This is a genomic window from Stenotrophomonas sp. PD6, assembly GCF_049199305.1.
GTDB lineage: Bacteria > Pseudomonadota > Gammaproteobacteria > Xanthomonadales > Xanthomonadaceae > Stenotrophomonas.
Map to the genome: position 1 here is coordinate 1 of NZ_JBLZQD010000002.1, position 57671 is coordinate 57671.

Genomic DNA, 57671 nt, shown 5'->3' on the forward strand with positions numbered 1-57671 from the left:
GCCGTGGCGGGCGTTGCCGCCCCGCCGGCGGCGCCCTCGCGCGCCGACCTGCGCCGCGCGCTGGACAGCGGCAGCCTGGATGAGGTGGTGTCGGTCCTCGGCGCGATGGGAGGCGTACGCGGGCTGGACGCGCTGCTTGCGCATCTGGCCGACGATGCCCAGCGCGACGCCCTGCGCGCCATGCAGGCGGCCCGCTGGAGCCAAACCGGCGGCGATGTGGCCCAGGCGCGCCAGGCACTGCGTCGCGCCTTCCATGACGGACCACACTGGCGGCCCCGTCCGGCGGCGGAGAACACTGTCCTGCCTCCCCTCTATCCTTCGGGACGCTGAGGGGCGTGCCGGTCCCGGTGGCCGGCTTTGCTAAGCTCATTTCATTTTTTCAAGGAACGCCGCTCCATGACTGAGGCCGCAACCCCCCGGCAGAAGCTGCCATTGCATTGGAAAATGGCCATCGGCTTCGGGCTCGGCCTGATCCTTGGACTGGTCGTGCATGCCGTCGGTGGCAGCATCCCCTGGATGCCGGACGCCGCGCGTGCGGTGATGACCTACCTGACCACGCCGCTGTCGGGCCTGTTCCTCAACCTGATCTTCATGCTGATCGTGCCGCTGATCTTCTCGGCGCTGGTCATGGGCGTGTCCGAGATGGGCGATATCCGCTCGCTCGGCCGGATCGGTTGGAAGACCCTGGCCTACACCGTGCTGCTGTCGGGCATCGCGGTTGGCCTGGGTCTGGTGCTGGTCAACCTGCTCAAGCCCGGCGTCGGCGTCGACCCGGCCATGGCCCAGCAGCTGCTGCATGAAAATGTCGAGCGCAGCCGCGAGATCGTGGCCAACATCGGCGAGCAGCCCAAGGGCATGGACATGCTGCTCTCGATCGTGCCCAGCAACGTGCTGGCGGCCGCCTCGAGCAATGGCGCGATCCTGTCGCTGATGTTCTTCGCGCTGATGTTCGGCATCGGCATGGTGCTGTCGCCGGACGAGAAGACCGCGCCGCTGCGCAAGGTGATCGAAGGCGTGTTCGAGGTCTCGATGACCCTGATCAACCTGGTCATCCGCCTGGCGCCGTATGCGGTGGCCTGCTTCATGTTCAACCTGGCGGCGATCTTCGGTTTCGACCTGTTGATCCGCCTGGGTGCCTACGTGGGCGTGGTGGTGCTGGCGCTGGGCCTGCACATGGTGGTGACCTACGGCGCGGCCGTGTGGCTGTCGGGCCGCTCGCCGATCGGCTTCTTCCGCGACACCCAGGAGGCCACGGTGATGGCCTTCTCCACGGCGTCCAGCAACGCGACGCTGCCCACCGCGCTGCGCGTGGCCGACCAGATGGGCTTGCCGCAGAAGGTCTCGCGCTTCGTCCTGACCGTGGGCGCCACCGCCAACCAGAACGGCACCGCGCTGTTCGAAGGCGTCACGGTGATCTTCCTGGCCCAGTTCTTCGGCGTGGACCTGAGCATCACCCAGCAGTTGATGGTGATGGCGGTCTGCATCCTGGGCGGCATCGGGACGGCCGGTGTGCCGTCGGGTTCGCTGCCGGTGGTGGCGATGATCTGCGCCATGGTCGGCGTGGATCCCATGGGCATCGGCCTGATCCTGGGTGTGAACCACTTCCTCGACATGTGCCGTACCGCGCTCAACGTGACCGGCGACCTGGCCCTGACCACCCTGGTGGCGAAGGGAGAAAGTGATGACAGTCACATTCCTGGCCCTGTCGCATCTCGCGATTGAATGCGCGATTGATGCCGTGGATACTGCTCCGGCGCATGGAAGGCGCCGGGGTTGGCGTCGTGCGGGGAAAGGAGCAAGTCAATGAGGAAGATGTATCTGGTCGTGGCCGTACTGGGCCTGCTGGCGTTCGACGTCAGCGCGAAGTCGGACTGCAAGAACTACGAGGTGGAAGGCAGCTACCTGGCCGGCCGCCGGTTCAGCAATTGGGACGTGGTCCCGGTGAGCGCGGATGTGGCGTTCAAGCGCATCAAGATCGAGGGTGTGACCTCCGGCCTCACCGTGAAGTCGGAAGACAAGGAATCCGGTCTGCTGATGTTCGAGCAGAGCGTGTCCGGCGGCAAGGGCAGCCAGATCACGCTTCCCTGGAATGTCGTGATTACCCCGGAAAGCAAGACCTCGTCCAAGGTCAAGATCATCAAGACCACGCCGTCGGGCTACATGACCGGCGAAAAGTTCCAGCGCGAATCCATGTGCGCCGTGATCAACGCGGCCACCGGCGAAAGCTGATCACCCCGCTGTGAACCGAAAACGCCCCGCCCAGCGGGGCGTTTTTTGTGGGTGCGTCCTGGTTTAGGAACATGAAGATCGGTGCAGTTCGCATCTGGTGGAACAGCCCCCTTCTGTTAAGGGGGCGCGCCGCCAGGCGCGGGGATAGGTGGCATGCCCGGGGCCCGCGTTTCGCTCGCGAAACGTGGGTCGCTATTGGCGCTCGGCGCAAGCGCGCCAGCGCTGGAGCTGCGACAATAGGCAGCCCGCAGCTCCGCGGGAGCCTCTGACCCCGACAGAACCATGACGCAGCCCACCCGCCGCCAGTTGGCCAACGCCATCCGCTTCCTTGCCGCTGATGCGGTCGAAACCGCCAAGTCCGGGCATCCCGGCATGCCGATGGGCATGGCCGATATCGCCGAAGTCCTCTGGAACGACTATCTCCGTCACAACCCGAACAACCCGACGTGGTTCAACCGCGACCGCTTCGTGCTCTCCAACGGCCACGGCTCGATGCTGCAGTACGCGCTGCTGCACCTGAGCGGCTATGACCTGCCGATCGAGCAGCTCAAGCAGTTCCGCCAGCTGGGCAGCAAGACCGCCGGCCATCCGGAACACCATGAAACCCCCGGCGTGGAGACCACCACCGGTCCGCTCGGCCAGGGCCTGGCCAATGCGGTCGGTTTCGCGCTGGCGGAGAAGCTGCTGGCACAGCGCTACAACCGCCCCGAACACGCGATCGTGGACCACCGCACCTGGGTGTTCCTGGGCGATGGCTGCCTGATGGAAGGCGTGTCCCACGAAGCCGCCTCGCTGGCCGGCACCTGGGGCCTGGGCAAGCTGGTCTGCTTCTGGGATGACAACCACATCTCGATCGACGGCAACACCGCCGGCTGGTTCACCGACAACACCCCGGAGCGTTTCGAGGCCTATGGCTGGAACGTGGTGCGCGGCGTCGATGGTCATGACCCGGAGAGCATCAAGGCCGCCATCGACAGCGCGCTGGCGCAGTCGGACAAGCCGACCCTGATCTGCTGCCGCACGACGATCGGCTTCGGTTCGCCGGGCAAGGCCGGCAAGGAATCCAGCCACGGCGCCCCGCTGGGCAAGGATGAGCTGGAAGCCACGCGCAAGCAGCTGGGCTGGAACTACGGTCCGTTCGAGATTCCCGAAGAGATCTACGCCGGCTGGCGTGCAGGCGGTACCGGCACGCTGCGCCAGGCCGAATGGGAGCAGCAGTTCGACAAGTACGCGGCGCAGTTCCCGGCCGAAGCCGAAGAACTGACCCGCCGTTCGCAGGGCGAGCTGCCGGCCGACTTCGTCGCCAAGGCCGATGCCTACATCGCGCAGGTCCAGGCCGAGGGCCAGACCATTGCCTCGCGCAAGGCGTCGCAGCTGGCCATTGAAGCCTTCGCGCCGCTGCTGCCGGAACTGATCGGCGGTTCGGCCGATCTGGCCCATTCCAACCTGACGCTGTGGAAGGCCAGCAAGTCGGTCGCCACCGACGACCCGAACGCGAACTACGTGTATTACGGCGTGCGCGAGTTCGGCATGACGGCGATCGCCAACGGCCTGGCGCTGCACGGCGGCTTCATTCCGTTCGACGCCACGTTCCTGGTGTTCAGCGATTACGCCCGCAACGGTGTGCGCATGAGCGCGCTGATTCCGGCGCATGCGATCCACGTTTACACCCACGACTCGATCGGTCTGGGCGAAGACGGCCCGACCCACCAGCCGGTGGAGCACCTGGCCTCGCTGCGCTACATCCCGAACAACGATGTGTGGCGCCCGTGCGATGCGGTGGAGTCGGCGGTCAGCTGGAAGTCGGCGATCACCCGCCAGGACGGCCCGAGCTGCCTGGTGTTCAGCCGCCAGAACCTGCCGCACCAGCCGCGCAGCACCGAGCAGGTGGCGCAGATCGCACGCGGCGGTTACGTGCTGGCCGACGCCGAAGGCGGCACGCCGGACGTGATCCTGATCGGCACCGGTTCGGAAGTGGGCCTGGCCGTGGCCGCCAAGGCCGAGCTGGACGCGGCCGGGATCAAGACCCGTGTGGTCTCGATGCCGTCCACCGACGTGTTCGAGCGCCAGGACGCGGCGTACCGCGAATCCGTGCTGCCCAACGCGGTGCGCAACCGCGTGGCGGTGGAAGCCGGCGTCACCGGCTTCTGGCGCCAGTACGTGGGCCTGGACGGCGCGGTAGTCGGCATCGACACCTTCGGCGCCTCCGCGCCGGCCGAAGCGCTGTACAAGCACTTCGGCATCACCACCGACCACGTGGTGTCCGCAGCCAAGGCACAGCTGGCGAACTGATCGCCAGCAGCTGTTGAAACAAGAACGGCGCCTCCTGAAAGGGAGGCGCCGTTTTTTTTGACCAGCAATTGCCTGCATACACGCGGTAGAGCCGGGCTCTGCCCCGCTGCGTCACTGGGTACACGCAACGCGTAGAGCCGGGCTCTGCCCGGCTGCTTCACGCATTTGGGCGAACAGCCTGTAGCCAGCGGTTTCCTGGATTTGGCGGGACGGTGCGGGTTCGCGGGGGACGCTGCAAGTACGTCCATGTAAGCTCAGTCGCCGCATCCATGCGGCTCATGCCCCCGCAAACCCACCCCGACCCGCCTTTGACAGTGACCGGTGGCCATGGAAACAGCCGGCGCGAAGTGACACGCCACGCGTGTCTGCCGTTTCCAACCGCACACGACCATGTATGGGGGCGGCCGGCGGGTAGCCCCCGGAGGGACGCTAGAAAACATGGATGTTTTCTAGCAGCCCCCATGGATGGGTTCACGGCGTGTCCCGGAGCGGGGCTGCCCGGCGGCCGCCCCTGCACGTATGAATCAAGACGCTGCTCTTCACGCAATGCCGGATGCAAGAAAACGCGCGATCACCCCGTGCGCGCCAACCCCAACCGCACCAACCGCGCTTCGATGCGTTCGCCGAATGTCTGCGGTGCCTCCAATCCCATCCGCTGCAGGTAGACCACATCGCCGTCGCCGGCGGGCTGGGTCAGCGCGGCGAGCACCGTGCGCAGCTTCGCGCTGCGCGTCTGGGTGTTCTGTTTCAGCCAGCCCAGCGCCTTGACCAGATGCTGCTCCACCTCGGTGAAGTCGCTGCCCAGCGGGTAGTCGGGCAGCACGCCGGATTGGCGGAACGCCGCCAGTGAGGCGCTGACCGCGCGGCCGGTGTTGCGACGCGCCCAGTGCTCCGGTGCCACGAAGTCCGTAGCCAGCTTCTTCGAGGATTTCGCCGTCTGCAGCAGCGTCGCCTGGAAACTGGCGTCGGTGATGCCCGCCATGCCGATCACGCAGTCCTCGTCGGTGAGGTTGCGCAGGTCGGCAATGCCGTATTCGTTGATGTAGATGTCGCGCAGATGGCGCGGAATCGTCGTGTGGCCATAGTTCCAGCGCACGTTCGACTGCAATGCGCCCTTGTCCTCACGCACCGCGCGGAATAGCAGCGCGCTGCGCGCCTCGGGCAACGCGTGGGCCATCGCCACGAAGTTGTACTGCCCGCCCACGCCCGAAACCACGCGCCCGTCTTCCAGCGCGTCGGACACCGCCGCGCCCAGCGCCGTGGCCATCATGCAGGAATTGAAGAAACGCGCGTGCCGGCGCTGCAGCCGCTCCAGCGTTTCATTGCCGCCGTACAGCTGGTTGATCTCGCTGATGCGGCGCATGCCGATCGCGCGGCGCTCGTCTTCGGGCAACTCGCGCAGCCATTCGTAGAATTCCGGCGAGCCCAGGTAGAACGCGCCATGCAGATACTCGCCTTCCGCCTCGAGCGTGGCGTGGTCGATGGTCAGCGTGCTGCCGCTTTCGATCCGCTCCATCAGCGCCAGGTCGTCGTGCACCTTGCGTCGGATCACGCCCGTCTGCACCAGCCGACGGAAGCCTTCGTTAAGCATCTCGCTGCAGCCGTACAGGCCGATCTCGAACGGGTCCAGGCCGCCGCACTCCAGCACCGTGGGATGGCTGGCAAGGGTCGGGTCCAGCGCGTGCAGGATCTGCCGGTAGCGCGCGTTGTCCGTGTGCCGCAGCACCAGCGCGTGGCTGATCGCGTCGGCGAGTGTGCCGATCCCGATCTGCAGCGTGCCGCCGTCGCGCACCAGCGCGCTTGCGTACAGCCCGATTGCGTAGTCCGCGTCGCTGACCGGCTGGCGCGGCAGCCCGAACAGGGCCGGGTAGGGGCCGGGCGGGGTGATGACCAGATCGAAGAACGACACGTCCACCGTCGCCGTCCCGCCGAGGTAGGGCAGGTTCGGGTCGATCTCCGCGATCAGCAGCGGGCGCGGCAGCCCGCGCGCGGCCATCGCGTCCAGCGTGTCCTGGGTGATGTCGTTGTTGCACGACAGCGACAGCCGGCGGTCGTCCGGGCGCATCGCCACCTTCTGCACGATCGCATGCGGCGCGCGCTGCGCCACCGCGTCGGCGGCATGGGTGTAGTTGAGGCTGGTGTAGCCGCGCTGGGCCTGCGCCGATACCAGCAGCGCACCGGACTGCATGTAGAACTCTTCCACCTGCACATGCGCGGGCAGGCGGTCGCGTGCGACCGCGTCGGCATAAGCCAGGCGGGGGAAGTCCGCCCCGAAGTGGCGCTCCGCGAACGGCGCCATGAAGCGCGCCTCCAGCCCGCCTGGCGCAGGGCGGGGCGGGTTCAACGACAGGGCGGTGTAGATCTGCAGCGGCCGCGACGGATCGTTTTCGACCCGCGCGTACAGCGCGTTGAGCAGCCGGTGCGGCTTGCCCAGTGCCAGCGGCGCACCGATGCGCAGCGGCCCGTCAACACGCTGCAGCAGCCAGTCGGTTGCAGCGTCCAGGTCGGTGAGGTGCTCGGTCATGCGGTGCGTTCCTGCGAAGTCATGAATGCATTACAGCACTTCCGGTTTGAACGGACCGCGACGCGGGGGCTTGACACCCTGAAAGATTACGAGCGTAATCGGCACATCGATTACGGACGTAAATGATGAGCCAGATCAGCGAAGCCGAAGCCGTTGTCATGGAAGTGCTCTGGAACCGGTCGCCATTGGGGGCCGACGAGGTGGTCGCCGCCCTTGCCGACCGCGACTGGGCCGAGCCCACCATCAAGACCCTGCTCAACCGGCTGCTCACCAAGGGGGCGATCAGCGCCAGCCGCGATGGCCGCCGTTATCTCTACTCGCCGGTGCTGCAGCGGCAGACCTGGGTGGCCGAGCAGAGCAGCGGGCTGCTCGACAAACTGTTCGCCGGCCGCGTGGCGCCCTTGGTGGCGCACTTCAGCCAGCGCGGTGAGCTGAGCGCGCAGGACATCGCCGAACTGAAGAAGCTCATCCAGGAGCTGGACCATGACTGAGCTGCTCGCGTCCCTGCTGCTGGCCAGCGTCTGGCTCGCCATCGCGGCCTTCCTGCTGGCCGCGCTGCGCCCCGTGCTGCGTCGTCTGGGTGGCGCGGCGCTGGTGTACCGCAGCTGGTGGCTGTTGCCGCTGGTGCTGGTGGCGCCGCTGCTGCCATTGCCTCCGCTGCCGCTTGCCGACGGCGCGCCGGTGCTGGCGCTGGGCGCAGCACTGCGTGCGCCGGCGCTGCCGGAGGATGCGGTGCTGTGGCCAACCCTGCTGGCGGCGCTGTGGGCGGCCGGTGCGATCCTGGCCGTCGTGGTCCAGTGGCGCGGCCAGCGCCGCTTCGAGCGCGGCATGGGCACGCTGCAGCCGCGTCGCGATGGCAGCTGGCAGGCCAGCGCCGACCCGGGCCTGCCGGCGTTGGTGGGGTTGTGGTCGCCGCGCGTGGTGGTGGGGCCGGATTTCGACCAGCGTTTCAGCGACGCCGAGCGCCGCTTGATCCTGCAGCACGAATTCCAGCACCGCCGGCATGGCGATCAGTGGGCCAATGCCGCGCTGGCCGTGCTGCGCTGCCTGTTCTGGTTCCATCCGCTGCTGCCGTGGGTTTCGCGCCGCTTCCTGTGCGACCAGGAACTGGCCTGCGACGCGCGCACGCTCGACATGCATCCGGCCTCGCGCCGGCTCTACGCCAACGCGCTGCTGAAGGCGCAGTTGGTCCACCCGGTTGCGCCCATGGCCTGCCACTGGCGCAGCCAACCGATGTTGAAGGAGCGTATTGCCATGATGAAGGAACACAAGCGCAAGGCATTGCCGTGGGTGACCGGTCAGGTCGTGGTGGTGGGGCTGTGCATGGGGCTGGGCGCGGTGGCCTGGGCCAGCCAGGGCAGCACACGGATCAGCACCCAATCGGTCCAGTCCACGCAGGAAGATACCTCCGGCGCGTCGTTGGAACGGCCGGTCACGATCGACAACATGCCGCCCCCGAGCTATCCACGCAGCGCGTTCGAGAACGGCCAGACCGGCAAGGTAGTGCTGCAGGTGGACGTGGATGCGCAGGGCAAGGCCACGGATGTGCGCGTGCTCAGTGCCACCAACCCGGGCGTGTTCGACGCGGCGTCCGTCGCCGCAGCACGGCAGTGGACCTACCGGCCGGCGATGAAGGATGGCAAGGCGGTGGCGAGCGCGGTCCGCATTCCGGTGAACTTCGCCATGGACGAAACGTTGACCGAGTAGACGGCATGCGTGGCTGCGCGCTGCCGACCGAAGAACAGCCACGCATGGCGTGGCTCTACCCCCCAGCCCCGCCCTGGATATTCGCCTTCACCGACGGGTGCATCAGCTTCGGTTCGGCCAGCGTCGCATCGCGGGCCCGGCGGGTGGCCACGAACTCGGCCTCGCTCACGCCCTCATGCAGGTGGATATTGTGCGCGCGCTGCTCGCCAATCGTGGTCTCGTTGGCGAATTCGCGCCCGCCCGGGCCGTAGTCGTGGCAGATGAACACACGGGTGGCATCGGGCAGCGCGAGCAGGCGGTGGATCGAGCGATACAGCAACGCGGCATCGCCACCCGGGAAATCGCAGCGGGCGGTGCCGCCGTCAGGCATGAACAGCGAATCACCGGTAAATACCGCATCGCCGATCCGGTACGCCACGCTGTCACTGGTATGGCCGGGCACGGCAATCACCTCGGCGTTGATGTCACCGATGTCGAAGCGCTCGCCGTCCTCGAACAGGTGATCGAACTGCGAGCCATCGGTCGGCACGTCCAGCGCGTAGCGCGGTGCGAAGGTGCGCTGCACCTGCACAATGCCCTTGCCCATGGCGAGGGTCGCATCGGGCCACTGGCCTTTCAGCCAACGCCCGGCGCTGACATGGTCGGCATGGGCGTGGGTTTCCAGCAGCCAGCGCACCTGCAGTGCCTGCTGTCGCACGTGCGCCAGCAGCGGTTGCAGCGGGGCCGAGCCGAGTGCATCGGTGTCGGGGTCGTAGTCGAGTACCGGGTCGATCACCGCGGCCTGCCGTGTTGCCGGGTCATGCACCACGTAGCTGAAAGTATGGCTGTCGGGGTGGAAGAAACTGGCAACGTGCAGCGACATGACGGTGACCTCAGCGTTTACCCAATGTGTCGTTGAGCAGCACGGCCAGGCGTTCGCCAGCCAGGCGCAGTTCGGCGTCGGCGACCGGCAGGTACGTCGCGGTGTACTCGGGCCCGAGCGTACGCTGGGGCGGGTAAACGCCAGGTGCAATGGCGATACGGCAGCTGGCCTCGGCCCACTTGACGGCGTCGACATCGATGCGCGAATGCTTGCCAACCTTGGGCGCGGGCAGGGCATTCAGGCGCTCGGTGTACTGGTCGTCGTCCAGCTTGAGCGTGTTCAGCATGCCGCTATCCCACAGCGAGTGCAGGTTGGTGCCGCGCCCGCTGAACTGCACCTGGAAGTCGTTGCCGCCCTTGTCCTTGCCGTAGCCGGCATGCATCGGCTGGTGGATGTCGCCGACGAAATGCACGACGAACTTCAAGGCCTGGGCGCGCTCGGCATCGGAGCGGCTGCGGTCGCCAAGGATGGCGGTCTGCACCTTCAGCGCCTCGACCACGCAGTTGCCGCCGCGGCAGTGGCGCTCCACTTCATAGTGGCAATCGTCTTCACCGATGTTCACGTAGTGCCAGCCGGCCGAGCGCTTGCCCAGGCCGGGGTCCTTGGCGCGCAGTTCGTCGGCCCAGGGTGCTATGGCGGCCAGGGTAGGGGTGGGCTCGTTGGCCAGCAGGCGGGCCACTTCCGCGCGTGTCTGCGGGGTCAGGTGCGCTTCGGCAACGCGGGCAACCAGCCGGTGGCCCTGAGCGCCCCAGGCCAGGGCGTCGGTGGAGACAAGGGTGAGGGCCAGCACGAGCGCGCCGGTCGAAAGCAGGGAGGGCATCTTCATCGTCGGCATTCTAGCCGGCCTCCCGCCGGGCGGCTTGCCCCTATCGGGCGTGCTGGCGTCGCACAAAAAAAATCCCCGGCCGGAGCCGGGGAAATACGTTGCTGCGAGAGGTGTAGCTGTCCGGTTCTGATCCGCCGATCAGAACTTGAACACGTAGGACACGCCGTAGACCAGCGGGTCGATGTTGACGGTGCCGAGCTTGTTGCCGTCCAGCTTGACGTCGCTATCGATGTCGATCCAGCGTGCGTCAACGCGCAGGGAGCCCTTTTCGCTGATGGCGCAGTCCAGGCCGAGATGTGCGGCCAGACCCCACGAATCGTCCAGCTTGAGCTTGCTGCCGGCCAAGGCGCCGCCGGTTTCTTCGCTGAAGAAGGTGGTGTAGTTCAGGCCGACACCGACGAACGGGGAGACCTTGCCCTTGCTGTTGAAGTGGTACTGCAGGGAGACCACCGGCGGCAGGTGCTTGGTGCTGCCGACGCGGCCGAGGCCGTCGATGTTGATGTCATGCTTGAACGGCAGGGCGGCCAGGATCTCGATGCCCAGGTTGTCGGCGACGAAGTACTCACCGGTGATGGTCGGCTTGATGTCGCTGTCGACGTCGACCTTGAGGCCGCCGGCCAAGGTGCCATTGCTGGACTTGGGGGCCACCTGGTGCACGCCGGCGGAAATCGTCCAGTCGCCCTTGGACTGGGCCATGGCGGGGCTGGCAGCCAGGACGAGGGCGGCGGCGAGGCTGGAGAGCAGGAGGGGGGAGGTCTTGCGCATGTGACGGTCTCGTGGCGGGTGGAATGGGGCCAGTTTTCCCGTCGGCGCGGCGCCGCGCCTTGATCCGGATCAATCGGCGGTAATTGCGGTTGTAACCGCTTCCCATCCCGATTACGAGGGCCGGGGCGGGCCGGGCTTTGCTAGAATGGCGGCCCTTTCCATCGGCGCCGCCCTGTCGCGGCTGCAGGAGCTTGTGAACATGGCAATCAAGGTTGGCATCAACGGTTTCGGTCGCATCGGGCGCAATGTGCTGCGTTCGGCCGTGCTGAATTTCGGCAATGACATCGAAATCGTGGCCATCAACGATCTGCTGGAGCCCGATTACCTGGCGTACATGCTGAAGTACGATTCGGTGCATGGTCGCTTCAAGGCCGAGGTGGAAGTGTCGGGCAGCGATCTGCTGGTGAACGGCAAGAAGATCCGCCTGACCCAGGAACGCGACCCGGCCAATCTGAAGTGGGACGAGGTCGGTGTGGACGTGGTGATCGAATCCACCGGTCTGTTCCTGACCAAGGAAACGGCGCAGAAGCACATCGATGCGGGCGCGAAGAAGGTGATCCTGTCTGCGCCGTCGAAGGACGACACGCCGATGTTCGTGTTCGGCGTGAACGACAAGACGTACGCCGGCCAGGCGATCATTTCGAACGCGTCGTGCACGACGAACTGCCTGGCGCCGCTGGCCAAGGTGATCAATGACAAGTGGGGCATCAAGCGTGGCCTGATGACGACGGTGCATGCCGCGACGGCAACGCAGAAGACTGTGGATGGTCCGTCGAACAAGGACTGGCGCGGTGGCCGCGGCATCCTGGAGAACATCATTCCGTCCTCGACCGGTGCAGCCAAGGCGGTCGGCGTGGTGATTCCGGAACTGAACAAGAAGCTGACGGGCATGAGCTTCCGCGTGCCGACGTCGGACGTGTCGGTGGTCGATCTGACGGTGGAGCTGGAGAAGGAAGCCACGTACGCGGAGATCTGTGCCGAGGTGAAGGCGCAGAGCGAAGGCGCGCTGAAGGGCATCCTGGGCTACACGGAAGACAAGGTCGTGGCGACCGACTTCCGCGGTGAAACCCACACGTCGGTGTTCGATGCCGACGCCGGCATCGCGCTGGACAGCACCTTCGTCAAGCTGGTGTCGTGGTACGACAACGAGTGGGGCTACTCCAACAAGTGCCTGGAAATGGCCAAGGTTGTTGCTGGGTAATGCCGGCCCGTGGCCGGCAACTTTGCACGGCCACAGCGCATCTGAAAGAACGGCGGACTTCGGTTCGCCGTTTTTTTTTGGTAGGTGCCCACCGTTGGTCGGTACTCGTGGACGGTACGTGTCGCCGCGCTTCGCGCGGCTGGTGTTGGTTTTGGGCGAAGAGCATTCGCCTGCGGGCTCGCTGGTTTGGGCCGGCGGGTACGGGGGTACGGGACACGCCGTGAATACGTCCCTGTAGGCTCGTAGAAAACATCCATGTTTTCTACGGTCCCGTACCCCCGCACCCGCCGACCCTTCGACGGTGGGTCGGCGGCCTAGGGAAAGCCGGAGCCGCGGTGCAACGCCGGTGGGTCGGGGGCATGGCGGCCCGGCGCTCGATCCACCGAAAGCCGGATCTGGTGAAGCCCGCGCCCCCGATTCAGTTAGCATGTCCGCGTGCCGCTGGTGCCACGCTCGTCCAGGTGGGCCGTGGCGTTCCCTTGAGGATGACGCGGAATGGAAGCTTTGATTGTCCTGGCGGTACTGGTGCTGTTGGCCGTACCGGTGATGCTGGCGGTGGCGTTGGTGATGATCGCCGGTCTGCGCCGGCGCGTTGCGGCGCTGGAACAGGCGCGCTTCCCTGCGGCCGCGCCGGTGGCCGAACCGGTCGTTCCCGCGTCCGAGTGGGTGGAGAGGCCCTCTGCGCCTGCACCCGCGCCAGAGCCATTCGCGACAACTTTGCCGGCCGAGCCGGTGGCCGTTGCGGAACCCGTGGTTGCCGCGCGGGACGCGGTGGGGCCGCCGCCGCTGCCGCCGACACCGCAGCCCGAACCGCAGCCCTTCGTGCCGCCGCCGCCGCGTGGGCCGGATCTGGGCGAGCGTATCCTGGGCACGATCAAGCGCTGGTTCACGGAAGGCAATGTGCCGGTGAAGATCGGCATGCTGGTGCTGTTGGCCGGTGTGGCGGCGCTGCTGAAGTATGCGAGCGACCAGGGGTGGCTCAATGCGCCGATCGAACTTCGCCTGGCCGCCATTGCGTCCGGTGCGCTGGGCGGGCTGGTGTTTGGCTGGAAACAGCGGGAACGGCGGCGGTTGTTCGCGCTGGCGTTGCAGGGCGGCACGATCGGCATTTTGTTGTTGACGATCTTTGCGGCGTTCAAACGTTACGACCTGCTCGACCCTGGTCTGGCGTTTGCGATGAGCATTCTGCTGATCGCCGGGATGGGCGTGCTGGCGGTGGTGCAGAATTCGCGCACGCTGGCGGTGCTGGGCATCCTGGCCGGATTCATGGCGCCGATCTGGCTGTCTACCGGCAGCGGCAACCATGTGGCGCTGTTCTCGTATTACGCGGTGCTCAATGCGGCGATCCTGGCCATTGCGTGGTGGCGGCCGTGGCGGGTGCTCAATCTGCTGGGCTTTGCCTTCACGTTTGGCATCGGCACGGCCTGGGGCGTGCTGCAGTACAACGCGGAGAAGTTCTCCAGCACGGAGCCGTTCCTGCTGCTGTTCTTCGCGTTCTATCTGCTGATTCCCATTCTTTATGCGCGCCGGCAGCCGGCAGAAAAGCGCGATCTTGTCGATGGCAGCCTGGTGTTCGGCACGCCGCTGATCGCGTTCTCGCTGCAGGCCGGCATGCTGCATGACGACCGCCTGCTGCTGGCACTGTGTGCGGTGGGGCTGGGTGCGCTGTATGCGGGCCTGGCATGGGCGCTGATCCGGCGCGAGCGCTATGCGGCGTTGGGGCAGTCGTACGCGGTGCTGGCGGTGGGCTTTGCCACGCTGGCGGTGCCGTTGGCGTTGTCTGCGCGGGCGACGGCCAGCGTGTTCGCGCTGGAGGGTGCGGCGCTGGTCTGGCTGGGCCTGCGCCAGCAGCGGTTGCTGCCGCAGATCGCCGGTGCGCTGCTGCAGTTGGGCGCGGCGTTCGGCTTCGTGGTCGGCGCGGACTACTGGTTGCACGACGCCACGGCGATCGCCAATCCGACCTTCATGAGTGGGTTGCTGCTGGCCCTGGCCGGGTTTGCGTCGGCCTTCAGCTATCGTCGTGCGGGCCGCACGGAACCGGCCTTGGTCTATTACGTGTGGGGCCTGCTGTGGTGGCTGGGCGTGGCGAGCTATGAGATCAGCCGCTTCGTGGCGGCCGACAGCCGCCCGGATGCGCTGCTGGGCGTGGTTGCGGTGACCGCCTGGATCGCGGCCGAGGTGCACCGGCGCATGCCGGCGCGCGCGCTGGTGTTCACCACGCTGGGCATGCTTCTGGCGGCGTTCCCGTTGGCGGTCTGGCAGGTGGATGCCCATGACCAGCCGTTCGCCGGTTGGGGGGCGCTGGCTTGGGTGGCGTTCGCGGCCCTCGGCGTGCGCAGCCTGTGGTGCCTGCGCGGCGGGCAGGACCGCGCGGCGATTGCCGCACAGTTCATCTGGTGGCTGCTGTGGCCCACGGTGCTGTCGCTGGCTGCTGCGTGGCTGGTGGACCGCTTCGCGCTGGCGCAGGGCTGGGCGCTGGCCGCCACGCTGCTGCAGTGGCTGGCCGTTGCCGCCGTCTCGCTGCAGCGCTGGCGTTGGCTGACCGTGCCGCTGGGCGAGCGTTTCGACGCCGCACGGCACGCGTTGCAGGGAACGTTGTTCGCGGTGCTTGGCGTGGCCTGGTTCTGCTTCCTGTTCGCCCCGGGCGCGGCCGCGCCGCTGCCGTGGCTGCCGCTGGTGAATCCGCTCGAACTGGCACAGTTGGCCGTGTTGGCGCTGCTGGCGCGCTGGCTGTGGAGCGGCCAGGCACCGGCGTCGCTGCAGGCCCGCCGCATTCCGCTGCTGGCCGTGGCCGGCTTCGTTGCGCTGACCAGCATCACCCTGCATGCCGTACACCAGTGGGGCGGGGTGCCGTGGAACGACCGGCTGTGGTCGTCCACGCTGGCACAGACCAGCCTGACGGTGGTCTGGAGCGTGCTGGGCGTGATCAGCTGGGTGTGGGGTTCGCGCCGCGGGCAGCGCGCGCTGTGGCTGGTGGGCGCGGTGCTGATGGGCGTGGTGCTGGCCAAGCTGGTCCTCATCGACCGCCAGCACCTCGGCAACCTGCTCGGTATTTCTTCCTTCATCGCCTATGGCCTGCTGTGCACGGTCGTGGGCTACCTGGCGCCGGCACCGCCGCGTGCGCCGGAAACGCTTGAGGAGACGCAGTCGTGAAACGCCTTTTCCGTGTGATCGCTGCGCTGTCGCTCGCTGCCGCCGCCCCGACCCTGTGGGCGGCCGACGCCCGCCAGGACTATCGCGAGCAGTGGCCGCTGCAGCTCTCCGCACCGCAGGCCGGCGCCTACCGGCTGATGCTGGGGGAGGCGCAGTACCGCAGCGCGGTGTCGCCGCAGCTGGCCGATGTGCAGGTATTCAACGCGCAGGGGCAGCCGCTGCCGTCGGCGCTGTTCTCGGCCGACCAGCCGCTCGCGCAGGCGGCGCAATGGCAGGACCTGGCGTGGTTCCCGCTGCCGGCGCAGGGCGGTGGCGCGGGCGACGACCTGCAGTTGCTGACCGAACGCAATACCGACGGCAGCGTGCGTCGGGTCGAGGCGCGGCTGGGCCGCAGCGTGGGCAACGCCGGGCCGGGGGGCTGGCTGGTGGATGCCAGCGCGCTGCGTACCGGCGTACAGGCACTGCGGCTGGACTGGCAGGCGTCGCAGGCGCTGCAGGTGCGCGTGCGGGTGGACGCGAGCGACGACCTGCGTGACTGGCAGCGCGTGGCCGACGACGTGCCCCTGGTGGATCTGCAGCACGATGGCCGCCGGCTGCAGCAGCGGCGCATCGAGATCGGCCGCCAGGCGAAGTACTTCCGCATTGTTCCGGTCGGCGGCGATGCGCTGCCCACCTTGTCGGCGGTGCAGGCCGAAAAGGTGCCGCTCGCGCAGGCGATCGACTGGCAGTGGCGTTCGCTGGCCGGCAGCGCGGGCAAACCGGGTGAGTTCGAGTACACGCTGGACGGTCGCTTCCCGATCGCCCAGGCCGACATCGCCACGGCCGACAACAGCGTGGTGCAGTGGACGCTGCTCAGCCGCGATGACGCCAACCAGCCCTGGCAGGTGCGCGCGGGCCCGTGGGTGGCCTACCAGTTGCAGGACACCGAGCAGCGCCGCCAGTCGCAGGCGCAGGCGCTCGCGGTGCCCATCCGCGACCGTTTCTGGAAACTCACCGCGTCGCAGGCGCAGGTCGCCACCGCGCCCACGCTCAAGCTCGGCTACCAGCCCGAGGCGCTGGTGTTCCTCAGCCAGGGCGAGGCGCCTTTCAGTGTGGCCGCCGGCAGCGTGCGTGCCGCCCGCAGCGACGCGCCGGTAGGCACGGTGATCGCGCAGCTGCGCGAACAGCAGGGCGCGCAGTGGCAGCCGGCGCTGGCCACGGTGCAGGGGGCGGCGCAGCCGCTGGCCGGCGACGCCGCCTTACAGCCGGTGCGCGACTGGAAGCGTTGGCTGCTGTGGGGCCTGCTGGTGCTGGGCGTGGGGGTGGTCGGCGGGTTTGCCGTCAGCCTGCTGCGGCAGGGGGACCGTTCCAACGGGTGACGACCAACGGCCTTCGCCGTGACCGGGGCCGTTACAATGGGCGTCTGCGCCGTGCGCGGCGCCCTTTCCTTTTCCGCCAAAGAGTTGCTGCCCCATGTCCATCGTTCGCATGACCGACCTCGACCTCTCCGGCAAGCGCGTGCTGATCCGCCAGGACCTGAACGTGCCGATCGAAGACGGCCGCATCACCTCCGAGCAGCGCATCACCGCATCGCTGCCGACGTTGAAGCTGGCCCTGGAAAAGGGCGCGGCGGTGATGGTGACCTCGCACCTGGGGCGCCCGAAGGAAGGCGTGTGGAGCGAGGCCGATTCGCTGGCCCCGGTCGCGCTGCGCCTGTCGGCACTGCTGGGCGTGGACGTGCCGCTGGTGCGCGACTGGGTCGACGGCGTGGACGTCGCCCCGGGTTCGATCGTGCTGCTGGAAAACTGCCGCATGAACGTGGGCGAGGGCAGCGATGACGAGGCCCTGGCGCGCAAGTACGCTGCCCTGTGCGACGTGTTCGTGATGGATGCCTTCGGTACCGCGCACCGCGCGCAGGCGTCCACCCACGGCGTGATCCGCTTCGCGCCGGTCGCCGCCGGTGGTCCGCTGCTGATGGGCGAGCTGGACGCACTGGCCAAGGCGCTGCACGCGCCGGCGCAGCCGCTGCTGGCCATCGTGGCCGGCAGCAAGGTCAGCACCAAGCTGGAACTGCTGGCCAATCTGGTCGGCAAGGTCGACCAGCTGATCGTCGGCGGTGGCATCGCCAACACCTTCATCGCCGCCGCCGGCCACGCCGTGGGCAAGTCGCTGTACGAACCGGACCTGCTGGATACCGCGAAGAAGATCGTGGCCGATGCCAAGGCGCGTGGCGCTGATATTCCGCTGCCGACCGACGTGGTGGTCGCCAAGCAGTTCCATCCCGACGCCGAAGCCACCGTCAAGGCGGTCGACGCCGTGGCGGAAGACGACCTGATCCTGGATATCGGTCCGCAGACCGCGCAGCACTACGCGGGGCTGATTGCCAAGGCCGGTACCGTGGTCTGGAACGGCCCGGTGGGCGTGTTCGAATTCGAGGCGTTCAGCCATGGCACCCAGGCGCTGGCCCAGGCCATCGCCAGCTCCCCGGCCTTCTCCATCGCCGGCGGTGGCGACACCCTGGCGGCGGTCGACAAGTACGACATTGCCGACCAGGTCAGCTACATCTCCACCGGCGGCGGCGCGTTCCTGGAGTTCCTGGAAGGCAAGACCCTGCCGGCCGTCGCGGCCCTCGAGGCCCGCGGCGCATGACGCAGCGCGCCGCGGGCACCGTCGGTGGCGCGGTAGTGACGACTGTTAGTCGTCAAGCCTTCGATCGTCAAGCTTCAGGTCCTGAAACCAAAGAAGAGCGAACAACGCTCTTCTTCGACCTCGACGGCACCCTCATCGATTCAGCGGTCGGCATCACCCAATGCGTGGCGCACGCGCTCACGCAGATGGGGCGCCCGGTCCCGCCGCAGGAAGCACTGCGGCGCTGGATCGGCCCGTCGCTGCGCACCAGCTTCGCGCCGCTGTTCGACGATCCGGCCCAGGTCGAGCAGGCGGTGACGTACTACCGCGAGCGCTTCGACGTGGTCGGCTGGCGCGAGCACGAGGTCTACCCGCGCATCGGCGAGGTGGTGCAGGACCTGCACGCACGCGGCCACCGGCTGGCGATCGTCACCGCCAAGAACGAGCCGCATGCGCGCCGCATCGTCGAGCACCTGCCGTTTGGCGGGTGCTTCGAGGAGGTGATTGGTGCCACCCCGGACGGCAGCCGCAGCGAAAAACCGCAGCTGGTGGCCGAGGCACTGCGCCGGCTGCATCTGCCCGCGCAGCAGTGCTGGATGATCGGCGACCGGCGCATGGACATCGAGGGCGCGCGCCACCACCAGATGCGCAACATCGGCGTCCTGTGGGGCTTTGGCGGTGCCGAGGAACTGCAGGCGGCAGGCGCGCAGCACCTGGCCGCCAGCCCGGATGCACTGCTCTCGCTGATCGACTGAACGCGGTGGCGGCGTTCCGTACGCCGCCGCATGTCGCATGCGCGTCCATAGGCTGTCTACAAGACATCGGCGAAAGCCAGACGCCACAATGATGTAAACGTATTCATGGGACGTGAAGGGTGTGCTAATTTCACTCCTTTCCCGGGAGCCCACTTACCATGATTGAGCGTCAGCGCCGTACGAAGATCCTTGCCACCCTCGGTCCGGCAACCGACCCGCCGGGCGTGCTGGAGGATCTGTTCCGCGCCGGCGTGAACGTGGTGCGCCTCAATTTCAGCCACGGCGATCCGTCCGGCCAGGCCAAGCGTGCCGCCGACGTGCGCGCCGCCGCGCAGCGGGTGGGCGTGGAAGTGGGCATCCTGGCCGACCTGCCGGGCCCGAAGATCCGCATCGAGCGCTTCGCCGAAGGCAAGATCCACCTCAAGGCGGGCGACCGCTTCGATCTGGTCGCCTCGGCCAACCCGCCGCCGGGTGACACCACCCAGGTGGGCGTGAGCTACCTGGGCCTGCCGCAGGACGTGGTCGCCGGTGACGTGCTGCTGCTCGACGACGGCCTGATGCAGCTGCAGGTCATCGAAGTGCAGGGCGAGCGCATCATCAACACCGTGCTCAACGACGGCGCGCTGTCCGACCGCAAGGGCCTGAACAAGCAGGGTGGTGGCCTGTCGCTGGGCGCGCTGACCGAGCGCGACAAAGAGCTCATCGGCATCGTGGCCAAGATCGGCGTGGACTTCATCGCCGTCTCGTTCTGCCGCAATGCGCAGGACATGAACGATGCGCGCGCGATCGCCGAATCGCACGGCTGCTACGCCGCGCTGGTCTCCAAGATCGAGCGCACCGAGGCCATCGAGAACCTGGAAGAGATCGTCGACGCCAGCGATGTGGTGATGGTGGCGCGTGGCGACCTGGGCGTGGAAATCGGCGACGCCGAACTGCCGGGCCTGCAGAAGAAGATCATCAAGGCCTCGCTGGCGCAGAACAAGGTGGTGATCACCGCCACGCAGATGCTGCAGTCGATGGTGGAAAGCCCCATCCCGACCCGCGCCGAAGTGCTGGACGTGGCCAACTCGGTCATCGACGGTACCGATGCGGTGATGCTGTCGGCCGAAACCGCCGCCGGTGCCTACCCGGTCAAGGCCGTCGAGGCCATGGCGCGCATCTGCCTGGGTGCCGAACGCCAGTTCCAGACCGAGACCGACTTCAGCGCCTCGCCGCGCAACCTGGAACGTGCCGACCAGGCCATCGCCATGGCCACCATGTTCCTGTCCCAGCACGTGGGCGTGCGCGCGATCGTGGCCATGACCGAATCCGGCGGCACCGCCCGCTACCTGTCGCGCTTCCGTGCCTCGGCCCCGGTGTTCGCCGTGACCCGCCACGACGGCGCGCGCCGGCAGATGGCGCTGATGCGCGACGTGTTCCCGATCAACTTCGACAGCCGCGGCTTCACCCCGCGCGAAGCCGCGCGCGGTGCCATCCGCCTGCTGGTCGAAGCCAACCAGCTGCAGGCCGGTGACCGCGTGGTGTTCACCAGCGGCGAGCACATGGAGACCCATGGCGCCACCAATACCCTGCGCCTGCTGGAAGTGGGCGAAGACGGTCGCGCCAGCGGTCTGGGCGACCTGTAATCGGATTGCCGGGGGGCCCCCCCCCCCCCCCCCCGCCCGCCCCGGGGGGCGCCCCCCCCCCCCCCCCCCCCCCCCCACCCCCGCCCGGCGCCCCCCGCCCCACGTAGCGCCGGGCTCTGCCCGGCGCGCGAGACCGGCTGAAAGCGATTCCAAAATCCGTGAACGGCCAGTTCACGGAATGGCGGGTCTATAATTGCGGTTTTCCCGCACCCGCCACAGGAAATACATGAGCATCGAACAGCTGGCCGAAACCGCCCAGGCCATGGTCGCCCCGGGCAAGGGCATCATCGCGATCGACGAATCCACCGCTACCATCGCCAAGCGCTTCGCCAGCGTGGGCATCGAGAATACGGAAGAGAACCGTCGCGCCTACCGCGAGCTGCTGCTCACCACGCCGAAGCTGAACGAGCACATCTCCGGCGCGATCCTGTACGACGAAACCATCCGCCAGTCCACCAAGGACGGCGTGCCGTTCGCCAAGTACATGGCCGACAACGGCATGATTCCGGGCATCAAGGTCGACAAGGGCGCCCACCCGCTGGCCGGCTGCCCGGGCGAGTTGGTCACCGAAGGCCTCGACGGCCTGCGTGAGCGCCTGCAGGAGTACTACAAGCTGGGTGCGCGTTTCGCCAAGTGGCGTGCGGTCATCAACATCGGCGAGAGCATCCCGTCGGGCACCTGCATCGAGTCCAACGCGCACGCGCTGGCCCGCTATGCGGCGCTCTGCCAGGAATGCGGCCTGGTGCCGATGGTCGAGCCGGAAGTGATCATGGACGGCGACCACGACATCGAGACCTGCTACGAAGTCACCGAAGCCACCCTGCGTTCGCTGTTCGACGCGCTGTACCAGCAGAACGTGCTGCTGGAAGGCACCATCCTGAAGGCCTCGATGGTCATCTCGGGCAAGGGCTGCGATGAGCAGGCCGACGTCGAGGAAGTGGCCGAGTCGACCGTGATGTGCCTCAAGAGCACCGTGCCGGCGATCCTGCCGGGCGTGGTGTTCCTGTCCGGTGGCCAGGGCGACGAGCAGTCCACCGCGCACCTCAATGCCATGAACCAGATGGGCAACCTGCCGTGGCCGCTGAGCTTCTCCTACGGCCGCGCCATGCAGCAGGCCGCGTTGAAGCTGTGGGCCAAGGACACCAAGGCCAACGTCGCCAAGGCACAGCAGACCGTGTACGACCGCGCCAAGGAAAACGGCCAGGCCGCACTGGGCAAGTGGAACGGCTGATCGCCGCCGTTCGCATGCACTGAAAAAAACGCCGGCCCAGTGCCGGCGTTTTTTTTGCAGGATATGCTCTGCGTCGGCCACGCGCGGCGCCCCGTCCCGTAGAGCCACGCCATGCGTGGCTTCGCGGTGCCCAACGAAGACCAGCCACGCGCGGCGTGGCTCTACCAGGAATTCATGACCATGCGCGCGGAATGGATGTTGCTGCTCTTGTTGTCCGCCTCAGGCGCGGCCCAAGCCTCCGCCACACGCGGCTTCGACGTGCTGCATTACGACGTCGCGCTCGTGCCTGACATCGCAGGCAAGCAGGTGGCCGCCACACAGGCAATAGAGCTGCGCTCCGAAAGCCCCGCATTGACCGGGATCGAACTCGACAGCGGCGAGCTCAAGGTCAGCGCGATCACCATCCAGGGCCGCCCGCAACGCTTTACGCAGCGCGAGGGAAAACTGCAGATCACCCTCGATCGCCCCCTCAAGCGCGATGCGCTCGCAACGCTGCAGCTCACCTACACCGGCAGCCCGCCGTACGGCCTCGAATTCGCCCCCGAGCGCGACGAGGTCTACACCATCTTCTCCACCAGCCAGTGGATGCCGTCGGTGGACGCACCGGACGAGCGCGCAACCCTGCGCCTGTCGGTGACTCTGCCGGCGGGCCTGCTCGCCACCGGCACCGGGCGCGCGCTGCCGGCGCGCACCCTGGCCGATGGCCGGGTCGAACACCGCTGGCAGCTGGATACGCCGATGCCCGGCTACGTGTACGGCTTCGCGGCAGGGCGCTACCAGCAGGCGCAGGCCAAACACGCGGGCATCGCGCTGCGCTTCCTTTCCGCCGAGCGCTCGCCGGAACAACTGCTGGCGATCTTCGCACGCACCGGCGGCATGCTCGATTTCTTCGCCGCACGGGCCGGCCTGCCGTATCGGGGCGATTACCAGCAGGCGCTGGTGGCCGACACCATCGGCCAGGAAATGGCCGGGCTGTCGCTGATGTCCGAAGCGTATGGGCAGGAGGTGCTGGATGACCCCAACCACGTCGCGCTGATCGCGCATGAGGCGGCACATCAGTGGTGGGGCAACCGGGTGACCTGCGCCAGTTGGGAGCACTTCTGGCTCAACGAGGCGTTCGCCAACTTCATGACTGCGGCGTACCTGCAACAGTCGCAGGGCGAAGCCGCGTACCAGGCGCAGGTGCAGCGTTGGCGCAGCCGGTGGGAGGCGCTGCGTGCCAAGGGGGCCGATCACGCGCTGGTGTACGACAGCTGGAATGCGCCTACAGGTGACGACCGTGCGGTGGTCTACCAGAAGGGCGCGTATGTGCTTCACCTGCTCCGCGCCGAACTGGGCGAGGAGATTTTCTGGCGCGGCATTCGCGATTACACCCGATCCAACGACGGCCACTCCGTCGTCACAGCGGACTTCCAACGTGCGATGGAAAGAAGCGCCGGCCGGTCATTGCACTCGTTCTTCGCCGAGTGGGTGTACCCAGCAGCCCCGTAGAGCCACGCCATGCGTGGCTGATCTTCGTTCCGAGGTCATGAACCCCGACGGATGTGTTCGGCCGGGCCTGAACGTCAGCCACGCAGGGCGTGGCTCTACCGTCGGTCGCCGCGCCGCGTCAGCCCAGTGCCGCAGGCGGCAGCGCCATCTCCAGTGTCGGCAGGAACGCCGTGGGCGTCGCTTCGAACGGCTGCCCCTGCGCGGCCAATGCGGACTGGTACGCCTTGAACGTGGCCGCGTTGTAGGCCACCAGGATGATCCGCCGCGGTTCGCGGTGCGAACGCTGCCACGCCACGGTTTCCGTCGCGGCGATCATGGCCGCCTGGTGCAGCGGGTAGCCGAACACGCCACAGCTGATGGCCGGGAAGGCGATCGACTGCAGGTCCAGCTTCTCCGCCAGCTGCAGCGACTTCCAGTAGCAGTTGGCCAGCAGTTCCGGTTCGGCGCGCTGGCCGTCCTGCCAGACCGGGCCAACCGTATGGAATACATGCCGGGCGGGCAGGTTGTAGGCGCCGGTGGCGCGCACCTCGCCGGTCGGGCAACGCACGCCCGCACGGACCTGCGGCAGTGACTCGCATTCGGCCAGCAGCTGGGGGCCTGCGGCGCGATGGATCGCCCCGTCCACCCCGCCGCCGCCCAGCAGGGACTCGTTGGCCGCATTGACGATCGCATCCACCGCCAGGGTCGTGATGTCGCCCTGCCACACTTCGATCTTCATGCGTACCGCTCCTTCTTGATACCGGGTCCATGCAACGGGATGTCGCCAACCTGCCTGCACCGTACCGGGCAGGCAGTCTAGGCTGCGTCATCGTCGTCTCAGACCGTGCGACCCGGCAGGCACCGTCTGACATTCCCACCTTGCGGCGCGCCGGCTTCACGGCAGATGAAGCCGGTCCCTGAACGCAGACGCCCACCGCAGGGGTGGGCGTCACGGTCTTCTGGAACAACGCAGGGGTCAGGGCAGGCCGGCCAGCCAGTCGTCGTCCGAGCCTTCGTTGATGTCGGCAAACAGCGGGGTGGAGAAGTAGCGTTCGCCGGTGTCGGGCAGCATTGCCAGCAGCACGCTGCCGGGTGCGGCGCGGGCCGCGACGTCCAGCGCGCTGGCCACGGTGGCGCCCGCCGAGATGCCCACGAAGATGCCTTCCTCGGCGGCGAGCCGGCGCGAGGTCTCGATCGCGCGGGCGTCGTCGATGCTCAGCAGTTCATCGTAGACCCCGCGGTTGAGGACCTCCGGCACGAAGTCCGGGGTCCAGCCCTGGATCTTGTGCGGCTTCCACTCGGCACCGCCCAGCAGCGCCGCGCCTTCCGGTTCCGTGGCGATGATCCGCGTGTCCGGGCGCGCCACCTTGAGCACCTCGCCTACTCCGGTCAGGGTGCCGCCGGTGCCCCAGCCGGTAACGAAGTAATCCAGCCGCTTGCCGGCGAAGTCGCGCAGGATCTCGGCGGCGGTCGTATTGCGGTGGTAGGCCGGGTTGGCCGGGTTGGTGAACTGGCTGGCCAGGAACCAGCCGTGTTCCTCGGCCAGCTCGCGGGCGCGCTTGACCATGCCCGAGCCGCGCTCGGCGGCCGGGGTCAGGATCACCTTCGCCCCGTAGGCACGCATCAGCTTGCGTCGCTCGATGGAGAAGGTCTCCACCATGGTGGCCACGAACTTGTAGCCGCGCGCGGCCGCCACCATGGCCAGCGCCACGCCGGTGTTGCCGGAGGTCGCCTCCACGATGGTGTCACCCGGCTTGAGCACGCCACGGGCTTCGGCGTCCAGGATGATGGCCAGCGCCAGGCGGTCTTTCACCGAGCCGCCGGGGTTGAACGATTCGACCTTGGCATACAGGGTGACGTGGTCGGGGGCGAGGCGGTTCAGGCGCACCACCGGGGTATTGCCGATGGTGTCCAGGATCGAGTTGTACACGGCCATGGGAATGCTCCACGGGGAAATAGAAGGTGTGCCACAGACATGCTGCGGCGTCCGCCAGACCGTAGCGCTGGCATATGAGCGCGCGAAATGACCTGATTACCTTCATAAACAACATTTGGTTATAAGCTGGTGACGGCAACTGCCTTACAGTCCAGTAGCCCCTCCCTTCGCCTGTGCGCACGCCCATGACGCTGACCCAACTCCGTTACCTGGTCGCCATCGCCGACGCCGAGCTCAACATCACGTTGGCGGCCTCGCGCGTACACGCCACCCAGCCCGGACTGTCCAAGCAGCTCAAGCAGCTGGAGGATGAACTGGGGTTCCTGCTGTTCGTGCGCAAAGGCCGGAGCCTGGAGGCAGTGACGCCGGCCGGGGTGGAGGTGATCGGCCGCGCCCGTGCGGTGCTGTCCGAGGCCAACAACATCCGCACCTATGCCGCCAACCAGCGGCGTGAGAGTCAGGGCCAGCTGGTGCTGACCACCACCCACACCCAGGCGCGGTTCGTGCTGCCGCCGGCGGTGGCCCGCATCAAGCAGGCCTACCCGCAGGTCAGCGTGCACCTGCAGCAGGCCGCCGAAAGCGATGCGCTGGACCTGCTCAGCCAGGGCGACGCCGACATCGCCATCATCAGCACCGCCGGTGCCGAGCCCACGGCGGGCATCGCCATTCCGCTGTACCGCTGGCGCCGCCTGGTGCTGGTGCCGCGCGGACACGTCCTGGACCGCCCCGGCGCCGCGCCGGACCTGCAGGCGCTGGCGACCCAGCCGCTGATCAGCTACGAATCCTCCACGCGCGGCAGTTCCTCGCTGCAGCGCGCCTTCGCGGCGTCCGGGCTGACCCCCGACATCGCGCTGACCGCGCTGGATGCGGACCTGATCAAGACCTACGTGCGCACCGGCCTGGGCGTGGGGCTGCTGGCGGAGATGGCGGTCAATGCCAGCGACGAGGACCTGCGCTCCTGGCCCGCCCCGTCTCCGATCGACGAGTGCATCGCCTGGGCGGTGCTGCCGCGCGACCGGGTGCTGCGCGACTACGCGCTGGAGCTGGTGCATGTGCTGGCGCCGCAGATCGACACGCGCGACTTGCGCCGGGTGATCGACGGCAACCAGGAGGCCAACTGGCCGTTGCCGCCGACGTGGGAATCGCTTACCCAAACGATCACGGTGTAGGTGGGGAGCCCATTACCGCGTGGTTGGCTTCGGTTGGGCTAAACGTCGGTGGGAGAGTGACCGCCGACGTTTTACGGGTTTTGGATGTTTGTGCCGCGCTGCGCGCGGTGTCCGGCCAACGGCCGGGGCTACGAATTCATACGGGCCCATTGGGATCCGGATAAATCAATCAAAGGCCCAGCCCTCGGTAGCGCCGGCCGTTGGCCGGCCCTCTGCGACGGTTGGTCGCACGGGGTGACCGGGACCACCCGGATACGGGGCGCTACCATGGCGGGGTGAACCGCCGTCGCCGCCCATATGCCGTCCTGCTGCAGCTCGCCTTCGTGGCGACGTTGCTGATGGCGCTGGCGCCGCTGGTGAGCCGCTGGCAACAGGCGCACGGCGATCCGGTGATGCTCATGCCCGGTGGCATGGCCCATGTGATGCCGGTTGAGGCTGCCGGCGCCGGCATGTCGCACCACGGGATGACCCCGCACGCGATGCCGGCGCATGCCATGCCGATGCACGGTACGTCGTTGCACGAGATGTCCAGTGAGGCCGCTGCGGCAGCCCACACCGCACCCGCCGCGGCGGTCGACCCCCACGCCGGGCATGGCGAGGCCTGCGAGTACTGCATGATGGCCTCGCGACTGATGCCGTGGCTGGCGGTGCTGATCCTGTTGTTGCCGGCGCTGCCGGTGATCGCGCCGACGCTGCTGCGCGCCGTCGTTCTCCCGCGCAGCCTGCGCTGGCCCGCCCACGCCGCACGCGGCCCCCCGCTTCACGCCTGAAACCGCCCCTTCGTCTTCCTGCTGCGCGACGCCGTCATGGCGCCGCGCGCCTGTGCGTTTTCCGGAGTTCCACCATGAAGCTTTCCTCCCGCAGCGCGGGCGCAATGACGCGCCTGTCTGTTTCCCTCTCGCTCGCGCTGGCGGCGCTGCCGCTGCAGGCCGCCGAGCGCGACGATGCCCGCACCCTCGACACCCTGGTGGTGACCGCCAGCGCGCCGTCGTCACCGCTGCACTGGGTGACCGACCCGCGCCTGCCGCGCCAGCCCGTGCCGGCCAGCGACGGTGCCGATTACCTCAAGACCGTGCCCGGCTTCGCCGCCATCCGCAATGGCGGCACCAACGGCGACCCGGTGCTGCGCGGCATGTTCGGTTCGCGCCTGAACATCGTCAGCAACGAAGGCAACCTCATCGGCGCCTGCCCCTCGCGGATGGACAATCCGCTGTCCTACATCGCGCCGGAAACGTTCGACCGGCTGACCATCATCAAGGGCCCGCAGAGCGTGCGCTGGGGCGCCGGCGCATCGGCCGGCACGGTGCGCTTCGAACGCGATACGCCGCGCTTCGACGCACCGGGGATCGATGTGGACGCCAGCGCGCTGGTCGGCTCGCGCAACCGCAACGACCAGGTGCTGGACCTCACCGCCGGCGCATCGCAGGGCTATGTGCGGGTCAACGGCAACCGTTCCGAAGCCGACGACTACAAGGACGGCAACGGCGACGTGGTGCCGTCGAAGTGGCGCAAGTGGAACAGTGATGTGGCCGTCGGCTGGACGCCCGATGCCGATACAGTGCTGGAGCTGTCGGCCGGTACTGGCGATGCGATCGCGCGGTATGCCGGGCGCGGCATGGACGGCGCGGCGTTCAAGCGCACCAGCTACGCGGCACGCTTCGAGCGCGACAACCTGCCCGGTGCGTGGGACAAGCTGCAGGCCAACGTGTTCTACAACGACGCCGACCACGTGATGGACAACTACACGCTGCGCACGCCGAACCCGGACAGCAGCATGCCCATGCCGATGGCGGCGAACGTGGACCGCCGCACGACCGGCGGCCGCATTGCCTCGGAATGGCGCTGGCAGGACATCGCCCTCGTGGCCGGCGTGGACGCGCTGGACAGCCGCCACCGCAGTCGCAACGGCATGGGCCGCAACACCTACCGGCAGACACCCTGGTCGACCGATGCACGGCAGAAAAACCAGGGTGTGTTCACCGAAATCACGCTGGGCGAAGGCACGCCGCAGCGCTGGGTGGGCGGGCTGCGCATCGACCGCGCCGAGGTGACCGATGAGCGCGCGACCACCGGCATGATGGCGATGCCCAACCCCACGGCAGGGCAGCGCCGCCGCGAAGACCTGGGCAGTGGCTTCCTGCGGTTCGAACGCGATGTCAGCAGCGCGCTGACCACGTATGCCGGCGTCGGCCACAGCGAGCGCATGCCGGACTACTGGGAGCTGTTCTCCCCGACGCTGGGTCCGGCCGGCAGCGTCAACGCCTTCAGTGCGGTGCAGCCGGAGAAGACCACCCAACTTGATATCGGCCTGCAGTACCGCGATGCACGGGTGAATGCATGGGTGTCGGCGTATGCCGGGCGCATTCAGGACTACATCCTGTTCACCTACCGCGACGGCGGCATGATGGGCAGCACCACGCAGGCGACCAATGTCGATGCGCGCATTGCCGGCGCCGAGGCGGGTGCGGAGTTCGCGCTGGGCGAGGGCTGGAAGCTGGGTGGCACGCTGGCCTATGCCTGGGGCGAGAACCGCAGCGACGGCGGCGCGCTGCCGCAGATGCCGCCGCTGGAAGCACGGCTGAGCGGCGGCTGGGAAGGCGCGCGCTGGAGCGCGGGCGTGCTCGCCCGTGCGGTGACCCGCCAGAACCGGGTAGCGCCCGGGCAGGGCAACGTGGTCGCCCGCGACCTGGGGCCAAGCGCCGGGTTCGCCACGCTGGCGCTCAATGCAGGCTATCGGATCAGCGGTGCGCTGCAGCTCAGCGCAGGCATCGACAACCTGTTCGACCGCGCCTACAGCGAGCATCTCAACCTGGCCGGTAGTGCCGATTTCGGCTTCCCGGCCGATCCGGTGCGCATCAACGAACCCGGTCGCACCGCATGGATGAAGGTGAATTACCGCTACTAAAGGTGTGCCTGGCCGCTCTTCTTTCCGCCCACGACCATCGATGGGGGAGGCCGGCGGGTAGCCACCGTAGGGACTGTCGAAAACATGGATGTTTTCGACAAGCCCCCAAGGACGGGTTTACGGCGTGTCCCGTAGGGGGCTGCCCGTCGGCCTCCCGGCACGTAACAACGGAAATGCAGGCTTTTCGCCGTTGCACCCCAGTCCCCGAGACGCAATCCGACATGCGCTGACACATGCCGTTACATGCCGCGCAGCCCCCAGCACGAAAGGGGTTGCGCCTGTCACCCGGCGATGTGAAGGGGCCGGTAAACGCTTGGCACATATGCCTGACGCAGGCGGTGGCTACACTTGCCGGTCGTGGAACATCAAGGGCTGTACTTCATGTCGGGACGCATCACCGCACGCATCATTGCCGGCCTCGGCCTGGCCATCCTGGCCGGGTGTGGCGGCAAGCAGGAAGCCGGCCGTCGGCAGGCCGACGTCGTGCCGGTGACCACCCAGGTGGTTCAGACCTCCGCATGGAGCGACACCCTGCAGGCGCTCGGCACGGCCAAGGCGCGTGAGTCGGTCACGATCACCGCCAAGGTCAGCGAGATCATCGAGACCGTGCACTTCGAAAGCGGCCAGCAGGTGTCGGCCGGCACGCCGCTGGTCACGCTGCGCGGCCAGGCCCAGGAGGCCGCCCTGCTGCAGGCCCAGGCCACCTTCGCCGAGGCCGACCAGCTCTACAAGCGCCAGCGTGAACTGGCCGCCCAGCAGCTCGTTGCCAGCGCGACGCTGGACACCCAGCGCGCCATCCGCGATGCCGCCGACGCCCGCGTGCGCGAAATGCAGTCGGACATCGGCGACCGCCGGGTCCGCGCGCCGTTCGCCGGGGTGCTCGGCATCCGCCAGGTCAGCGAAGGATCGCTGGTCACGCCGACCACCGTCATCGCCACCCTCGACGACATCGAGCGCATGCACGTCGACTTCCAGGTGCCCGAGGCGGAACTGGCCTCGTTGTCCAAGGGTGACAAGGTCAGCGCCACCAGCGTGGCTTACCCGGGCCGTACCTTCGAGGGCGAGGTGGCCACCATCGACACCCGTGTCGATCCGGGCACCCGCGCCGTGACCGTGCGCGCCGACTTCATCAACGCCGACCATGCGCTGCGCCCGGGCATGCTGCTCGACGTGCGCATGTTCCGCCCCGAGCGCCAGGCCGTGGTGATTCCCGAAATCGCCGTGGTCCAGGTGGGGCGCGACTCGTACGTGTTCCGCGTCAAGCCCGACCACACCGTGGAGCGCCTCGACGTGGTCAGCGGCGCGCGCCGTTCGGGCGTCGTCGAAATCCGCGAAGGGCTCAAGGCCGGCGAACGCATCGTCGTCGACGGCACCGGCAAGCTGCGCCCCGGCCTGAAGGTCAATGACAGCGCCGCGCCGGCAGCCACCCCGTCGGCCCCTGGGCCTGCCACGTCTCCTGCGGCCAGCCCGGTCGACGCACCGGCTGAAAAAGCCACTGCACCGGCGCCTGCAGGCACCACCCGCGCCCCGACCGGCGCGACCGCCGCCGTGGCCCCGAGCGGCACCGCCGGATGAAGCTCTCCAACATCTCCATCCAGCGGCCGGTGTTCGCCGTGGTGATGAGCCTGCTGCTGGTCGTGCTGGGCATCATGTCGTTCACCCGCCTGACCCTGCGCGAGCTGCCGGCGATCGACCCGCCGATCGTCTCGGTGTCGGTCGACTACACCGGCGCGTCGGCGGCCGTCATCGAAAGCCGCATCACCCAGGTGCTGGAAGACGCCCTGGCCGGCATCGAAGGCATCGACACCATCAACGCGCGCAGCTCCAACGGCCGCGCCCAGGTCAGCATCGAATTCACCTCCAACCGCGACATCGAAGCCGCCGCCAACGATGTCCGCGACGCCGTCAGCCGCGTGGCCGACCGCATGCCGGAAGAGGCGCGGCCGCCGGAAATCGCCAAGGTCGAGAGCGACGCCGACCCGATCATCTGGTTCAACATGACCTCCTCCAGCATGGACACGCTGGAGCTGAGCGACTACGCCGACCGCTACGTGGTCGACCGGTTCTCCAGCCTCGATGGCGTGGCCCAGGTCCGCATCGGCGGCCGCCAGCGCTACGCCATGCGCATCTGGCTGGACCGCGACCAGCTGGCCGCGCGCGGCCTCACCGTGGGCGATGTCGAAACCGCGCTGCGCAACGAGAACGTCGAACTGCCGGCCGGCCGCATCGAATCGGCCGACCGCGACTTCACCCTGCGCGTGGAGCGCAACTACGTGAAGCCGGAAGACTTCGCGACCATCCCGCTGGGCAAGGGCGCCGACGGCTACGTCGTGCGCATGGGCGACGTGGCGAAGATCGAGCTGGCCTCTTCCGAGCGCCGCGCGTACTACCGCAGCAACGGTGAGCCGGGCATCGGCCTGGGCATCGTCAAGACCTCCACCGCCAACTCGCTGGACGTCGCCCGCGTCGCGCGCGCCGAGGCCGAGCGGGTAGGGCAGACCCTGCCCGAAGGCACCCACATCTTCGTGGCCTTCGACAACACCACCTTCATCGAAGCGGCGGTGGACCGCGTCTACGCCACGCTGGTGGAAGCCATGCTTCTGGTGCTGGTGGTGATCTGGCTGTTCCTGGGCAGCTTCCGCGCCGCGCTGATTCCGGCCGTGACCGTGCCTGTGTGCCTGGTCGCCGCGTTCATCGCGCTGTATGCCTTCGGCTTCTCCATCAACCTGCTCACCCTGCTGGCGCTGGTGCTGTGTATCGGCCTGGTGGTGGACGATGCCATCGTGGTGGTCGAAAACGTGCAGCGCCGCATCGACCTGGGCGAGCCGCCGCTGGTCGCCTCCAAGCGGGGTACCGCGCAGGTCGCCTTCGCGGTCATCGCCACCACCGCGGTGCTGGTCGCGGTGTTCCTGCCGGTCGGCTTCCTGGAAGGCAACACCGGCCGCCTGTTCCGCGAACTGGCCGTGGCGCTGGCCGCGGCCGTGGCGCTGTCGGCGTTTGTGTCGCTGACGCTCACCCCGATGATGGCCTCCAAGCTGCTCAAGCCGCACACCGGCCAGCCGCCGAAGGGCCTGCACGGGCTGATCAACCGCAATCTGGATCGCGTCTCGGCCGCGTACGGGCGCGTGCTCGACAAGCACGTGGGCAAGACCTGGATCTACGCGGTGGTGATGCTGCTGTCGCTGGCCGCCAGCGCGCTGCTGCTCAAGGTGCTGCCCTCCGAACTGGCCCCGGCCGAAGACCGTGGTTCGTTCCAGATCATGATCGACGGCCCCGAAGGCGCCGGCTACGACTACACCGTGGGCCAGGTGCAGCAGGTGGAGAAGATCGTGGCCGGCTACGTCGGCGACGACAAGCCGATCGTGCGCGCCAACCCGCGCGTGCCCGGTGGCTTCGGCGCAAGCGAAGAAATGCACACCGGCCGCATCAGCGTGTTCCTGCAGCCGTGGCGCGAACGCACCACCGCCACCCCCGAAGTGGCCGCCGAACTGCAGAAGGATCTGGATGGCATCCGTGGCGTGCGCGTGCGCACGCAGGTCGGTGGCGGCCTGGTGCGCAGCCAGGGGCAGCCGTTCCAGATCGTGCTGGGCGGCCCTGAGTACGCCGAGATCGCGCAGTGGCGCGACCGCATGCTGGCGCGCATGGCCGACAACCCCGGCCTGGTCGGTCCCGATTCGGACTACAAGGAAACCCGGCCGCAGATGCGGGTGAACATCGACCGCCAGCGTGCGGCCGACCTGGGCGTGTCGGTCACCGCGATTGGCTCCGCACTGGAAACCATGATGGGCTCGCGCCGCGTCACCACCTTCGTCGACAACGGCGAGGAGTACGACGTGCTGGTGCAGGCCGGTCGTGAAGGCCGCGCCACGCCGGACGACCTCGCCGCCATCCGCGTGCGCGCCACCAACGGCGAACTGGTGCCGCTGTCCAACCTGGTCACGCTCAGCGAAGTGGCCGAGGCCGGCAACCTCAACCGCTTCAACCGCCTGCGCTCGATCACCATCAGCGCCGGCCTGGCGCCGGGCTACCCGTTGGGCGAGGCCATCGCCTGGGCCCAGCAGACCGCGCGCGAGGAACTGCCGCAGCACGCGCAGATCGACTGGAAGGGCGAATCGCGCGAATACCAGAACGCCGGCAGCGCCGTGCTGCTCACCTTCGCCATGGCCCTGCTGGTGGTGTACCTGGTGCTGGCCGCGCAGTTCGAGAGCTTCATCCATCCGCTGGTGATCATGCTCACCGTGCCGCTGGGCGTGCTCGGCGCGCTGCTGGGCCTGTACGTCAGCGGGGGGACCATCAACCTGTTCAGCCAGATCGGCATCGTCATGCTGGTCGGCCTGGCGGCGAAGAACGGCATCCTGATCGTCGAATTCGCCAACCAGCTGCGCGATGAGGGGCGTGACGTGCACCGCGCCATCGTCGAATCGGCGATGGTGCGCCTGCGCCCGATCCTGATGACGTCCATCGCCACCGTGGTCGGCGCGATCCCGCTGGTGGTCGCCGGCGGCCCCGGCTCGGCCAGCCGCGGCACCATCGGCATCGTGGTGATCTTCGGCGTCACCGTGTCCACCTTCCTGTCGCTGTTCGTGGTGCCGGCGTTCTATGCGCTGCTGGCACCGTATACGCGCTCGCCCGAAGCCGTGGCGCGTGAGCTGGAGAAGCAGGAAGCGGAATCCCCGTCGGTTGGTGGGCATGCCTGACCGGCAGCCCCGGCTGGAAGGCGACGGATTCGTGCTGCGCCCCTGGCGCAGCGACGATCTGGAGGCGCTGCTGCGGCATGCCAACGACGCGGCGGTCTCGCGCGGCCTGGGCGACCGCTTCCCGTTCCCGTATACGCGTGAAGACGGCGAGGCCTTCCTCGGCGGCCGCATCCTGGCCCCGGGCACGCTCAGCCTGGCCATCGAGATCGACGGTGCCGCCTGCGGCAGCATCGGGGCACGGCCAGGCGTGGCCGAGCGCGGGCACACGGCCGAACTGGGCTATTGGCTGGGCCAGGCGTACTGGGGGCAGGGCTGGATGACCCGCGTGGTGGCGCTGTTCGCGCCGTGGGCCATGGACGAACTGCGCCTGTTCAGGCTGCAGGCCGAGGTGCTGTCATTCAACGAAGGCTCGGCCAAGGTGCTGCTGGGCAACGGCTTCCAGGAAGAGGGCACCGCGCGTGCCGCCGTCTTCAAGCGTGGGGAGCTGCATGACCTGCGGCGCTTCGCCCGCGTGCGCGACCGGCTGCTCTGAGGGCTGGCCTCGTCCCGACCAACGGTCGGGGCGCGACGGTCGGCTCGATACATCGGCCCTATCGGGCTGGCGCTCGATGGTGGAGAATCGATCCCGTCCCTTCCAGCCGACGGGACGTCCTTCATTTTCCGCCGACTGGAGAGAGCGCGTGGAAGCAGTAGTTGATTTCATCAATGGCATCATCTGGAGCAAGGCACTGATCTTCCTGTGCCTGGCCGCCGGCCTTTACTTCAGTTTCCGCACGCGCTTCATGCAGTTGCGGGGCTTCTTCGAGATGTGCCGCCTCACCGTACAGGGCGAAAAGTCCGACGCCGGCGTGTCCTCCTTCCAGGCGCTGGCCATGTCCATGGCCGGGCGCATGGGTATCGGCAACATCGCCGGTGTCGCCACCGCCATCGCCTTCGGCGGTCCCGGCGCGATCTTCTGGATGTGGGTGATGGGCTTCCTCGGCGCATCGACCTCCTACATCGAGTGCACCCTGGCGCAGATCTACAAGACCAAGGATGCCGAAGGCCGCTATCGCGGTGGCCCGGCGTACTACATCGAAAAGGCGATGGGCCTGAAGTGGTACGCGATGGCCTTCGCCATGGCCACGATCATTGCCGCCGGGTTCCTGATGCCGGGCGTGCAGGCCAACGCCATCGCCGACAGCATCATCAACGCCTGCCGGGGCGGCGCCCTGTGCGGTCCGCTGGATGGCCAGTTCATGGGCATGGAATCGGTCCTGGCGCTCAAGCTGGGCATCGGCATCGTGGTCGCCCTGCTGCTGGGCGTGGTGATCTTCGGCGGCGTCAAGCGCATCGCCAATTTCGCCGAAGTGGTGGTGCCGTTCATGGCCGCCGGCTTCATCCTGATGGCCATCACCATCATGATCCTCAACTATGAACGCGTGCCGGACATGTTCCGCACCGTGTTCAGCAGCGCCTTCGGTGCACACGCGGCGTTCGGCGCGATGATGGGCCTGGCCGTGGAGTGGGGCGTCAAGCGCGGCATCTATGCCAACGAGGCGGGGCAGGGTACCGGTCCGCACGCCGCCGCCGCGTCGGAAGTCTCGCACCCGGCCAAGCAGGGCTACGTGCAGGCGTTCGCGGTCTATTTCGACACCATGATGGTGTGCACCTCCACGGCCTTCCTGATCCTGGCCGCCGGTACCTACAACGTGTACTCGCCGGTGGCAGGCGCCGAGCCGGTGTTCGCCGGCCTGGCCGGCGTGGCCGAAGGCGCGGGCTACGCGCAGGCCGCAGTGGAAACCGTGCTGCCGGGCTGGGGCTCGGGCTTCGTGGCCATGGCGATCTTCTTCTTCGCCTTCACCACCATCATGGCCTATTACTACATGGCCGAAACCAACCTCACGTACATCAACCACAACCGCAAGCGCCCGCTGACCGTGCTGGCCCTGCGTGTCGGCATCATCGCCATGGTAGTGTTCGGTGCCGTCCACAACGCGAAGCTGGCGTGGGCGCTGGGCGACATCGGCGTGGGCCTGATGGCCTGGTTGAACATCATCGCCATCCTGATCGTGCAGAAGCCGGCCCTGGCGGCCCTGCGCGATTACGAACGTCAGAAGAAGCTCGGCCTGGATCCGACCTTCGACCCCGATGCCCTGGGCATCAAGAACGCCGATTTCTGGCGACACCGCAAGCTGGAGCAGTCCCGTAGTGAATGATCCCTGGAAGAACGCCCGCCGCCCGTCCGCGCGACCGCCGCGGGCCACCCCGCTGCCGCCGCGCGAAGGCGGCACCCCGCCCCCGCCCGGGCGAGGCAACGACGAGCTGCGCCTGTACGGCTGGAATGCCGTGCAGTCGCTGTTCGAGCGCCGCCCGCAGGCCCTGCGCAAGCTGTACCTGGCGGAAGAACTCATCCCGCGCCTGCAGCCGCTGCTGAAGTGGTGCGTGGCCAACCGCGTGGGCTACCGCGTGGTGGAGGAGGGCGACCTCAACAAGCTGGCCGCCACCACCCACCACGAAGGCGTGGTGGCCGACGTGCTGCGTGCGCCGATGATCGCGCTGGACGACTGGCTGGCCGCGTTGCCGGCCGACAAGCCGGCGCTGGCGCTGTGGCTGGACGGCGTGGGCAACCCGCACAACTTCGGCGCCATCCTGCGCTCGGCGGCGCATTTCGGCGTGGCCGGTCTGCTGCTGCCGCCCGATTCCACCCTGGCCCTGTCCGGCGCCGCCGCGCGCGTGGCCGAAGGTGGCGCCGAGGCGGTGCCGCTGGTGCGCCTGCCGGCACTGCCGCAGGCCATGCAGGCGCTGCGTGACGCTGGCTTCGGCCTGGCCGCAACGCTGGTGGAAGGTGGCGCGGATCTGTTCAAGAGCATGTTGCCGGCGCGGCTGGTGTACGTGATGGGCGCCGAAGGCGAAGGCATGGATCGCGCGCTCGCGCAGACCTGCGATCTGCAGGTGTCCATTCCCGGCACCGGTGCGGTGGAAAGCCTCAACGTGGCGTCGGCAACGGCGGTGTTGTTGTCGCATTGGTACGCACAGCGGTAGACAACGACCGTGGGTCGTTGTGCGCTTGATCGGGGTGACGCATGCGCGCGCTGCCCTACGTGATGTGATCGACTTCTCCAATGGAGTGGTGCTTACAGTCGATTCGGATTTTTCGCATAGTGCGTAGCCTTAGCGCTGCGTCACAGTGCAAAGCGGCGCTGTACTGTGTAGGTGAGGAGAGACACCCACCCAGTGCGGCGCCGTTGTCCGGATCACGGTCAGTCCGTGTCGCTCACCGCGTGGGGTGTGATGAATCCCGGTAGCCCGGCCATTGATGGCCGGGCTTTTTTTTTGCAGCGCTCACGACGATTGAAACAACTCCGAGGTGGCTGGACGTCCTGTCTCGCCGCGACAACTCTTGGCGTGATGCGCTCATATGTGGGTGCCTCCGTGCACAGATTCGAATAGTCGCGGGATTTACCGATTTTTCCTTGGGTGCTTCGTGTGCAGATTTGCCCCTGCGGCGGGCTGGTCTGCCGCATCACTACTGCCACCAAGGAAGCTATCCATGACACCCCATGCGCCGCGTTCCCCACGCCTGATTTCTTTCGCCCTGCTCGTCGGCCTGTGCGCGCCAGCCCTTGCCGGCGCCGCCGAGCACAGCCTGGACGGTGTCAACTTCACCGGTCCGCTGATTACCCCGAACCCGGCCGGCATGCCCAAGGGCAACGCCTATGTCGAGCCGTATCTGATCCGCGTCGACAGCGACAGCTACTACGACGGTGATGGGCGCCGCCACGACAGCGGCGAACGCAGCAGTGCCTGGGTCACCGTGCTGCCGATCGCGTACGGGCTGGGCCAGCACGTCACCGCCCAGATCAACCTCAGCGCCGCGCGCGCCGAAACCGGTACCGAGCGCAGCCGCGGGTTCCGCGCCGGCGATACCACCGCGCAGGTGCAGTACCTGCTGCAGGCGCCCAACGAAGACGGCACGCGCCCGGCGATTGCGGTGTCGCTGAGCCAGCGCTATGCCACCGGCAGCTATGACCGTATCGACGGCAATCCGCTCAACGCGCAGGGCGACGGCGTGCAGCGCACCACCTTCGGGTTCGGCATGCAGCAGGTGGTGTGGCTGCCCAATGGGCGCCCGCTGCGCTGGCGGGGCCAGCTCAGTGCCAGCCCGGCGCCGGCGCGCGTGGCGCTCAACGACTCCAGCGTGTACGGCACCCCGCACGGGTTCCGCGGCAACATCGCGCCCGGTTCGCTGCTGGGTATTTCCGCCGCGGCCGAATACAGCTTCAATTCGCGCTGGGTCGGCGTGTTTGAATTCGCCGCCAGCCGGCAGAGTGACCGCCAGCTCAGCGGCTACGCCCCCGGCGAAGACGGCGCGGCGCAACGCATCGACCTGCGCCTGCCGGGCAGCCGCAACCTCACGCTCGCGCCGGCCGTGCAGTACCACTTCAGCCCGAACGTGGGCCTGATTGCGGGCGTCGAATTCACCGTGGCCGGCCGCAACACCGGCAGCTACATCAATCCCCAGGTCGCCTTGGGGATGTTCTTCTGATGCGGGCAAGGAGCGGATCATGAACCTCGAAGAGATCGTCGCCCGCATCGTGGGCATCGTGTGGAGCCCCATGCTGGTCACCCTGTGCCTGGTGGCCGGCCTGTACTTCAGCGTACGCACCCGCTTCATCCAACTGCGGGGATTGCCGGACATGCTCAAGCTCATGTTCCAGGGCCGCAGTTCCGCCTCCGGGGTGTCTTCGTTCCAGGCACTGAGCATGTCGCTGTCCAGCCGTGTGGGCGTGGGCAACATCGCGGGTGTGGCGATCGCCATCGCCTACGGCGGCCCCGGTGCGATCTTCTGGATGTGGATCGTCGCTTTCCTCGGGGCGTCCAGCGCCTTCGTCGAATCCACGCTCGCGCAGATCTACAAAGAGCGCGACAGCACCGGCATGTATCGCGGTGGTCCGGCCTATTACATCGAAAAGGGTCTGGGGCAGCGCTGGTATGCCGTGGTGTTCGCGCTGAGCACCGTGGTCGGGTGTGGCTTGATGCTGCCGGGCACCCAATCCAACGCCATCGTCAGTGCGCTCGACGAGGCCTGGGCCGTTCCCGGCTGGCTCAGCGCTGCCGCCATCGGCATGGTGGTGGCACTGGTGATCTTCGGCGGCGTGCGTCGCATCGCACAGGTCGCGCAGGTGATCGTGCCGTTCATGGCATTGGCCTACCTGCTGGTGGCAGGCCTGGTGATGGCGCTCAACCTGGACGCCGTGCCGGAAATGCTTGCCCTCATCATGCGCAGTGCATTCGGGCAGGACGCCGCGTTCGGCGCCATGATCGGCACCGCGATCCAGTGGGGCGTGCGGCGTGGCGTGATGTCCAACGAAGCCGGGCAGGGCACGGGTGCACATCCGGCGGCGGCGGCAGAGGTCTCGCACCCGGTCAAGCAGGGGTTGGTGCAGGCGTGTTCGGTCTACATCGACACCATGGTGGTGTGCAGCGCTACCGCCTTCCTGATCCTGTCCACCGGCACGTACAACGTGTATGACCCCTCCGCGCCCTCGCAGTGGCTGGTGGCGAACGTACCGGCGCTGGAAGCAGGCCCGGCCTTCGTGCAGCACGCGGTGGAATCGGTGCTGCCGGGGTTCGGCAAGTCCTTCATCGCCCTGGCGATCCTGCCGTTCGCGTTCACCACTATTTTGGCGCTGTACTACACCGCCGAAACCAACGTGGTGTACCTCGGCCGCAACCGCCCCTCGCGGCTGGCGATGACGCTGTTCCGGCTGGGCTTCATCGGGGCGTTGCTGTATTCGGCGTTGAACACCGCCACCGTGGCCTGGTCGCTGGGCGACATCGGCGTAGGGCTGATGAGCTGGCTCAACATCGTCGCGTTGCTGCTGCTGCAGAAGCCGGCGTTGGCGGCATTGCGCGACTATGAGAAGAGCCGGCGGGCGGGCAGGGACCCGGTGTACCGCCCCGAGCCGCAACAGCGCCCGAGCACCTGCGTGTGGACGGGAGCCGTCCCGGCAACCGACCAGAGGTAGAGCCGTCTGTTAGACGGCTGCTCCTGAGTGACAGCGCTTCGCGCTGTCACTCGTTGGGCGGCGTGGTGGCCTTCGCTTCACTGCCGAAGTTGCCATCCGCTTCCGCCGCCAGGTAGGCAAACACCGCATACGCGGCCACGTTCTGCGCCAATGCCGCCGGGTCGATCTTGTCCAGCGTGTCGTCGGCGGTGTGGTGCAGGTTGAAGTAGTCGGTCCCGTCCTGCGCCAGCCACGCCCACGCGCCACCCTTGGCGGCCAGCGGACCCACGTCCGGGCCCGGGCCGCCCTTGTCGGCGACGTACTCGATGCCCAGCGGCTTCAGCACCTCGGCAATCTGCCGGGTCGCCTCGCGCGAATGCTCCGGGTTCGGCGAGCCGGTGTTGAACGCATAGATGCGGCCGGCACCGAAATCGCTCTCGGCCGCCAACTGGTGCAGCACAACGTCCTTGGCATGCGCCTCGGCGTACGCCTTGCCGCCGTATAGGCCCTGCTCTTCGTTGGCGAACGCCACCACGCGGATGGTGCGCTTCGGTGCCTGCTTGAGCTCGCCGATCAGATGCCCGGCAGCCATCGTGAGCGCCACGCCGGCGCCATCGTCGATCGCGCCGGTGCCCAGATCCCAGGAATCGAGATGACCGCCGATCACCACCACTTCCTTGGGCAGGCTGCGCCCGGTGATTTCACCGATCACGTTGTACGAGGTGGCCGTGCCATCCCAGCCGCAATCGAGGCTCAGCTTGATCGTGGTCGGGCCCAGGGCAACCAGCCGCGCCAGCTGGTTCGCATCCGGCACCGACAGCGCCGCCGACGGCACCGGCGTCAGGCCATCATCGAAACGGGTGATGCCGGTATGCGGCACGCGGTGCGAATCGGTACCGGCCGAACGCATCACGAAGCCCACCGCGCCCTTGCGGATCGCCTCGGACGGGCCCTTGCTGCGCACCGCGCCGCCCTTGCCGTAGTCGCGGCCATCGCGGTAGGCGGTCATCTGGTAATCGACGAAGGCGATCTTGCCCTTCAGTGAACCTTCGGGTGCGGCCTGCAGCGCGGCCAGGTCGGCGAAGCGCACCACCTCGGCCTCCACCGTGCCGCCCGGGCTGCCGCCCAGCGCGGTGATCGCCAGCGGCTGGGCGTGCTTGCCCACCACATGCGCCTGTTCACTGCGGCGTTCCCACTTCGGGAAGGTCACCGGTTCCTTCCACACCTTGTCGAAGCCCAGCGCCTTGAACTTGGCTTCGGCCCAGGCCACCGCACGGGCATCGGCTTCGCCGCCGGCGATGCGCGGCCCGATCTCGGTCGTCAGCGATTCCACCACCTTCCAGCCGGTGTCGTCCTTCAGGGCCTGCTCGCGCAGTTCGGCGGCGGTGGCCAACGACTTCGGCGGCAGGGTAGTGGTGCCCGTCGCGGCGAAGGCCGGCGCGGCCAGCAGGGCGAGGGAAGATGCGATGGCAAGGACGCGGCGACGCATGGGACGGACTCCGGGGAACAGGGCTCAAGCCCCCGAGCTTAGCAGCCTGCCCGCGCCGCACATGGGCGGGAGGTCATGGTTGGGCAGACGCTGTTTTCCAAATGCGCGCGGGCATCGCGCGCCTTTCGGTAGGTGACGACCGCTGGTCGTCACACCGTGGGCGTGCCTACCAACGGTAGGCACCTACCCGGTCCTTGCCGTGCCGTGCCGGCACGACGCATTACTTCTTCAGGTTGTCGCGGATCTCGCGCAGCAGCAGCACTTCTTCGGCCGGTGCGGCCGGTGCCGCTTCCTTCTTGCGCGCCAGCTTGTTGATCACCTTGACGACCATGAAGATCGCGAAGGCCACGATGATGAACTGCACCAGGGTGTTCAGGAAATCGCCGTAGCCGATCACCACCGCTGGAATCTCCTGCCCGTCCGGCCCGAGCCGCGCGGGGGCCAGCGTCCACACCAGCTCGGAGAAATCGACTCGACCGATCAGCCAACCCAGCGGCGGCATGATGATCTTGTCCACCAGCGCAGTGACGATCTTGCCGAACGCAGCACCGATGACGACACCGACCGCCAGGTCGATGACGTTGCCACGCATGGCAAATTCCTTGAACTCAGTCAGCATTCCCATCCGGTTCTCCTGTTTCGGGGTAGCAAAGGACGCCGCAGCCTAACCCAGCCAATGTCATCCAGCGATGATGCCGTGCCGTTCGGCCACGTTTTCCAGGCGCGCGCTGAAACGATCGCCGGGCTTCAATGCGGCCACGCCGGCGGGCGTGCCCATGAACACCAGGTCGCCGGCGCGCAGCGCCCAGAGCTTGGACAATTCATGCAGGATTTCCGGCACGTTCCAGATCATCTGGTCGAGCAGGGACTGCTGGCGCACTTCGCCGTTGATTTCCAGCGACAGGTTCAATGCGGCGAGGTCACCCACTTCGCCCGCCGGCACCAGTTCGCTGACCGGGGCGGACTGATCGAAGCCCTTGGCCGGGTCCCACGGATGCCCCTTGGCCTTCGCGGCGGCCTGCAGGTCGCGGCGGGTCAGGTCCAGGCCGACGCCGTAGCCGAACACCAGCGCCTCGGCCTGCTCGACCGGCAGTTCACCGGCGGGTGCGTCGCGACCGATCGCGACCACCAGTTCCACCTCATGGTGCAGGTCGTGCGTGGCCAGCGGGTAGGGGATCACATCGTCGTGGCCGACCACGATCGCATCGGCCGGCTTGCTGAAGAACATCGGGCGGCCGCGGTCATCGGCGGCGGGAACCGCAGCCCCCATTTCCTTGGCGTGGTCGGCGAAATTACGGCCGACACAGTAGATGCGCCGCACCGGAAACGTGCCGCCGCCCGCAACCGGAATGCGGGGCTGTTCGGGCGTGGGGATTACATCGGTCATGCGCGCGTCCTGTAGCTGACAAGGTTCACGCGCAGTGTAGCGCTGCGGTAGTGCCGACTGTAGTGCCGACTGTTAGTCGGCAAACGCGGCAAACCCGGCAAACCCAACAATGATCAACGCGACAACGGCAGCGCCGGCTTGCGCACCACGCGGTACTCGCCTTCCACCACCTGCGGGTCGGCCGCGCGGCCGGCCTGCTTGCGCTGCGCAAGCAGCTTCCACGCCACGCCGGCGATGATCATCGCGGCGCCCACGAACACGCCGACGAACACCAATGCCGCCAGGATCGCCAAGCCGAGCAGACCCACCGCCACGCGCACGAGCGGGTGGCGCGGCTTGCGCGGCGCGAACAGGGTGCGGAACTGGTTGAACTGGAAGCGGTTGTACATGGCGGTTCTTTGGCTGAAGTCAGCGAGATGTCAGTATCCCGACTGGTTTCTGTCATTGAGTGAAAAACTCGTTAAGCGCGTTTTGCGTTCATTTTAAATCAATGACTTGCATTCATCCTGGAGCCAGTCAGATGACGGCATGCGACACTATGCCCCCGTGTTGAAGTGTCGTTCCCATGTCCGTTTCCGAAGCCACCACATCCCCCCTGATCGCCCTGGAGCGCATTGCTGACGGGGGTTTTGCCGAGGTGGAGGCGGGCATCGACGGCGATTTCGAATCGCTGGTGCTGTACCGCGACGGCGACGCTGTACGCGGCTGGCTGAACATCTGCCCGCACGCCGGGCGCCGCCTGGACTGGGCCCCGGGGCAGTTCCTCAAGAGCAAGGCTGGCGATCTGGTCTGCGCCGCGCACGGCGCGTCGTTCTCACTCCAGGATGGCGCCTGCGTGGCCGGCCCGTGCAAGGGCGACCGCCTGCGCGCAGTGCCGCTCGAGGTCCGCGACGGCCAGGTGTTCCTGGCCTGACGCAATACCGACCAACGGTCGGCTTTCCCACCGGTAGGTACCGACCGTTGGTCGGTACGCCGGTCAGAACATCAGGTTGATCATCAGCACCACCACAATGGTGTAGATCAACGACAACGGCGCACCCACCCGCCACAACTCGCCGGCTGTGTAATTGGCCGGCCCGGTGATCATCGAAATCACCGGGTTCGATGCCGTCATCAGATTGTTCGACGCCGACAGCGCCACGATCAGCGCGAACGCCGTCGGGCTGCCGCCTGCCGCGAGCGCCAGGTTGACCGCGATGGGCACCATCACAATGGTCGCGCCCACGTGGCTGATCACCAGCGAGAACACCGTGGTGAGCAGTGCCAATGCGATCTCCAGCACCCACACCGGAATGCCGGTGGGCAGGCGGTCGATGGTGTGGCCGGCCACCCAGGCCGCCGCGCCGCTGCTGTCCATCGCCCAGCCGAGCGGAATCAGCCCGGCCATCATGAACACCGTTTTCCAGTTGATCGAGGCGTAGGCCTCGTCCATGCGCAGCACGCCGGTAAGCAGCATGCCGGCCACGCCGGTCATCAGCGTCAGCGCCACCGGCAGCCGCGAGGTGAGCGCGATCAGGATGGTGATGGCGAAGATCGACATGGCGATCTTGAACTTGTGCGGGCGCTGTTCGCCCTTGGGGTAGTCGGTGACCACCACGAAGTCGCGGCTCCTGGCGGCCTGGGCCAGGTCGGTCCAGATGCTGTGGAACACCAGCATGTCGCCGGCGCGCAGCGGCACGTTGCGCACGTCCTCGCGGATCACCTGCTTGTCGCGGTTGATCGCCAGCAGGCTGATCCCGCGCTGCTTGCGCAGGCGCAGTTCCGAGGCGCTCTTGCCGATCACTTCCGAGGTCGGCGGAATCACCGCTTCGGAGATGCCGGCGCGGCTCGGGTTGAACAGGTCGCCCAGGTGCTTCAGGCGGGAGGACATGCGCAGGAACTGGTTCTGCGCGAAGTCGGCCACCTGCTGGCGGCTGCCCATCACGCCCAGCACGCTGCCCACCCAGATGCGCATCTCGGCCGGTGGCGCCAGGCGGGTGTCGTTGCCGGTCTTGAGCGCCAGCAGCAGCGGCGCGTCGTGCACGTTCTCGGCCTCGCCCAGGGTCATGCCCACCAGCGGGCTTTCCGCGCTGACCACCAGCTCGAACACATCGCCTTCGATGCCGTAGGTCTTGGCGAAGTAGCTTTCGGTGCGCGCCGGCGTCACGCCATCGTTGGCCAGCGTTTCTTCTTCCACCAGCTTGCGGTCGCCGAAGTAGCGGAAGTACAGCAGCGAAGCGGCCAGCAGCGCCAGGCCGATCGGCAGCGGTGCGAACATGCGCAGCGGCTCGATCGTGGCCAGGCCCGAGGGCAGGTTGTTGTTGGCCGAGGCCAGCAGATCGTTCAGCAGGATCAGCGGCGAATTGCCGACCATGGTCAGCGCGCCGCCCATCACGATCGCCGCGGCGATCGGCAGCAGCAGCCGTTGCAGGGTCAGCCCGGTACGCGCCACCAGGCGCGAGGCCACCGGCAGGTACAGCGCCATCACCGAGGGGTTCTGCATGAAGGACGAGTTCAACCCGGCAATCGCCGTGGTCATCATCAACAGGCGGGTTTCAACACCATGGCCGCGCCGCAGCAGCCACGCGGCCAGCCGGTTGAGCGCGCCGGTGCGGTCCAGGCCCGCACCGAGGATGGTGGTGGCGATGATGCTCATCACCGCATTACCCGAGAAGCCGCCGAAGATTTCCTCCGGCGCGATCAGGCCGGTCACGCCCAGCACCACCAGCACCACCAGCGCCACCACGTCGGCGCGGATGCGTTCGAACAGGAACATCGCCATCGTGAAGCCGACCAGCCCCAGAACGAGCTTCATGTCGGTGGTCAGCGTCAGCGCGGTGTCCATGGGGTAACGCGGTTCCTTGGTAGGGGATCAGGTACGGTCGTACAACAGGTCCCACACCCCGTGGCCGAGTTTCTGGCCGCGGGTTTCGAAGTGCGTCTGCGGCCGCCATTCCGGCCGCTCCACCTGGCCGCGCGGACCGGCGCGGTTGCTCAGCCCGGCGGTGGCGTCCAGCACGTCCCACATCTGCTCGGCGTAGTCTTCCCAGTCGGTGGCGCAGTGCAGGCGGCCGCCGACGCGCAGCTTGCGCACCAGCAGCTCGGCAAACCCCGGCTGGATCAGGCGGCGCTTGTTGTGGCGCTTCTTGTGCCACGGATCCGGGAAGTAGATGCGCACTTCGTCCAGCGCACCGTCGGCGATTTCCTTCTCCAGCACCTCCACCGCATCGTGGTGGTACAGGCGCACGTGGTCGGCGTTGTCGTCGGCCAGTGCATTGAGCAGGCGACCCACGCCGGGGGCGTGTACTTCCAGCCCGATGTAGTCGCGGCTCGGGTCCTGCTGCGCGGCAAAGCGCAGCGCGGCACCGTTGCCGAAGCCGATTTCCAGCACCTTGCGCGCGTCGCGGCCGAACGTGGCGTCCAGGTCGCGCGGCTCACCGGTGAAGTCCAGCCCGAAGCGCGGCCAGCGGTCGTCGAACGCGCGCTGCTGGGCCGGCGTGAAGCGGCCCTGGCGGAGCACGAAGCTGCGCACTTCGCGGCGGCCTTCGGTCACGGTGAAGGGCTTGGGCGGCGCCTTGGCGCCTGCGCTGTCGAAGGGATTGGTCATCAGCCGATCAACCCGTCCACCGGCGAAGACGCACTCGCATAGCGCTTGCGCGGAATGCGCCCGGCCAGGAACGCCTCGCGCCCGGCCTGCACGGCCTTGCGCATCGCGCTGGCCATCAGCACCGGGTTGCGTGCGCCGGCGATGGCGGTGTTCATCAGCACGCCGTCGCAGCCCAGCTCCATCGCGATCGCCGCATCGGATGCGGTCCCCACGCCGGCGTCGACGATGATCGGCACCTTGGCGTTCTCGATGATTTCCAGCAGGTTGTACTTGTTCTGGATGCCCAGGCCCGAGCCGATGGGCGCGGCCAGCGGCATCACCGCCACGCAGCCGATCTCTTCCAGGCGCTTGGCCGGGATCGGGTCGTCGGAGGTGTAGACCATCACCTCGAAGCCATCCTTCACCAGCTGCTCGGCGGCCTTCAGCGTCTGCACCACGTCTGGGTACAGGGTCTTCTGGTCGCCCAGCACTTCCAGTTTGGTCAGGTTGTGGCCGTCCAGCAGCTCACGGGCCAGCCGGCAGGTGCGCACCGCGTCGTCGGCGGTGTAGCAGCCGGCGGTGTTGGGCAGCAGGGTGTAACGGTCCGGTGGCAGCACGTCGAGCAGGTTCGGCTCGCCCGGGTTCTGCCCGATGTTCGTTCGACGGATCGCCACCGTGACGATCTCGGCACCCGCCGCCTCGGTGGCGATCCGGGTTTCTTCAAGGTCCTTGAACTTGCCGGTGCCGGTCAGCAGCCGGGACGTATAGGTCTTGCCGGCGATCACCAGCGAATCGGGGGAGGCGTGAGCAGTCATGCGGCGAATTATCGCCCAACCGGGCCATTCCTGTCCGGTTGCTTTCGCCGGCTGCCGTCAGCCGCCGCCGAGGGCATGCACGATCTCCACCACGTCGCCTTCGCGCAGCGCGTGGGTCGCATGCAGGCTGCGGGTGACGATCTCACCATTGACCTCCACCGCCACCCGGCGCTGGGTCAGATCTTCGGCCTGCAGCAGGTCCAGGACGGTGGCACTTTGCGGAAGCTGGCGGGGATCGCCGTTGAGCTGGATGTTCATGACGGAATTGTCCCTCAAAGTGGTTGGTTCTGCGTACCCTTGCGGCCCTGCCCAACCCCGTTCCGGCGTGTTCCCGCAGCGTGCTGCCTACCCCCTGGGCGGTTCATGCCGCAGCGCAGCGTGATGTCGCCGGGGCGCAGTGGAACCATGGCACCGTGCGCCGGCGTACGTCGGCCGTTTTCAACCTGAAAGGAGTCTTACATGCTGCTCAGCAAGCGTCCCCTGCGTTCCCTGATGGCTGTCGCCATCGCCTTGGCCGCCGCGCCGGCAATGGCGCAGTCGCCCTATTCGAAGACCATCTTCATCGGCGACAGCCTGACCGACCAGGGGTACTTCCGCCCGCTGCTGCCGGCATCGGCACGCCCGGTCACCGGCCAGTTCACCACCAACCCGGGTTGGGTCTGGGCGCAGTATGTGGCCGACTACTACGGCACCAACGCCACTGCCCACGGCAACGGCCAGGGCGGTGACAACTATGCCATCGGCGGCGCCCGCGTCGGCGTGGACAGCCAGCAGGTGCTGGCCCCGGGTACCCCGGCCATTCCGGTCTACTCGCTCAAGACCCAGACCAAGCAGTACCTGGATGCCAATGGCGGCAAGGCAGACGCCAACGCGCTGTACACCGTGTGGGGCGGCGCCAATGACCTGTTCGCCATCCAGGCCGGTGCGCCGCTGCAGGCCACCCTGGGTGCGGCCGTGACCGACCAGGTCGGCATCGTCGCCACCCTGAAGGGCGCCGGCGCCCAGTACGTCGTGGTGCCGACCCTGCCCGACATCGGCCTGACCCCGGCCGCCCGCGCCGGCGGTGCCGTCGGCATGGCGCAGGGCACCGCGCTGGCCAAGGCCTACAACGACGCGCTGTTCGGTGGCCTGAAGGCCGCTGGCCTGCAGGTGATTCCGGTGGATACCTTCCACATCCTGCAGGAAATCGTCGCCAGCCCGGGCACCTACGGCTTCGTCAACGTGACCAGCCCGGCCTGCACCACCGCCTCGTCGCTGACCTGCAACCCCACCTCGTACGTCAACCCGAACGCGGCCAACAACTACGTCTTCGCCGACGGCGTGCACCCGACCACGGCCACCCACCAGATGCTGGGCGAGTACACGCTCTCCATCCTGGAGGCGCCGCGCAACCAGCAGATCCTCACCCATTCCGCCCAGACCGTCGGCCGCGCGCGCGCCGACCAGGTCAGCGGTCACCTGGGTGGCCGTCCGGCCGATGGCCTGAGCTGGTGGGGCGGCCTGCGTGGCGACATGCAGCGCTACGACCACGCCGACCTGTACGACGGCCTGGCACCGGCCGGCCTGTTCGGCATCGACTGGGCGAAGGACGGCATGGTCGTCGGCGGCTTCGGTGGCTACGGCCGCATGGACGCCGACTTCGGCAACAGCAAGGGTGATTTCACCCAGTCCGACGCCACCCTGGGCCTGTTCGCCGGCTGGTATGGCGAGAAGGTGTGGGTCACCGGCCAGGTCAGCTACAGTTGGCTGGACTACGACGTGACCCGTCGCGTGCAGCTTGGCCCGGCCGAGCGCACCCACACCGGTTCGCCGGAAGGCAGCAACCTGACCGCCGCGCTGAACGCCGGTTACGAGTTCGGCACCGAAGGCGGCTTCCGCCACGGTCCGATCGCCGCCGTGATCTGGCAGCAGGTCAAGCTGGATGGCTACGTGGAATCCAACCCGAGCGCCACCGCGCTGGGCTATGGCGACCAGGACGCGGACTCGACCGTTGGCCGGATCGGCTGGCAGGCGCGTTACGACGGCGGCAGCGTCAAGCCGTACGTGCAGGTCACCTACGACCACGAGTTCGAAGACGGCAAGCAGGCCAGCGCCTGGCTGCAGACCATGCCGGATGTGGGCATGTACAAGGTGCCGGGCCTGGAGTTCGACAAGAACTACGCGACCGCTGTGCTGGGTGCGCGCATGAGCATGTTCGGCCTGGACAGCAACATCGGCCTCAGCGCCACGGCCGCACAGAAGGACGCCCGCGACGTCACCGTGTTCGCCACGGTCAGCGGCAGCTTCTAAGCTGAAAACCGGGTAGGGCACGACCATTGGTCGTGCCAACTGCAACGGGCGGCGCATGCCGCCCGTTGCCTTTTCACCGCCCCCCCGCATAAACTTGCCGGGCACCACGCGGGTGTAGCTCAATGGTAGAGCTGTAGCTTCCCAAGCTACTGACGAGGGTTCGATTCCCTTCACCCGCTCCATCGGTTGCTGCGCAGCCCGATGGAGCGCAGTGTGCATTCCCCCGGTTCTCATGCCAGTGCTTCCTGGCTTCGCCGCTCAGGCTGCAGAGCCCGTCATATTTGCCATCGACCTATTGCCGTTCCCACAGTTCCTGGAAGGTCGCTGTCATGGTCACAAGACCCCATCTCGGCCACGAGATCGCGGCGCTGGCCGACAGCCTGCTACAGCGCAATATGTCCCAAGAGTAGGCCTGCTGTCGATTCGCCGTCTCCGCCCACAAATGATTCGCGCATGTCGGGTTTCCCTCTCGATCTCCTCGGCGTGGTCGGCCACCCTGTCGACGAAGGTCTGGAGAAGAGTGATGACTGCAAAGAAACGGCTTGGCGCTTTCATACGGGGGTTCTGCTCCGTGATCGAACTGCAGCCGACGTTGTCGCGCAAGGCGGCAAGAGACGCGATCATCAATGCGCAGTCCAACAACTTGCATGACATTTGGTCGCAGGTGGGTGACCTGCTCAGGGAGGCGCAGAGTGAGTTCTCAGGGAAGAAAACGGCGCAATCGAGCTATCAATCAGGTCGATTCGACCACCGCAACGAAACCCACCGCGAGCAAACCTGACTCCCTGCGGGACGAGAGCAACGCGTTCGCGCTGCTCGTTGTGACCGCGCACATGGGAGCAGATTGGCGAGTCAGTACGGGTTTGGGAGCAGCTGCGGTCGGACTGCTGGTCGTGCCGTTCCTTCGCAAGGCGAGGTAGGTAGTTCCACAGCCTGACGGGGATGGCGCAGCGGTCGGTTCGGCCTGTGAGGTCTGGCGCTGAGCCGTCATCCACGCGTACAGGCCGCGCGCTATGCTTCGCGCTTTCCCCCCCCTGTACACGCCGATGAAACTGGCCATCCTTTCCCGCAACAGCAAGCTGTACTCCACGCGGCGGCTGGTCGACGCGGCACGCTCTCGCGGGCATACCGTGCGCGTGCTCGACCCCCTGCGCTGTTACATGCGCATCGCCGCCGACGGGTTCACGATGCACTACAAGGGGCGGCCGATCACCGGCGTGGACGCGGTCATCCCGCGCATCGGCGCCTCCGTCACCCGCTATGGCACTGCCGTGCTGCGCCAGTTCGAGATGATGGGCGCCATTACCCCCAACCCCTCCGACGCCATCCTGCGGGCGCGCGACAAGCTGCGCGCGCACCAGATCCTGGCCTCCAAGGGCATCGACATGCCGGTGACCGTGTTCGGCGACAACCCGGACGACACCGTGGACCTGCTGTCCATGCTCGGCCCGCCGCCGCACGTGGTGAAGCTCAACGAAGGCACCCAGGGGCGGGGGGTGATCCTGACCGAGAAGGCCAGCGCCTCCCGAGGCATCGTCGAAGCCCTGCGCGGGCTGTACGCCAACTTCCTGATGCAGGAGTTCATTGGCGAGGCGCAGGGCGCCGACCTGCGCTGCCTGGTGGTTGGCGACCAGGTGGTGGCCGCCATGCAGCGACAGGCGCCCGAGGGGGACTTCCGTTCCAACCTGCACGCCGGCGGCAGCGCCCGCGGCGCCAAGGCCAGCCGGGCCGAGCAGCAGGTGGCCGTACGCTCGGCCAAGGCCTTGGGCTTGGGTATCGCCGGGGTGGACCTGATCCGCTCCAGCCGCGGCCCGCTGGTGCTGGAGGTCAACTCGACCCCGGGGCTGGAAGGCATCGAGGGGATCAGTCAGGACGATCTGGCGGGGCGCATCATCGAGCACGTCGCAGCTCAGGTGGTTCTGGCAAAAAAGCCTGCAAAATCAAAGCATTAAAATTTTCATTGGAGGAGGTGTCCGGTTTTAACACCGGTTTAATCGCCCCCCGCGTAGGCTTCAACGAACCGCAGCTCTGCCCTCCTCAGCAGATAACGGCAATCGGGAATGACTTCAGGCCCGGGTGGGCGACCACCCGGGCCTTTTTACGCCCTGCCGTTGGTCACGTTGTCTTGGCGGCGGTTGCGCCTTAAATTGAACACTTCGTTCATGGAAGGATGGAGGTAAAGCAGATGTATCGTATTGGCTCGATCGTGTTGATGTTGGCGCTGGCAGGCTCGGCGCATGCCTTGGCCGCAACCAGCAAGGATGCCGTACAGATGGGTGGCGCAAAGCCGGTTTCCGAGCAGATCCGCGAAGTTGAGCTGGCGCTGGCCGGCGAGAAGTACAGTGAAGTATCACTTGCAGACAAAAGCGCGGTTCAGGCCTCGCTCAACCAGATCCGCACCCAGATGGGTGATCACGAGCGCGTTGAGCAGCTTTCGCCTCCGGCGCAGGTCGCGATCTTCAACGAGCAGGAGAAGATCAACACGATCCTGACCCGTGCCCACGCGGACAGCCGCCTGGTCTGCCGGCGCGAAAAAACCGTTGGCAGCAATATGACCAGCAACAACTGCATGACGGTTGCCCAGCGCCGCAAGGCGCAGGATGCGGCGCGCAAAAACATGATGGAAGGGAATCGCTCGCAGTTGAAGCCGCTGGACTGACCCGGCCTTCACGCCTTGGGACGAGTACAAAATGTTAAGACGGGCACCTGTATCGTTCATTGGTTGACCATGGTCCCCCGCGCCGCACCGGCGCCGGGGGCACTGTCTTAATCCGAACCCGAGGTTCCAGTGCGAATTCTTGTAATTGAAGACAACAGCGACATCGCCGCCAACCTGGGCGACTACCTCGAAGAACGCGGGCATACCGTGGACTTCGCCGCCGACGGCGTGACCGGCCTCCACCTGGCGGTGGTGCACGAGTTCGACGCGATCGTGCTGGACCTTAATCTGCCGGGCATGGATGGCATCGAGGTCTGCCGCAAGCTTCGCAATGAAGCGCGCAAGCAGACCCCGGTGCTGATGCTGACCGCACGGGATTCGCTGGACAACAAACTGGCCGGTTTCGATTCCGGTGCCGACGACTACCTGATCAAGCCGTTCGCGCTGCAGGAAGTCGAGGTCCGACTGAACGCCCTGTCGCGCCGCGGCAAGGGCGTGCAGACGCGGGTGCTGCAAACCGGCGACCTGGAATACAACCTGGACACCCTGGAGGTTCGCCGCCAGGGCAAGCTGCTGCAGCTCAACCCCACCGCCCTGAAGATCCTGCAGGCGCTGATGGAAGCTGCACCGGCCGTGGTCACCCGCCAGGAGCTGGAAACCCGCGTGTGGGGTGAAGAGCTGCCCGATTCCGACTCGCTGCGCGTGCATATCCATGGCCTGCGCGCCATGGTCGACAAGCCGTTCGAGGTACCGCTCATCCAGACCCGTCATGGCATCGGATACCGCATCGCCGCCCCGGAAGCCTGATCCGGTGAAGGCCAGGGGGGAGCAACGCCGCGGGCCATACCGGCGGCGGTTGCGCAGCCGCATCATCGTGTCGTTCGTGCTGTTGGGCTTCTGCCTGACGGCACTGTTTGCCTTCGCCACCAACTTGGCCCGCGCCCGCGTGGAAAACCAGTTGGTCGAAGATGTGATGAATCGCAACATCGATGAGTACGCCCATCGGTATGCCGCCGACCCGACGCGCAATCCGGACCTGCCGGTGCAGCAGATGCGTGCGCGCATCGTCCGGGCAGACAAGTTCGATGCGCTTCGGCAGGAAGAGCCGGACTGGTACGAGTTCCGCGATGGCATCCACAGCCTGAGTGGCGTGGATGAGCGCGGCAACGCCTTCTCCTACAAGTTGGCCGTCCGAAAAACCCCTGATGCCTGGTTCTTTCTCGCCTACGACATGACCGAGAGCCTGCGCGGCGAAGGGCAGCTCAACCGCGCGCTGTTCTTCTCTGTGCTGCTGTTCAGTGCGTTGTCGCTGGTTTTGGGCTGGTGGTCGGCTTCTAAGGTCATGAAGCCCGTCTCGGACCTGGCTGCTCGGCTGCGCGCGTACCGTGGTGGTAACAGCGATCCGGAGCCGCTTGCCCCGCGCTTCCCCGACGATGAGGTCGGGCAGCTCGCCCAGGCGCTGGACGATTACTCGGCCCGGCTCACCGAAGTGGTGCAGCGCGACCGCGAGTTCAACGCAGACGTCAGCCACGAACTGCGCACCCCGCTGGCGGTGATCCGTGGCGCCACCGAGCTGTTGCTGACCCGTCCGGACCTGGACCCGAAGGTGTTGCAGCGCCTGCAGCGCATCCAGCGTGCCGAACAGCAGTGCACCGATCTGATCGGCTCGCTGTTGTTGTTGTCGCGCAACGAGCGCGGGCAGGGCAGCAGCAACGTGGCGCGGGTGGCAGAGCAGCTGTTGGACTCGCACCGCGCGCAGCTGGGCGGCAAGCCGCTGGAGCTGGTGCTGGAAGGGGATCGCGAGCTGGTCATCGACGCACCCGAATCGGCCTTGTCGGTGGCGCTGGGCAATCTGATCGGCAATGCCGTGAAGTATTCGCAGGAGGGTTCGGTGCGGGTGCTGGTCACCGGCAACCGGGTCGAGGTCATCGACAGCGGCCCGGGCCTGAGCGAAGAGGACGCGGCCAAGTTGTTCCAGCGCGGGTACCGCGGCACCCATGCGGGCCACTCGCAGGGCGGCGGCATTGGTTTGTCGATCGTGAGCCGGTTGTGCGACCTGTACGGCTGGCAGGTGAGTGTGCGCCCGGGTGAAACGCGTGGCGTAGTGGCGACCCTGACGTTCTCACCAGCGGGCTGACGAACCACCATCCCTCGCGTAGAGCCACCCCATGGGTGGCTGCGCGGTCCGAACGGTAGAGCCACCCCATGGGTGGCTGAGCACGGTCTCCGCGAGGATCAGCCACCCATGGGGTGGCTCTACCCCGCCAGCGCCCGGTAGGCCTGATCCAACCGCTCCACCTCGGCCTGCAGATGATCCGGGTGGCCATCATTGCGCACCACATCGTCGGCCAGTGCGAGCCGCTGCTCGCGGCTGGCCTGTGCGGCAATCATCCGGTCGGCCAGCGCGGCATCAATGCCATCGCGCTGCATCAGCCGGGCGTGCTGCACCGCCACTGGCACGTCCACCACCAGAATGCGGTCCAGCCAGGGGTACTGCTGGCGTCCACCGGCTTCGGCCAGCAGCGGAATCGCGGCCACCGCATACGGGCCCGGCGCCTGCTCGCAGGTCTGCCGCAGCAGCTGGCGGATGGCCGGGTGGGTGATGGCTTCCAGCGCCTGCCGCTCCTGGGCGGAGGCGAAGATGCGTTCGCGCAGCTGGGCGCGGTCCAGCTGGCCGTCGGCCAGCAGGATCTCGGAACCAAAGTGGGCCACGATCCGCGCCAGGCCCTCGCTGCCGGGTGCCACCACCGCGCGTGCGGCCAAATCGGCGTCGGCGACGGTGATGCCCAGCGCCTCGAAGCGGCGGCTGACTTCGCTCTTGCCGGCGGCCACGCCGCCGGTCAACCCAATCACGAACTGGCGCATCGCCGTGCCCTCAGCGCAGGCCGGACATTCTCAGGTAGGCATTGATCAACGGCTCGCCCCACATGAACACGATCCAGCCAGCAACGGCCAGGTAGGGTCCAAACGGGATGGGGGTGGCGCGGTCGCGCCCCCGCGAATACAGCCAGATCGAGCCGATGATGGCGCCAACCACCGACGACAGCAGAATGATGGGCAGAATGCCCTTCAACCCACACCAGGCGCCCAGCGCGGCCAACAGCTTGAAATCGCCGTGGCCAATGCCTTCCTTGCCGGTGATCTGCTTGAACAGCCACCATACCGACCACAGCAGCAGATAGCCGGCAATGGCGCCCAGCAGGGCAGGCTTGGCCGGCATGTACAGGTTGTCGATGCTGCCTATCAGCCCCAGCCACATCAGCGGCAGGGTGAGCTGGTCCGGAAGCAGCTGCGTGCGCAGGTCAATGCCCGACAGGGCGACCAGGAAACAGCTCAGCACGATGGCGCCAAAGCCCTGCCAGCCGAAGCCGAACTGCCATACGCCGGCGACCACCAGAACTGAGGTGATCAGCTCCACCAGCGGATACTGGATCGAAATCGGCGCATGGCAATGGCGGCATTTGCCGCGCAGCGCCAGCCAGCTGAACAGCGGAATGTTCTCGTACCAGGACAGCTTGTGCTTGCAGTGCGGGCAGTGCGAGGGCTCGACCACGATCCCGGGCGGTGGCGGCTCATAGATATCGGGCAGCTCCAACACCTCCCGCGCGTCGCGCTTCCATTGCCATTCAAGCCGCTTGGGCAGGCGCAGGATGACGACGTTGAGGAAGCTGCCGATCAACAGCCCCAGTGCGGCCGCGGCTGGATAGCCGAGGCCGGGATGCTGGTCTAGAAATGCCATGGTTACCTTAGCCGACGACGGCGCCGAGTTTGAAGATGGGCAGGTACATGCCGATCACCATGCCGCCAACGATGGTACCAATGAACACCATGATCATCGGTTCCAGCAGGCTGCTCAGGGCGTCCACGGCATTGTTGACCTCCTGCTCATAGTACTCGGCCACCTTGAACAGCATGGTATCGAGCGCGCCGGCCTCTTCGCCGATGGCCGTCATCTGGATGACCATGTGCGGGAACAGGTTGATCTGCTTCATGGCCATGTTGACCGGGTAACCGACCGACACGTCATCGCGCATGCGAAGCACGCCTTCTTCGTACACCTTGTTGCCGGTGGCGCCGGCCACGATGCCCAGGGCCTCCACCAGCGGCACGCCGGCCTTGAAGGTCACGGCCGTGGTGCGGGCGAAGCGAGCGATGGCGCTGTTGTTCATGATCTCGCCGATGACGGGCACCTTCAGGATCCAGCGATCCAGAGTGTGCTGCATCTTTGGTGAGCGTTTGTAGGCGAACAGGAGTCCGAAGATCGTGCCACCGATAATCAGCGCTATCAACCACCAATAGGACACGGTGAATCGTGAGAGTCCAACGATCATCTGGGTGAAGGCCGGCAGCTCCGCGCCAAAGCCCGAGAACACCTCTTCAAACTGGGGTACCACGAAGATCAGGAGGATCGCGCTCACGATGAGCGCGACGGCGACCACCATGGCGGGGTAGAACAGCGCTTTCTTGATCTTGCCCTTCAGGGCTTCGATGTTCTCTTTATAGGTAGCCACCGTATCAAGCACGGTCTCCAGCACACCTGCGCCTTCGCCAGCCCGCACCAGGTTGCGGTACAGCTCGTCGAACTGTACCGGGTACTTGCTGATGGCCTCATAGAGAGACGAGCCGCCCTCGATATCGGTACGGATCCCGCCCACAAGCTTCTTCATGCGCGGGTTCTTGTGCCCGCTGCCAATGATTTCCAAGGCGCTTACGATCGGAACACCGGATTTCATCATGGTCGCCATCTGGCGACTGAAGAACGAAATGTCTTTCGGGCCAACAGCCTTGCCGGCTGCCCCGAACAAGGGCTTGGGCTTGGGCTTGACCACGCCGGGCATGATCCCCTGGCGGCGCAGCTCGGCGCGCAGCATGTTGGCGTTCTTCGCCGTCTGCTCGCCTTTCATCTTCACACCACGCTTGTCCACCCCCTCCCAGACAAACGGTTGCAGCTCCATGGTGCTTCGCGCCACGGGCTCTTTCTTGATTGCACTACGGCTGACAGACATACAGGGCTCCCCAGCCGCGCCATCCCCAGGCGGGCTTCTCCGCCGAATGGTAGCCGGTTCCGGGCCGGAGTGGCATCCCTCTTGCACGGCAATCCGTGACCTGGGTCCAGTACCGGTGCCGTCACAAGGTGACGCGGTGCGTCACAATGCAGGTTATGTCGCAATTTGCTGTGCGGGGGGTTCCAATCCTGAAGATTGCTGCCATCATTGCGCCGGGGAAATGCTGGGGAGCATTGCTGGACCACTTGGCACGCAACCTGCTATCAACCACCCGCACGGGCGTTTGCCTTGCTCAGCCGGTCCGCCGGCCAGGCTTCGTACCGGTGTTCGCTTATTACCTACCTCTAGGGGATGTACTCATGAAGAAGCAGCAGGGCTTTACCCTCATCGAACTGATGATCGTTGTCGCGATCATCGCCATCCTGGCCGCCATTGCACTGCCGGCTTACCAGGACTACACCATCCGTTCGCGCGTCTCGGAAATGGCCGTGCTGGCTTCGGGTGCCAAGGCCACCAT

47 protein-coding genes, 1 tRNA gene and 2 pseudogenes (1 of these 50 running past the window's edge) are annotated in these 57671 nt (G+C 67.1%); 33 read left to right on the plus strand and 17 right to left on the minus strand.

Features of this window, described 5'->3' with window-relative positions:
• The 4 genes and pseudogenes from ACOZHM_RS03025 to tkt all read left to right on the plus strand — a co-directional run.
• Positions 1–330, plus strand: a pseudogene (locus tag ACOZHM_RS03025) (protein BatD); the annotation flags it as partial.
• A gap of 66 nt (positions 331–396) precedes the next feature.
• The gene (locus tag ACOZHM_RS03030) at positions 397–1722 is read left to right on the plus strand and encodes a dicarboxylate/amino acid:cation symporter (protein WP_421567481.1); all 1326 of its coding nucleotides are present in this window, start codon (positions 397–399) and stop codon (positions 1720–1722) included.
• Between the two features lie 81 nt (positions 1723–1803).
• The gene (locus ACOZHM_RS03035) at positions 1804–2229 is read left to right on the plus strand and encodes a hypothetical protein (protein WP_421567482.1); all 426 of its coding nucleotides are present in this window, start codon (positions 1804–1806) and stop codon (positions 2227–2229) included.
• 282 nt (positions 2230–2511) lie between these two features.
• On the plus strand, positions 2512–4521 hold the full coding sequence (gene tkt, locus ACOZHM_RS03040; protein WP_421567483.1) for a transketolase: 2010 nt from the start codon (positions 2512–2514) through the stop codon (positions 4519–4521).
• Positions 4522–5092: 571 nt separating this feature from the next.
• Here the strand turns inward: tkt and ACOZHM_RS03045 are convergent.
• Positions 5093–7045: an acetyl-CoA hydrolase/transferase C-terminal domain-containing protein gene (locus ACOZHM_RS03045; protein ID WP_421567484.1), complete on the minus strand. Its 1953-nt coding sequence runs from the start codon at positions 7043–7045 to the stop codon at positions 5093–5095.
• Positions 7046–7170: 125 nt separating this feature from the next.
• Here ACOZHM_RS03045 and ACOZHM_RS03050 point away from each other — a divergent pair, with 125 nt between their 5' ends.
• A complete protein-coding gene (locus ACOZHM_RS03050) occupies positions 7171–7536 on the plus strand; it encodes a BlaI/MecI/CopY family transcriptional regulator (protein ID WP_421567485.1) in 366 nt (121 codons plus the stop codon).
• Entirely contained in the window at positions 7529–8752 is a 1224-nt protein-coding gene (locus ACOZHM_RS03055) for a M56 family metallopeptidase (protein ID WP_421567486.1), read from the plus strand. The genes ACOZHM_RS03050 and ACOZHM_RS03055 overlap by 8 nt, the downstream gene beginning before the upstream one ends.
• A 55-nt stretch (positions 8753–8807) precedes the next feature.
• On the opposite strand, the gene ACOZHM_RS03060 is transcribed toward ACOZHM_RS03055, so the two are convergent.
• The 3 genes from ACOZHM_RS03060 to ACOZHM_RS03070 all read right to left on the minus strand — a co-directional run bounded on the left by ACOZHM_RS03060 (position 8808) and on the right by ACOZHM_RS03070 (position 11205).
• A complete protein-coding gene (locus ACOZHM_RS03060) occupies positions 8808–9614 on the minus strand; it encodes an MBL fold metallo-hydrolase (RefSeq protein ID WP_421567487.1) in 807 nt (268 codons plus the stop codon).
• A 10-nt stretch (positions 9615–9624) separates the two neighbouring features.
• On the minus strand, positions 9625–10440 hold the full coding sequence (locus ACOZHM_RS03065; RefSeq protein ID WP_421567488.1) for a S1/P1 nuclease: 816 nt from the start codon (positions 10438–10440) through the stop codon (positions 9625–9627).
• Between the two features lie 138 nt (positions 10441–10578).
• Positions 10579–11205 (minus strand): OmpW/AlkL family protein, encoded by a 627-nt coding sequence (locus tag ACOZHM_RS03070; protein ID WP_421567489.1) that lies wholly within the window; start codon positions 11203–11205, stop codon positions 10579–10581.
• Between the two features lie 199 nt (positions 11206–11404).
• Here ACOZHM_RS03070 and gap point away from each other — a divergent pair, with 199 nt between their 5' ends.
• From gap to ACOZHM_RS03110, 8 genes are all read left to right on the plus strand, one after another.
• Positions 11405–12406, plus strand: a complete 1002-nt coding sequence (gap, locus tag ACOZHM_RS03075; protein WP_421567490.1) for a type I glyceraldehyde-3-phosphate dehydrogenase — start codon at positions 11405–11407, stop codon at positions 12404–12406.
• 495 nt (positions 12407–12901) lie between these two features.
• Complete coding sequence (locus tag ACOZHM_RS03080; RefSeq protein WP_421567491.1) at positions 12902–15559, plus strand: DUF2339 domain-containing protein; 2658 nt, start codon at positions 12902–12904, stop codon at positions 15557–15559.
• Positions 15556–16917, plus strand: a complete 1362-nt coding sequence (locus tag ACOZHM_RS03085) for a DUF3999 domain-containing protein (protein ID WP_421567492.1) — start codon at positions 15556–15558, stop codon at positions 16915–16917. Before ACOZHM_RS03080 ends, ACOZHM_RS03085 begins: the two co-directional genes overlap by 4 nt.
• A 94-nt stretch (positions 16918–17011) precedes the next feature.
• Positions 17012–18187, plus strand: a complete 1176-nt coding sequence (locus ACOZHM_RS03090) for a phosphoglycerate kinase (RefSeq protein WP_421567493.1) — start codon at positions 17012–17014, stop codon at positions 18185–18187.
• Positions 18184–18921 (plus strand): HAD hydrolase-like protein, encoded by a 738-nt coding sequence (locus ACOZHM_RS03095; RefSeq protein WP_421567494.1) that lies wholly within the window; start codon positions 18184–18186, stop codon positions 18919–18921. The genes ACOZHM_RS03090 and ACOZHM_RS03095 overlap by 4 nt, the downstream gene beginning before the upstream one ends.
• 158 nt (positions 18922–19079) lie before the next feature.
• Positions 19080–20546: a pyruvate kinase gene (pyk, locus tag ACOZHM_RS03100; protein ID WP_421567495.1), complete on the plus strand. Its 1467-nt coding sequence runs from the start codon at positions 19080–19082 to the stop codon at positions 20544–20546.
• Between the two features lie 226 nt (positions 20547–20772).
• Positions 20773–21777, plus strand: coding sequence for a class I fructose-bisphosphate aldolase (locus ACOZHM_RS03105; protein WP_421567496.1), 1005 nt, complete (start codon positions 20773–20775; stop codon positions 21775–21777).
• 111 nt (positions 21778–21888) lie between these two features.
• Positions 21889–23268, plus strand: a complete 1380-nt coding sequence (locus ACOZHM_RS03110; protein WP_421567497.1) for a M1 family metallopeptidase — start codon at positions 21889–21891, stop codon at positions 23266–23268.
• A 118-nt stretch (positions 23269–23386) separates the two neighbouring features.
• On the opposite strand, the gene ACOZHM_RS03115 is transcribed toward ACOZHM_RS03110, so the two are convergent.
• A complete protein-coding gene (locus ACOZHM_RS03115) occupies positions 23387–23986 on the minus strand; it encodes an O-acetyl-ADP-ribose deacetylase (RefSeq protein WP_421567498.1) in 600 nt (199 codons plus the stop codon).
• Between the two features lie 237 nt (positions 23987–24223).
• On the minus strand, positions 24224–25183 hold the full coding sequence (gene cysK / locus ACOZHM_RS03120; protein WP_421567499.1) for a cysteine synthase A: 960 nt from the start codon (positions 25181–25183) through the stop codon (positions 24224–24226).
• A gap of 185 nt (positions 25184–25368) precedes the next feature.
• Between cysK and ACOZHM_RS03125 the strand changes: the two genes are divergently transcribed.
• From ACOZHM_RS03125 to ACOZHM_RS03170, 10 genes and pseudogenes are all read left to right on the plus strand, one after another.
• Complete coding sequence (locus ACOZHM_RS03125) at positions 25369–26352, plus strand: LysR family transcriptional regulator (protein WP_421567500.1); 984 nt, start codon at positions 25369–25371, stop codon at positions 26350–26352.
• Between the two features lie 275 nt (positions 26353–26627).
• Positions 26628–27122 carry a DUF2946 family protein gene (locus ACOZHM_RS03130; protein WP_421567501.1) on the plus strand — a complete coding sequence of 165 codons (495 nt, stop codon included), beginning with the start codon at positions 26628–26630 and terminating at the stop codon, positions 27120–27122.
• A 74-nt stretch (positions 27123–27196) separates the two neighbouring features.
• Positions 27197–29257, plus strand: coding sequence for a TonB-dependent copper receptor (locus ACOZHM_RS03135; RefSeq protein ID WP_421567502.1), 2061 nt, complete (start codon positions 27197–27199; stop codon positions 29255–29257).
• A 381-nt stretch (positions 29258–29638) separates the two neighbouring features.
• Positions 29639–30682 (plus strand): annotated as a pseudogene (locus ACOZHM_RS03140) (efflux RND transporter periplasmic adaptor subunit); the annotation flags it as partial.
• Between the two features lie 146 nt (positions 30683–30828).
• Positions 30829–33954 carry an efflux RND transporter permease subunit gene (locus tag ACOZHM_RS03145; protein WP_421567503.1) on the plus strand — a complete coding sequence of 1042 codons (3126 nt, stop codon included), beginning with the start codon at positions 30829–30831 and terminating at the stop codon, positions 33952–33954.
• Positions 33947–34486, plus strand: coding sequence for a GNAT family N-acetyltransferase (locus ACOZHM_RS03150; RefSeq protein WP_421567504.1), 540 nt, complete (start codon positions 33947–33949; stop codon positions 34484–34486). Before ACOZHM_RS03145 ends, ACOZHM_RS03150 begins: the two co-directional genes overlap by 8 nt.
• A 148-nt stretch (positions 34487–34634) precedes the next feature.
• Positions 34635–36152: an alanine/glycine:cation symporter family protein gene (locus ACOZHM_RS03155; RefSeq protein WP_421567505.1), complete on the plus strand. Its 1518-nt coding sequence runs from the start codon at positions 34635–34637 to the stop codon at positions 36150–36152.
• The gene (locus ACOZHM_RS03160; protein ID WP_421567506.1) at positions 36145–36978 is read left to right on the plus strand and encodes a TrmH family RNA methyltransferase; all 834 of its coding nucleotides are present in this window, start codon (positions 36145–36147) and stop codon (positions 36976–36978) included. Before ACOZHM_RS03155 ends, ACOZHM_RS03160 begins: the two co-directional genes overlap by 8 nt.
• Before the next feature lie 508 nt (positions 36979–37486).
• Positions 37487–38482, plus strand: coding sequence for a hypothetical protein (locus ACOZHM_RS03165; RefSeq protein ID WP_421567507.1), 996 nt, complete (start codon positions 37487–37489; stop codon positions 38480–38482).
• Between the two features lie 19 nt (positions 38483–38501).
• A complete protein-coding gene (locus ACOZHM_RS03170; RefSeq protein WP_421567508.1) occupies positions 38502–39965 on the plus strand; it encodes an alanine/glycine:cation symporter family protein in 1464 nt (487 codons plus the stop codon).
• Between the two features lie 46 nt (positions 39966–40011).
• Here ACOZHM_RS03170 and ACOZHM_RS03175 read toward each other — a convergent pair whose 3' ends face one another.
• The 4 genes from ACOZHM_RS03175 to ACOZHM_RS03190 form a co-directional block, all read right to left on the minus strand.
• Positions 40012–41433 (minus strand): M20/M25/M40 family metallo-hydrolase, encoded by a 1422-nt coding sequence (locus ACOZHM_RS03175; protein ID WP_421567509.1) that lies wholly within the window; start codon positions 41431–41433, stop codon positions 40012–40014.
• Positions 41434–41653: 220 nt separating this feature from the next.
• Positions 41654–42058, minus strand: coding sequence for a large-conductance mechanosensitive channel protein MscL (gene mscL, locus ACOZHM_RS03180; RefSeq protein ID WP_421567510.1), 405 nt, complete (start codon positions 42056–42058; stop codon positions 41654–41656).
• 54 nt (positions 42059–42112) lie between these two features.
• Positions 42113–42820: a fumarylacetoacetate hydrolase family protein gene (locus ACOZHM_RS03185; protein WP_421567511.1), complete on the minus strand. Its 708-nt coding sequence runs from the start codon at positions 42818–42820 to the stop codon at positions 42113–42115.
• 113 nt (positions 42821–42933) lie between these two features.
• Positions 42934–43209 (minus strand): hypothetical protein, encoded by a 276-nt coding sequence (locus ACOZHM_RS03190; RefSeq protein ID WP_421567512.1) that lies wholly within the window; start codon positions 43207–43209, stop codon positions 42934–42936.
• Between the two features lie 176 nt (positions 43210–43385).
• Between ACOZHM_RS03190 and ACOZHM_RS03195 the strand changes: the two genes are divergently transcribed.
• The gene (locus ACOZHM_RS03195) at positions 43386–43733 is read left to right on the plus strand and encodes a Rieske (2Fe-2S) protein (protein ID WP_421567513.1); all 348 of its coding nucleotides are present in this window, start codon (positions 43386–43388) and stop codon (positions 43731–43733) included.
• 63 nt (positions 43734–43796) lie between these two features.
• Here the strand turns inward: ACOZHM_RS03195 and ACOZHM_RS03200 are convergent, their stop codons facing one another.
• The 4 genes from ACOZHM_RS03200 to thiS are packed head-to-tail and all read right to left on the minus strand — an operon-like array spanning position 43797 to position 47458.
• The gene (locus ACOZHM_RS03200; RefSeq protein WP_421567514.1) at positions 43797–45644 is read right to left on the minus strand and encodes an SLC13 family permease; all 1848 of its coding nucleotides are present in this window, start codon (positions 45642–45644) and stop codon (positions 43797–43799) included.
• A 27-nt stretch (positions 45645–45671) separates the two neighbouring features.
• The gene (gene trmB, locus ACOZHM_RS03205) at positions 45672–46406 is read right to left on the minus strand and encodes a tRNA (guanosine(46)-N7)-methyltransferase TrmB (protein WP_421567515.1); all 735 of its coding nucleotides are present in this window, start codon (positions 46404–46406) and stop codon (positions 45672–45674) included.
• Positions 46406–47200 (minus strand): thiazole synthase, encoded by a 795-nt coding sequence (locus tag ACOZHM_RS03210; RefSeq protein ID WP_421567516.1) that lies wholly within the window; start codon positions 47198–47200, stop codon positions 46406–46408. Before ACOZHM_RS03210 ends, trmB begins: the two co-directional genes overlap by 1 nt.
• A gap of 57 nt (positions 47201–47257) precedes the next feature.
• Entirely contained in the window at positions 47258–47458 is a 201-nt protein-coding gene (gene thiS, locus ACOZHM_RS03215; RefSeq protein WP_421567517.1) for a sulfur carrier protein ThiS, read from the minus strand.
• A 201-nt stretch (positions 47459–47659) separates the two neighbouring features.
• Between thiS and ACOZHM_RS03220 the strand changes: the two genes are divergently transcribed.
• From ACOZHM_RS03220 to ACOZHM_RS03250, 7 genes are all read left to right on the plus strand, one after another.
• Positions 47660–49489 carry an autotransporter outer membrane beta-barrel domain-containing protein gene (locus tag ACOZHM_RS03220; RefSeq protein WP_421567518.1) on the plus strand — a complete coding sequence of 610 codons (1830 nt, stop codon included), beginning with the start codon at positions 47660–47662 and terminating at the stop codon, positions 49487–49489.
• A gap of 108 nt (positions 49490–49597) precedes the next feature.
• A tRNA-Gly gene (locus tag ACOZHM_RS03225) sits at positions 49598–49671 on the plus strand.
• 341 nt (positions 49672–50012) lie between these two features.
• A complete protein-coding gene (locus ACOZHM_RS03230) occupies positions 50013–50270 on the plus strand; it encodes a hypothetical protein (protein WP_421567519.1) in 258 nt (85 codons plus the stop codon).
• A 265-nt stretch (positions 50271–50535) separates the two neighbouring features.
• The gene (gene rimK, locus ACOZHM_RS03235) at positions 50536–51441 is read left to right on the plus strand and encodes a 30S ribosomal protein S6--L-glutamate ligase (RefSeq protein ID WP_421567520.1); all 906 of its coding nucleotides are present in this window, start codon (positions 50536–50538) and stop codon (positions 51439–51441) included.
• Positions 51442–51674: 233 nt separating this feature from the next.
• Positions 51675–52148 carry a hypothetical protein gene (locus ACOZHM_RS03240; RefSeq protein WP_421567521.1) on the plus strand — a complete coding sequence of 158 codons (474 nt, stop codon included), beginning with the start codon at positions 51675–51677 and terminating at the stop codon, positions 52146–52148.
• A gap of 129 nt (positions 52149–52277) precedes the next feature.
• Entirely contained in the window at positions 52278–52955 is a 678-nt protein-coding gene (locus ACOZHM_RS03245; protein WP_421567522.1) for a response regulator transcription factor, read from the plus strand.
• Positions 52918–54285: a sensor histidine kinase gene (locus tag ACOZHM_RS03250; RefSeq protein WP_421567523.1), complete on the plus strand. Its 1368-nt coding sequence runs from the start codon at positions 52918–52920 to the stop codon at positions 54283–54285. The genes ACOZHM_RS03245 and ACOZHM_RS03250 overlap by 38 nt, the downstream gene beginning before the upstream one ends.
• Positions 54286–54404: 119 nt before the next feature.
• Here ACOZHM_RS03250 and coaE read toward each other — a convergent pair whose 3' ends face one another.
• From coaE to ACOZHM_RS03265, 3 genes are read right to left on the minus strand one after another with little or no spacing between them, the layout of a single operon-like run.
• A complete protein-coding gene (coaE, locus tag ACOZHM_RS03255; RefSeq protein WP_421567524.1) occupies positions 54405–55013 on the minus strand; it encodes a dephospho-CoA kinase in 609 nt (202 codons plus the stop codon).
• 10 nt (positions 55014–55023) lie between these two features.
• A complete protein-coding gene (locus ACOZHM_RS03260) occupies positions 55024–55887 on the minus strand; it encodes a prepilin peptidase (RefSeq protein WP_421567525.1) in 864 nt (287 codons plus the stop codon).
• 7 nt (positions 55888–55894) lie between these two features.
• Positions 55895–57154 (minus strand): type II secretion system F family protein, encoded by a 1260-nt coding sequence (locus tag ACOZHM_RS03265; RefSeq protein WP_421567526.1) that lies wholly within the window; start codon positions 57152–57154, stop codon positions 55895–55897.
• Between the two features lie 359 nt (positions 57155–57513).
• Here ACOZHM_RS03265 and ACOZHM_RS03270 point away from each other — a divergent pair, with 359 nt between their 5' ends.
• Positions 57514–57671, plus strand: partial view of a pilin gene (locus ACOZHM_RS03270; protein WP_421567527.1) — the beginning only. Its footprint extends 259 nt past the window's final position; only the first 158 of its 417 coding nucleotides appear in the window; it begins with the start codon at positions 57514–57516; the stop codon falls past the right edge of the window.

Excerpts from the sequence above, each read along its gene's own strand:
- ACOZHM_RS03030 (WP_421567481.1), top strand. The coding sequence starts at position 397 with ATGACTGAGGCCGCAACCCCCCGGCAGAAGCTGCCATTGCATTGGAAA.
- ACOZHM_RS03035 (WP_421567482.1), top strand. The coding sequence starts at position 1,804 with ATGAGGAAGATGTATCTGGTCGTGGCCGTACTGGGCCTGCTGGCGTTC.
- tkt (WP_421567483.1), top strand. The coding sequence starts at position 2,512 with ATGACGCAGCCCACCCGCCGCCAGTTGGCCAACGCCATCCGCTTCCTT.
- ACOZHM_RS03045 (WP_421567484.1), bottom strand. The coding sequence starts at position 7,045 with ATGACCGAGCACCTCACCGACCTGGACGCTGCAACCGACTGGCTGCTG.
- ACOZHM_RS03050 (WP_421567485.1), top strand. The coding sequence starts at position 7,171 with ATGAGCCAGATCAGCGAAGCCGAAGCCGTTGTCATGGAAGTGCTCTGG.
- ACOZHM_RS03055 (WP_421567486.1), top strand. The coding sequence starts at position 7,529 with ATGACTGAGCTGCTCGCGTCCCTGCTGCTGGCCAGCGTCTGGCTCGCC.
- ACOZHM_RS03060 (WP_421567487.1), bottom strand. The coding sequence starts at position 9,614 with ATGTCGCTGCACGTTGCCAGTTTCTTCCACCCCGACAGCCATACTTTC.
- ACOZHM_RS03065 (WP_421567488.1), bottom strand. The coding sequence starts at position 10,440 with ATGAAGATGCCCTCCCTGCTTTCGACCGGCGCGCTCGTGCTGGCCCTC.
- ACOZHM_RS03070 (WP_421567489.1), bottom strand. The coding sequence starts at position 11,205 with ATGCGCAAGACCTCCCCCCTCCTGCTCTCCAGCCTCGCCGCCGCCCTC.
- gap (WP_421567490.1), top strand. The coding sequence starts at position 11,405 with ATGGCAATCAAGGTTGGCATCAACGGTTTCGGTCGCATCGGGCGCAAT.
- ACOZHM_RS03080 (WP_421567491.1), top strand. The coding sequence starts at position 12,902 with ATGGAAGCTTTGATTGTCCTGGCGGTACTGGTGCTGTTGGCCGTACCG.
- ACOZHM_RS03090 (WP_421567493.1), top strand. The coding sequence starts at position 17,012 with ATGTCCATCGTTCGCATGACCGACCTCGACCTCTCCGGCAAGCGCGTG.
- ACOZHM_RS03095 (WP_421567494.1), top strand. The coding sequence starts at position 18,184 with ATGACGCAGCGCGCCGCGGGCACCGTCGGTGGCGCGGTAGTGACGACT.
- pyk (WP_421567495.1), top strand. The coding sequence starts at position 19,080 with ATGATTGAGCGTCAGCGCCGTACGAAGATCCTTGCCACCCTCGGTCCG.
- ACOZHM_RS03105 (WP_421567496.1), top strand. The coding sequence starts at position 20,773 with ATGAGCATCGAACAGCTGGCCGAAACCGCCCAGGCCATGGTCGCCCCG.
- ACOZHM_RS03110 (WP_421567497.1), top strand. The coding sequence starts at position 21,889 with ATGCGTGGCTTCGCGGTGCCCAACGAAGACCAGCCACGCGCGGCGTGG.
- ACOZHM_RS03115 (WP_421567498.1), bottom strand. The coding sequence starts at position 23,986 with ATGAAGATCGAAGTGTGGCAGGGCGACATCACGACCCTGGCGGTGGAT.
- cysK (WP_421567499.1), bottom strand. The coding sequence starts at position 25,183 with ATGGCCGTGTACAACTCGATCCTGGACACCATCGGCAATACCCCGGTG.
- ACOZHM_RS03125 (WP_421567500.1), top strand. The coding sequence starts at position 25,369 with ATGACGCTGACCCAACTCCGTTACCTGGTCGCCATCGCCGACGCCGAG.
- ACOZHM_RS03135 (WP_421567502.1), top strand. The coding sequence starts at position 27,197 with ATGAAGCTTTCCTCCCGCAGCGCGGGCGCAATGACGCGCCTGTCTGTT.
- ACOZHM_RS03145 (WP_421567503.1), top strand. The coding sequence starts at position 30,829 with ATGAAGCTCTCCAACATCTCCATCCAGCGGCCGGTGTTCGCCGTGGTG.
- ACOZHM_RS03150 (WP_421567504.1), top strand. The coding sequence starts at position 33,947 with ATGCCTGACCGGCAGCCCCGGCTGGAAGGCGACGGATTCGTGCTGCGC.
- ACOZHM_RS03165 (WP_421567507.1), top strand. The coding sequence starts at position 37,487 with ATGACACCCCATGCGCCGCGTTCCCCACGCCTGATTTCTTTCGCCCTG.
- ACOZHM_RS03170 (WP_421567508.1), top strand. The coding sequence starts at position 38,502 with ATGAACCTCGAAGAGATCGTCGCCCGCATCGTGGGCATCGTGTGGAGC.
- ACOZHM_RS03175 (WP_421567509.1), bottom strand. The coding sequence starts at position 41,433 with ATGCGTCGCCGCGTCCTTGCCATCGCATCTTCCCTCGCCCTGCTGGCC.
- mscL (WP_421567510.1), bottom strand. The coding sequence starts at position 42,058 with ATGGGAATGCTGACTGAGTTCAAGGAATTTGCCATGCGTGGCAACGTC.
- ACOZHM_RS03185 (WP_421567511.1), bottom strand. The coding sequence starts at position 42,820 with ATGACCGATGTAATCCCCACGCCCGAACAGCCCCGCATTCCGGTTGCG.
- ACOZHM_RS03190 (WP_421567512.1), bottom strand. The coding sequence starts at position 43,209 with ATGTACAACCGCTTCCAGTTCAACCAGTTCCGCACCCTGTTCGCGCCG.
- ACOZHM_RS03195 (WP_421567513.1), top strand. The coding sequence starts at position 43,386 with ATGTCCGTTTCCGAAGCCACCACATCCCCCCTGATCGCCCTGGAGCGC.
- ACOZHM_RS03200 (WP_421567514.1), bottom strand. The coding sequence starts at position 45,644 with ATGGACACCGCGCTGACGCTGACCACCGACATGAAGCTCGTTCTGGGG.
- trmB (WP_421567515.1), bottom strand. The coding sequence starts at position 46,406 with ATGACCAATCCCTTCGACAGCGCAGGCGCCAAGGCGCCGCCCAAGCCC.
- ACOZHM_RS03210 (WP_421567516.1), bottom strand. The coding sequence starts at position 47,200 with ATGACTGCTCACGCCTCCCCCGATTCGCTGGTGATCGCCGGCAAGACC.
- thiS (WP_421567517.1), bottom strand. The coding sequence starts at position 47,458 with ATGAACATCCAGCTCAACGGCGATCCCCGCCAGCTTCCGCAAAGTGCC.
- ACOZHM_RS03220 (WP_421567518.1), top strand. The coding sequence starts at position 47,660 with ATGCTGCTCAGCAAGCGTCCCCTGCGTTCCCTGATGGCTGTCGCCATC.
- ACOZHM_RS03230 (WP_421567519.1), top strand. The coding sequence starts at position 50,013 with ATGACTGCAAAGAAACGGCTTGGCGCTTTCATACGGGGGTTCTGCTCC.
- rimK (WP_421567520.1), top strand. The coding sequence starts at position 50,536 with ATGAAACTGGCCATCCTTTCCCGCAACAGCAAGCTGTACTCCACGCGG.
- ACOZHM_RS03240 (WP_421567521.1), top strand. The coding sequence starts at position 51,675 with ATGTATCGTATTGGCTCGATCGTGTTGATGTTGGCGCTGGCAGGCTCG.
- ACOZHM_RS03250 (WP_421567523.1), top strand. The coding sequence starts at position 52,918 with ATGGCATCGGATACCGCATCGCCGCCCCGGAAGCCTGATCCGGTGAAG.
- coaE (WP_421567524.1), bottom strand. The coding sequence starts at position 55,013 with ATGCGCCAGTTCGTGATTGGGTTGACCGGCGGCGTGGCCGCCGGCAAG.
- ACOZHM_RS03260 (WP_421567525.1), bottom strand. The coding sequence starts at position 55,887 with ATGGCATTTCTAGACCAGCATCCCGGCCTCGGCTATCCAGCCGCGGCC.
- ACOZHM_RS03265 (WP_421567526.1), bottom strand. The coding sequence starts at position 57,154 with ATGTCTGTCAGCCGTAGTGCAATCAAGAAAGAGCCCGTGGCGCGAAGC.